Raw genomic sequence first — 51657 nt, 5'->3', positions numbered from 1 at the left:
ACAACTACCGCTTGCGCGTGCTCGCTCTTTGCGGTTGGAATGGCGTCATCAATCGGGTCTGATCCACCCTCATCCCCCGTTCACGGGGAAGAGCCGGCGTCATCAATCGGGTCTGATCCACCCTCATCCCCCGTTCACGGGGAAGAGCCAACAGTCCTTGGGGGCTGTCGCGATGGTAGCGGAGGAGGGACTCGAACCCCCGACACGCGGATTATGATGACTTACGAAACCCGTCGAAATTCTAGGGTTTCAAGCATCTATGTTGCATCCATGTCGCATCAATCCAGCGAAGCCAGCCACCGATCATGATCAATCGTCAGCAGGCACGCGCACTGATCGGGATGCGTACAGCCGTCTAAGGGCGCAATAGGCGCATTGCGACTGTCATAGGATCCGACCGCCGCCCGGGCTGCCATATCGCAGGGGCCAGCGGCCATGTTCGACGGAAGGAACCTCACTGGGACGAGGCCGCCCATCCCCCTTTCGAGACGGCCGAGATGCGTCCGGTTATGCTCGCGCTTTTCTTCGATCGTGGGGTAGCGCTTTGCCATCACCCGAACAGATCGCGGCTCGCGCGCTTCGCCAATTCCGCGTCCCGGCCGGAGTCGACGAGCAGGTGGCCGTAGATGTTGATCGTCGTTTCGATGTTTTCGTGACCCATCCAGACCTGCAACCGCTTGAGGTCGATCAAGTTCGCGATCCACCCGCTCGCCGCGGCGTGGCGCATCTGATGAAAGCCATATTTGCCCGTCAGCACTGGCGCTCCGTCCTTGTCGACGATCGCCTCGCCGGCCTTGTTGTGCTTAGGCACGCCAAGCCCTGCCCTCACCTGCAACGGGAAGTAGGTCCGGCGCAGCATGTTGTTGTGCCGCTGGGGCGTGCCGGTCGAACTCGGGAACGCGAGGTCGAGCGACGACGGCGGGCTCTTCAGCTTCCACCGCTTCAACTCGGCGACGAGCTGCGGCGGAATGGGGATGGTTCGGCGCCCTGCCTCGCTCTTCGGCGGGCCGATGACGCCCCACTGGTCGGCGCGCTGCGTAACGGTGAGTTTGGCCGCCTTCAGGTCGATGTCGGCCCAGCGAAGCCCGCGCAGTTCCGATGACCGCAGGCCGGTCGTGATCGCCGTCATGATCAGGGCGCGCTCGTCATCGGTAGCGGCCTTGATCATCTTTTTCAGATCGGCGCGATCGGGCGGGACGACCTTCTCAACGTCGCGCTTCGCCTTCGCTACGCGCACCGACCTGGCGACGTTCTTCCCTACCTTGCCCAGATCCATCGCCCGATTGATGATCATCGACAAATGCGCGAGCACCTTGCCAGCCATCGGGCGCGACAAGTCCGCGAGCAGCTCGAGGCGCAACTCTTCGACCATCGGCTTGGTCAGCTCTGACAGCTTCTTGGCGCCGATCCGCGGTTTCAGGTGAATATCGGCCAGTTCGCGATAGCGTTTCACCGTCGATCGCTCGAGGTCGTTTGCTTCCGCGTGGGCAACGAGGAGATCGGCCGCCTCTGAAACCGTGATGCTGTCGCGGTGATGGGTATGCGTCCCGTCGTGCAGCTCTCGCTTCACCGCATCCAGGTGCGCATCCGCATCCCGCTTTTTGTCGAACTGCTTGCTGCGACGCTTGCCGGCGGCGTCGCGATAATCGACCTGCCAGGCCTGCCGTTCGGTGCCGTCGGGAGCGGTCCAGATGCGCTTACGGATTGACATCTGTTACATCCTCGAAATCGATTGGTAGCTCAGCGATTTTGTTGAGGCGACTTGCAATGAATTGCGCTCGCGAGGACGCATCTCGCTCCCACGCGGACAAGACGGCGTCAAAGACGGCCTCACGCATATTCTCATCGTCGGTAAGAACCGCCAGAACGTTGCCCATCGCTTTACGAACGTCGACGATCAGCCACCGCCAGGAGTCCCCTGAAATCGGTTCGAACAGGCGGCGTTTCGCGAACAATTCATTGAAAAAAGAGCGTGTGACGAACGAGACTGCTCCGATTACTTCGATCCGCTCACCGTACATCTCAACGGGATAGCCGGTCATCGACACGGGACTGATCAAAACGAAGGGGTCGCTCTCCTCCGTTAAATCAGAAGCGATCCCCATCAAGCCGGCAGAATAGAATGAGGCCCGATTTGCCTTAATCAGAACCGAGGCGTCGGAGGGAGAAAGCCCGGATTGCAAAAGTTCGAGGGCGACGGCGAGTTCAAGGATCATCGGTAGGTCGTAGTCGACCCGCTTTCCCTTACCGGGCTTCGATCCAAGAGGCACTTCCTCTGCCTGCAGCTTTCGGAGGCGCGCTTTGAACGCGCCTATACCGCTGGGCGGAATACGGTGCAGACTCACCAATATTTCTACAAGTTTTGAATAGCTTAGATGCATAACTCAACCAAGAAACCTGATTCGGTTTTAAATGTTGCACGCATGACAACAAATGTCTAACAATACCTAAACCGGTATAGATATGGAAAGGAGGCTAAAACGTGTTGAAAGATGATATTCTCGTCGGCGCCCGGGCCGCGGCTGAACACTGCGGTCTGACGCAAAGATGGATCTACGCAATGGTTGATCGGGGTGAGCTCCCCGTCATTCGTCGTGGGCGCAATCTGCTTTTCCGGAAATCGGAGCTGGAACGCGCACTTACCGGCGACGTCGCAGTATCCTGACATGAAGCGGCCGCCGACAGGTTGCACCCTGCCGACGGCCAGATCGAAACCCCACGCAAGGAGTTAATCGACATGGCAAGCATAATCACATCTGCGTCTAAGGGCAAATCCACCCCACCAATCGACGTTGATGGCATCGGAGCAGAACTCGGCATTTCCCAAACCTTCATGATCGCCGGTGAACGGTTCCTTGAAGGTGTAAGAGAGGTCTTGAGCGACAAGACCCCAGACCATCCGCTGATCGCTGAAGTCGACCACGCGGCATCGGTGATCCTCGAGGCGCACCGACGCGTTGGCGAGGCCCGCAAGAAGCTCGACGCGATCGTGGACCCCGCCTTTGCGGGAGGGCGGGCATCATGAGCCCCGCGCTTTCCAGCATCGCCCGCGGCGTTCTCAACGTCGATCTTCTCCGCGCACTTGCCGCGACAAACCGGCAAGCCCTCGAGAACATGATCGCGATCAGCATTGACATCCTTGATGAGATCGATGGGGACGCCGATGGCCAAGACGGCAACGAGGCCGAAGATGAGCCCGTCGCGAGATTTAATGACCCCGATTGGCTAAGGCGCAAGAAAATGGCCGGCTTGCCGGGTTGCCCCGTGGCCGACCCAAGCGGAGACGGCGATTGGTCGTGGCCAGCGTCTGACGCGGCTGAATACTCGCCACTGTTCGCGGGGCGGCCCTGACATGGGCCCCGATCCCCATATCGAAGTCAGGAAAGACGGCCCATTCTGGCGGGTCGTCGTCCTGCCACCCGAGGCCCTGCCCGATGGCTGGTGTCGTCCCTCGACCTTCTCGTCCGCGCCCTTGGCCCGCCTAGCGGCAAAACTGCTCGCGGACGCTTCTGGCATGCCAATCATAGACCAGGCGACGGGTGGCTAATGGCGAAGCGCAAGAAGGCGCTGCACGAGGCAGACGGGCGGGGGGGTAAATATTCCCTGATCCCCAAGATCGTCATAGACCGATTGCTGGTCTCGGTCGGCCCTCGTGCGGTTGCCGTCGCCCTTGCCCTCATTCGCAGGTTCAACGGGTACAACAACGGCGCGATTGCGCTTTCCACTCGCGAACTTGCGGAAGCCATCGGGAGCGCCAATCACAAGGCCAACATTGCCGCGCTGCACGAACTGGAACGCACTGGATTCGTCACCCTCACCGCGCGCTACCCCAAGGGGCAGCGGAAGGCGAACGAATATCGGCTCACCTTCATCTCATACGGGCCCAATGGCGAGCATCCGGCGACCAACGAATATCTGGCCAATTTGGAAACAGATTTGGAAACAAAAAAAATAAGCGCTTCGAAAACGGAAGCACGAATGGCCGTTCGTGCTTCGGAAACGGAAGCACGAAGGAAACACCGTGCTTCCGAAATGGAAGCAGGCGCGACGGAAACATGCGGCTTTCAGGCTCCCGCCCCTGCTGTCGAAATGGAAGCACATATATTAAACCATCCAGAGCGTCTGAACGGGTCCCCCTCAAATACCTCCGCATTCGCTTCAAAGTCGCAGGCGGTCGCTTCGCGGGGATCGGCCTGCATGGATGAACGCGAGTTGCGCGACTTTGCATTGTCCTATCTCGCCTGGGCACAACCCGGCGCGCAATCAAAGCTCGCCCATGACGTCGGCGTGCCAGGCGGAACTCTCTCAAAATTCCTGAACGGCCGATCTCTGCCGGAGCAGTACCGGATGCCGCTCCAGCTCGGCGTCGCCCGATCTTTTCCAATGGAGGCGCGTAATGCAGCGTAGCAGCACTTTTGACCCCACTACATGGCTCGCCCGGTGGAAGGCGGCGGGCGGCGCTTGGGTAAACACAAGCTTGATCCTACCCCCGCCGCATCGCCGGGAGTTGGAACGGATGATCGACGATCTCGCGCCGCATGAAATCCGTGCCGTGGCGCAGCACCTTGGGGTCGCGGTGGAGCCGGTCGAATGAGCGTGACCGACATCGCGGAAGCTCGCCGGCGGCGCGAAGATCGCAGAGCGGCCATTGTCGCCGCGGCGGACTGGTTGATTCATAACACGGTCTTTTGGCAATCATGGCGCGACAATGCCGAGTTCTATCGCCGCTGGCCTGATTTCGAAGCTGCCGAGCTGGAAGCCGTGGGGCGCGACGCCGAACGACGTGTCGCAATCCAGCTGCCCACGCCGATCACCGCTGCTGACCTCGATGCGGCCGTCGCGGGGTTAACGGGACGATATGAGCTTTGGACGCGGGCGTCCAACTGGCTGCTCCGATACTGGCCCGCGCGTGGTTTAGATGACCCGGAGTTCGTGCGGCATTTCGGCGAGATGACAATGGCGGAACTTGTCTTGGCAGCGATAGAGCGCGAACGAAGGCAACTACGGGCCCTGGGTCAAATACCGTGACAGAGGCCGGCCCCGCCCCTGACGATTGGATACGGCTTTCCGATGCCTGCCAGCATCTCCGCGCCGAGGGCGTTGGGGAGGCCGATCTGTTGCTGACCATCGCTCACGCCGGCCGCTGCGGTCGAATAATCGCGAATGGGTTCTGTTCGATTCAAGCCAACGGGAATTGCGCCTCCGCCTTAACGCGATCAGACGTGCGAGCGATGATGTGGCGGGTCCTTAGTTCGCCAAAGGCAGGCGACAAGGGATACCATTGTGGCATCTTAGGCGAGGATCTGTTCTGGTCGCGCGGCAATCGCATTGACGAGGTTCAACAGGAGCAGTGGCGCTCCGTCCTTGTGGACCGCCCCGGCTTCGAAGCGCTGCTCCGCGAACTTGCTGTTCTGTCACCCGTGCAAAAGGTAACGGCCGGCGAGACGGCCGAGTGGATTGCGGCCTATCCAGGGTCCAACAGCAAGGAAGGGTGGGCCGCCTACAAGCGCCACTATGGCGCACGGGCGGCGAAACGCGATGAGGTTTTTCAGCCCATGTGGCGCGAAATTCACGGGGAGCCGTCCAGAGGTCGCCCCAGAAAATCCCCGAACGACCAATAATCCTCCTTCACCAAGCGCAAAGTCCCAGAAAACCGAAATCCCGCGAAGATGTTTTGCGGGGATTTTTCCCTGATCCAGTTTCCGTCTGCGTCCATCGGCGACCGCGGAGGAACTATGCAGGGAGCACCCGAGAAACTCGCGTACTCGATAGAAGAGGCCGTCGCAGCGACATCAATCTCGAAATCGAGCCTATATGCCCGCATTGCGAAGGGTGAGATCGTCGCATCGAAGGTAGGGCGTCGAACGGTTATCCCCGCGCGGTCGCTCCGCAAGCTGGTCGACGGGTGACCTTATGCGCACCGCATCCGGACAACTCACATTCTCGGGAAGCCTACCAGATCCCGCCATGGCCGGCCTTTATGATTATTCGGCGCATGTCGATGCTCCCTCGATCGGGCCGCGGCAACGTCCAGAGCGGGGCGGCGTCGTGTCCGAAACTGCAAGCGCGATGGCGAGCTGGCTGGCCCGGCATGAGTGGCGGCGCCCCTTCTACAATGACCCAAGTTTCATCGCCGAGTTCGGCCGCGCGAAGCGCGACGAAATCGTGGCGGCCTGCAACGAACTTTGGGGCCGGGCCGATCGAGCGGCCGCCGCGGCAGGAATGACAATCACGCTGCCGCCGCGTCTCGGCGGCCAAAAGCACACCGAAAGGAACTAGCGATGTCGCTCACTGCGATCACTGCCCGGGAGGCCAAACACCTCATTTCGACCGGCGAACTTAACCTAGCAGAGTTCGTCGCCAGTCAACGGGCCTCCAACCGCAGCAGGGGGATCAAAAACGGGCAACTCGTTGCCGGCCGGACAGTGAGCTCCGCGAAAGCTGCGGCTCCGCCCGCATCGTCAACCGCGCGAGCGCAAGCTGCGGCAGCACCGCCCGCCCCGAAACTCAGCCGTGCCGAAACGGTCGCGCTCGCCGTGCGGACCGACCCGAGCCTGAAGGGAGCGGAGGACATCGCCTTGTTTATGCTCGACGAGGATCCGGAACTGAAGAGCGTCGGCGGTGACGGCATTGTGAAGCTGATGCGCGGCGTCGATCGGAAAGCGTATCGCGCCAGCATGGCCGGGCAGCAGCGTGCGAAGCGCCAGGCCGAAATTGACGCGATGTGGGAAAGAGCAGTCGTCGCGGTTTTCGGCGGAGTGCGCCCGGCTCCTCAAGGCATTGGGTGCCACGCTGCATCGTCAGCCAAAATTTGGAATCGCGCGATAGCCAAAGTCTTCCCCGCCAATGGGCGCCACAGCTCGGGCTCAATCCGCGAGGGACGCCAAAGCGTGGGCCATCCTGTCTGGGACAATGTACTCGGTGAAAGGCGCAGTCTCTCATGAGCAGATTTTCCGGCCTTCCTTCGCGATCGTCAATTTCCAGCGGCCGTTTTGGCGGCATCCGGGATGCGCTGGCGACCCTTCCCAATCCGCAGCGCGTCCAGCGCATCGCGGCGACCGCGCGGGGCGAGCGCAGTTCCGATCGGTTCAGCACGGCGAAGGCCGACAGCGGCAATGCGGCGAAGCCTTCGCCAGCGCCCGCTCCGGCTGCGGCTGCGAGTATGGCGGCCCAAGCCGCCGTTAGCCGTGAACCGTGGGCGGTGCCCGCCGAGGTAGAGGCTCGCGGGGCCGTCTACGCCGCGGCATACCGAAAGGGGTTCGAACAGTTCGGCCAGCAATTCGCGCGGTTACAGAACCACCCGGCCGCAAAAGGTCGGTCGTGGGCGGCCGCTCAACTCTTGTCCGAAGGCTGGGACGAAAGCCAGATCATCGCTCGCCTCCCGAGCATGGTCACCGATCGACAGAGGCAGATTGACGCGATGTGGTCGCGAGCGACCGCCGCCGTCTTCGGAACCACCGATGCGGCTCATGACCCCGATCCGCACGGCTGGGTAGCGATTCATGCCGAGATCCAAGAGCGCCGCGACCGGGATCTTCACCCAGTTTGGGCGGCGGCTCTGCGGCGCTGAAGCGATTATATATGGAAGGAACGAGCGACATGGACAGCTTGATCAAGAACGTCACCGCGAAGTTCGCGGCAACAGATTTCGGAGAAGAGAATGCGCGGTATGAACGGGCGACCGAGCGTCTCGAGGAGGTCGAAGCAGCGATCGACAAGGCGAATGCGCGTCGAAACGAGATCACCCGTCGTCTGTCCGATTTCCACGCCCCAAATGGTGAAGAAATCGCGGCAGCGCTGCTCAATGGCAAGTCCGCAGCAGAGGCGGCAGCCGATCGATCCTCCGCCGACGAGCTGCGGGCTGAGCGCGAATCGCTCTCCTCTGCAGTGCGAGTCCTCGATGACGAAGCCCATGCGCTTCGCGTCGAAATGCAGGATATCCGGTGCGAGAGTCTGGTGCGGCTGCGCGAAGATACCCAAGCCGTCATCGACGCTCTGACTACAGAGGCCCGTGCGGCGGCCCAACGGATCGCTGGCATCTTTGCCGACCTTTCCGCCATCCAACTGGGCTTGCAGTATGGAACGCGCGAAAAAACCGCGGCCAGTACGGCAGTGGAAGGACTGATGGGTTCTCTCCGGCTGCTTCCCCGTTCGCGGCGGATCGATGTTCGGCCCGAGATCGTCGCCATGATCGCCGTCCTCGCAGACAAGGGCCCGGCTGTTCACGTCAAACGCACTTCCTCGGTTGCTGCCCCCTGATCAGCACGCGCCGGCGATCGCTCGCGCCGGCGCGTAAACGGCAGCACGATGCTTCGACGTGCTGCCGGCGAGAAGCGGTCGGCCGTGCGGCTCATCACGGTCGGCCGCTTCCATCCCACATTGAGACCCCCGCGCGCTCTCGCGGCATTCTGGACGCGGGCAACCTTGGCCGGCCTCGATCTCGTCGGGGTCGGCCATTTTCATATGAAAGGAAAGGACATGTCCCGCCCCCTGCCTCGCATTGACGACCTGCGGCAACTGCTCGCCTATGACCCAGCGACCGGCGTCCTGACATGGCTTCCGCGATCCCCGGAAATGTTCGCCGGCAAATCTGAGCAGGCCCGCCGCAAGACGTGCGCATGTTGGAATGGTCGTTTTGCAGGAAAGCCGGCTCTGATTGGAATCGATGGCTGCGGCTATCATCAAGGGCCGATCAATGGCCGCTATTTCAAAGCTCACCGTGTCGCCTGGGCTCTCCACTTTGGCCAATGGCCGCGGCACGAGATCAACCACATCAACGGCGATCCGCGCGACAATCGAATTTCCAATTTGCGCGATGTCGAGCACCGGGTTTGCCATCACAATGCAGCGCGTTCGAAGAGCAACCGATCGGGCGCCCCTGGGGTTTTCTGGAACCGCCGGATGCGGCGCTGGCAGGCCTTCATCCGGCGCGACGGGAAAAGCCAATGCCTCGGCAGGTTTCACACCCTCGAAGAGGCAGCCGCGGCGCGCAAAGAGGCGGAGCGCGAACTCGGCTACCATCCGAACCACGGTGAGCCCCGGAATTTCGTCCGATGCTTCATCCCCCGCCACGACAGAGTGAAATTTCAAACTGTGCGATGTGCCGAAACCGGGGGCTGATGCTTTTTTCGCGGTCCCCCAGCGCATGGGGATCCGGATTTCGCTAGGTAGGACCCGCGATTTTTTCCATGATTTCCATAGGCTTATTCCGCCCGTCCGGGTGGCGCGCCGTTGTCATTAACGGCCCGGCTCTTTCGCATCCCCTCGCCCGCTCGCACCACGGGATTAGCTCGCATACGCGGGAGATGAACTCCGGGAACTGCATGGAACTGTATAATCAATCGCCAGTTTGCAGTTCTTCTTCACAATTCGAGATCGGTGGTTTTGCGGCAATTGTCGCGGGTGACGGCGCGCGGATTGTGATATTTATTGTCTCGCAATCAATCTGTGGCAGAAGCTTGGGCAATGGACCGCGAGTTCACCTTTCGGATCTCGGGCAGCTACTCGCCTGATGAAATCCCGCTCGAGCGCCTTGGGGAGTACCTCAAAGCGCTTGGCGAGTTATTCGGCGAGCGCGCGGACGTCCATTTCAAAGGTCTTGAGCTTGGGTCAACCGTCGTCCGGGTGGTGGTGGCGCATGCAGCAGTGCCGAAGGTCGAAGCCCGGATCAAGGACGCCGGCGCAGGTGACGGTGCGCCTTCCCTGATCAAGGCCTATGACAAGATCGACAATCTGCTTCGGGAAGATAACGCCACGGGCGAAATTGCCGACGCTTCGGGCAATGTGATCTACGTCGACTTCCCGGGGCGCACGCGCGTCGAGCGCGTTGCATACGGCCCAATCAAGCAGAATGGAACGGTCGACGGTATCGTATTCCGAGTGGAAGGCCGTGATGCGACTGTGCATGTCGGCATTATGGACGGCGCAAGATCATATTCGCTCGAGGCGCCCGCCTCGATGGGGCAGCGCTTGGCTGCGCTATTCCGGGCAGGCCCCGTGCGCTTTCATGGGAATGGCACGTGGTACCGCAATGGGGATGGCACCTGGGAGTTGCGGAAGTTCTCGATCGATACCTTCGAAGAGTTGGACGACAGCCCCCTCAGCGCGGCGGTCGCCAGCATCCGAACCGCCCCGTCCTCGGACTGGCGGAAGGTTGAAGATCCGATCGGTGTGCTTTCGCGAGAGCGAAAAGGCGGGGAGAGTACACATTGATTGCGGCCATCGACGCTTCGGTGCTGCTGCTGATGTTCGATCCCGAAATCAGCGCGCCGCTAGGCCAAGACGGGCAGCAAGTCGACCGCTGCAAGGAACGTGTAGATTACCTCGTTGAGCGCATGTCCAAGAGCGGCGGACGTTTGCTCATCCCTACTCCCGTGCTGTCAGAATTGCTGGTTGGAGCCGGCGCAGCTGGCCCGGAATGGTTGGCGCGTCTTCGCAATAAGCGAGCCGTCCAGATCGTAGCATTTGACGAGCTTGCCGCCGTGGAATGTGCGGCACTAGCCCGTGAGCGAGCCGCACGCGGTTCCACCTCGCCGCGCGCGAAAGCAAAGTTCGATGAGCAGATTGTGGCCATCGCAAGATTTCATGGAGCGACGGAGATATATTCGGACGACTCCGACATCCGCAAATTGGTCTCCAGTGACATTGCCGTAATCGGCATTGCGGAACTTCCTCTACCTCCCGAAGCGGCACAGGGGGATCTCGAATTGCGCATGCCTGGTGGGGATGCACCTGCCTAAGCAGGTTCGCGTGGCATGCCTCCCCACTTCATGGTTGCGGCGCTTCGCACATGCCGAAGCAATCGGATGCGCTCCCTGCGATACGCCTCAGCGCTGCAGAGCATGCTCCCGACCCCTTACTGAGCTGCAAATTGGAGCCAAGTCCGCTTGACGCACCCTACCTGATCAATGACCGCTCGGCGTCTTAGTCTGTGAAGGTTCGGTTGCGGGGGTTGATGCCACAGTTCCAGACGCTGCAACCGGAACGGTCATGGGCGGCGGCGCCACGGGCACTTGCAGGGGGGCCGGCGCGACATTGTCGAATGCGAGTACGACGTCCTCGTCGATGAAACCGCCCACGGTGCCACCCTTGGGAAGCACCGCGCTCGTTCCCGTGACGAAGAATCCGGCCACCGGGACGAGGGCGACCGATGCGACGACCCCGCCTGTGCCGGTAACGCCTTTGTCGTCAAATGTGCCCGTCAGCCTGATTTGGCGACCATTAACCCGCAGATAGAGGACACGAGCGTCGAGCTTGCCCGACTTGCCCCACATGCCTTTATTGCGAACGCCCGTGATCTCGCCCCATGCTGGCGTCCCAGCAGGAATAACGGTCACGCCATTGACCTGGACGGGCTCCGCGACCTCCATCATGATGCGCTGACCTACACGCGCGGCCTTCTTCTTCGTCGTAATCTCTTCCATCAAGCGTAGGACGACAGGCGTGCCCGCGCGCAGCACGGCGTTTGTCGTCGGCGCTTCGGTGATCACGGCGGACTGCGGCAGCGAAGCCGGTGCGGCCTCCTGGGCCACCGCATTCGATGCGCACAGAATGACGGCCGCCGAAGCGGCGATTATCGCAAATTTCATGTGACCCACTCCCCCAATAGATGCCGGAATTTATAGCCGAGCAGGGCGGCGGCGCAATATCTGTTGTCTTAAGCGCCGCCTTAAGGCAGCGGCGCCCCCTCTTTGGACTTGCGCGCAAACCACGGTTGGTCTGTCCGGTTCACGACCAGTCGGTCAGCCGGGTATTGCGTGACGAGCTTCATCGCTTCTTCTGCCGGTGCGTGAAGCCATGCGTCCTGATCCTCGGGATGGAGAATCACTGGCATCCGGTCGTGAATGTCGAACAGCTCAGGCGTAGCATCGCACATGGCGCCCGAATAGGCATTCCCCCATTCGTCGGTCTGCCGCCAGAGCCCTGCCCACGCGGCAATCGGCTGGTCGGCGACGCTGATCCATGTGCGAGTCATCTGGCCCTTCTCGCCCTCGGCCTCGGCAAAAGCGGTGAAAGGTATAAGGCAGCGCGCAGCGGGGTCGACGAACTGCTTGCGCCAGAAGGTCCAGAGCCGATCGTCGCGCAGATTATTGACCGGTGTGGGCTTGTTCGGCTTGCCGGTGCGCTTGTTGACGGTGTGACGGGGGAAGCCCCACGCCATCTGCTCTATTATGCGCTCCCCTTCCTGCTCTCGCACGACGAGGCCGGGATAGCCGGGATAGGTGTCTTCGGGCGCATTGAAGCCTCGCCCGGGCTGGGCGCGGAACAGGTCGGCGATCTCCGCCACGGTCGTTTTGCTGGTGTAGAGGTTGCACATCCCGATATGGTGACGGCACTGCTTTAATAGTCAACTCAGCGCGCGCGGCGCGCAAAAAAATGCGGCGGCGCGCGCAAATGTCCTTAATAAGAGGGGAATAGATAGTGGGGGCATATATATGACACATCGTGATGACGTTTTCGTGGCCGGCGGACAGCCCAGCGTCACGTATGTACAACGCGAAGAAGAGCATATTGAGCGTAGCTTCGCGCGCGCAGTTGCGACACCCAACCAGATCGTCTCATTATCGGGGCCGACGAAAACGGGTAAGACCGTGCTTTGCCGCCGCATTCTTGGTGATCGTCAATATGTTTGGATTGACGGGGGCCAAGTTCGCACCAGCGACGAATTCTGGGACAAGGTGGCTGGGGAGCTAAATATCCCACTCGAACGGGAAGTCACAAAGGGAGGGGAGACTAGCTTCGAAATCGAAGGCTCTGTGCCATTAGTCACGACGGCGAGTGGGTCGAAGCTGTTTTCGCGCAGCGTTACGGAGCGACAGCGGATAGCTTCGATGTCGAGCGCCCTCGCCACCATGCTCGATCAGAGAATTATGCTCGTAATCGACGATTTTCACTATCTCGACGATGAAGTGCGCACGACGATTATGCGCAATGTGAAAGGAGCCGTTTTCACAGGACTGAAGGTAATCCTCCTAAGCGTCTCTCACCGCGTCTTTGATGCGATCAAAGCAGAGTCCGAGTTAACCGGCCGATTTACAGCGATAACCTTGCCGAATTGGAGTAAGGCGGATTTAGCTCAGATTCCGCGTTTGGGGTTCACCGAGTTAAAGGTACCGGTCCCCGATGCCCTCATCACGAAACTGTGCGACGAAGCTCAAGAGAGCCCATTTCTCATGCAAAAATTTTGCTGGGAAATCTGTTTCGACAATCAGATTGAAGAAGCGTCATTGTTTTCGAAAAACAAGATCGCGCCTTCCTATTCAGTTGACGATATGTTGCGACGCGTGTCGAATGATGCGGGGCTACCGATCTATCAGAAGCTTTCGGCCGGACCTCAAATCCGTAAGGCGCGGGCCAAGCGCCCCCTCAAGGACGGCGGCACTGCGGATATTTATCAGGCGATCCTTCTAGCATTGGCGGCGACAGGACCAAAGGCGCTCGTTCCCTATGATGAGTTGCGCCAAGAGTTGAATAACCTTCTGGTGGAGCAGGTTCCGCAAAAGCACGAAATCACCTCTGCTCTCAAGCACCTTGCAGTACTCGCGCGCGAGTTTGGTAAGGGTGCCGCGATTGATTGGAACGACGACACACGCGAGGTTAATATCGTCGATCCTTACCTGCGTTTCTATTTGCGCTGGCAGGTCCGGAAGCCTTGACTTACACCGGCCCCGCGACTCCGGTCGCTAATGTTCGCACGGGCAGTGATAGCACGTGACCGCGTAAGTTAACCCCAGCGTGTGACCTGTTTTCGCAGCGCACTCATCCAATCCGCTGACAGCCTGAGAGTCAACGCCGCCGCTGAACCTCGCGCCTGAATTCGCGCATGTCCGCGCTCGGCAACATCACCGTCGCCTCTTTCCGCACGAGCTCGATTGAGGGCCCCTGCCGAGCGCGCCCCGCGTCCTCGCACGCCGTGCACTTGAGCCGCCGCGGGACCGCGCGCATCCGTACGTCCCAGCCCCGGCGCCGGAACCAGTCCCATAGATCGATGCTCTCCAAAACCGAGGTGTGACCGCACGGACAGCGCGCCAGCACGTTGTAGTGCATGGCCCCCGCGTCGACGAGGTCGCGCGGCTCGTAAACATATTCCCGACTCATGATTTGTCGCAGGATAGCGGCTGGCGGGTGAAACCACACTTCGCATCGGAAGGGCGCCAAGGGTCGCGCCCTGAGGCTCGCGCATCTCACGACGAGAGCCGACCAGCCGCGAGCATCTTATTGATTGAGGCGCCGATGACGAATCGAGATGCCCTCAATTTGGTTATTGTTGGTCACGAGACTGACGCGCGCGCAACGAACGGGTGGAAGTGGCCGATGTTCATGGTTGGCTATTTGTTCGGAATGCCGGATGGTGACTGGGCATTTTCAGACTCGCGAACATCGCGAGAACGAAATCCCGAAAGGGATGATCCGGCGCCTCTAACGCTGGATTTGGGGAGCCGCCGGACCCAGTGCATGCTAAACCATTAGGTCCAGCGGTTCCCGTTTAGCATCGGCGATTAGAGCGCCAAGCAGGAGCCCTCATAATGGGTGAAATCGTAACCGTAAACTTCCGTGGAGATGACCTCTACGGCTTCAAGCAGGACGATGGGACGTTCCTGGCCCTCAAACCGATGGTGGAAGCGATGGGTTTGAACTGGTCCGGGCAGGAGCAGCGCGTGAAACGCGACCCCGTCTTGTCCGAAGGTATATGTGTCATGCATATACCCTTCGGTCGCGGCGGGGCGCAGGATTGCGTCTGCATCAAGCTCGAGCTGGTCAACGGCTGGCTTTTTGGCATCGACAGCAGCCGAATCAAGGACGAGGAAGTCCGTCAGAAGGTGATCACTTATCAGCGTGAGTGCTATCAGGTGCTTTACGAGCACTTCGCTGATAGTCGAAAGGGCATCTCCGATATCGAGGGCGGTCCCGATGAACTTCCGTCGACTAATGAGCGCTTGCGCCTCGTCACCGAGGCGCGGCAGACGTTCAGTCAGATGGCGGCGCGCGAAATGTGGTTTCGCCAAGGCTTGCCGATCGTGCCGTCGATGGTGAACCCGGCGCAAAATGACCTCTTCCACTATGGTATGGTCAATCACGGATCCGAAGTAGCAGCCTGATCGCATCGGCGACTGGGACGATAAGGGCGGGGCGGCTTCGGTTTGCCTTGCCTTTTTTCACGGGTGGCAATGATGTAAGGAACGGGTTGCGGGAACTGGCATAGATAACCCGCGCGTACGGCGGCGAGTTTGGAGCAGGGGTGCCCGGTCGGCTCGCCGCCATCGCGCAGATCTCATCGAGGGTATCGGCGGTCATATACATGACCATGTGGCCGAGCAGATTGCGGGCACGATCGACATAGACGGCCATCACCCGGCGACCCGCAGTCAGTGTGAGATCTCCACAGATGCTTATCCTTGGTGCTGCGTGAATAGGGTCGCGAGAGGGGCATGGGGTCTCCTTTGGCAAGAAAGGAGAATCCACCTAAAGCATCGCGCGGCGCGCGCAGGGTCATTCTGCTGGTTGTCGCACAACCTGAGGATCACGTCCGGCCTGCCTCGCCCTCCATTCCGCTCCATGCTTCGGGCACAAATCCTTGTCGGGCGCCGGAACATGCGTGCAGCGGTCGCAGATCGGCGCGTCGCAAGTTCCCGACTTCTTGGTCTTCACCTTCCAGTCGCACAGAAGCCCGGCGGGCCGGCGGCAGTTCACGCATTTGCGCTTACGCTGGCGAGGTCCGCAGACGATCGCGGATCCTCCGCCCGGCAGGTCGACGCGCTGGCATACCATCAGCGCGCCCTCCAATTGCGGCAGACGTCGACCACGCGTCGATGGTAGCGGCATCAGGTGCGAAGAGCGGCACCCTCAACGTCGATTCAGTTGCTCGGCCACCAACCCCGGAACCTTCGCTTGCATCTCTCGCATAATGGCGGGCACATCCACACGAGCCTCTCTGGACGTCCGGCGAATGCCGATAAATGCCACGATCACCGGCTTCGCAATCTGGCCCTTCCGCAGCTTCCCGCGCTTCGTCAGGCCCTTCGCTGAGCGCGCTTTGCCCGAGGCGCTGACGCTCGCACCTTCCACGATGAGCAGCGGTCGACCATCTGACACAATTGGAATGAGCGGCCCGATCTTCTTGTCGAGCCCTGCCCGGTAATATGCTTCCGGCGTCATCCGGGCGCGGCCGGCGCGAGCTGGAATATCAACACCGGGAATCCACAGATAGCGGCCACGGCGTGGCGCAATGTCAGCGCCGGCGGTGTATGCCTCAATCGCGCCGCGGGTGCGGTCTGATTGGCTTCGAATATGCACCCAGCCCGATGCCGCGAAGCCCGCGGCGGACCGACGGGGCGCGCGATGCTTCTCCAAATCGCTGCCACCGTCGACAGCATTTCCGAGGCGCCCAAGAGCGGCGGCGGCCATCTCGCGGCGGATCAGACTTTTCGCCTGGCTGGCCGCTACGTGCGTAGCGTTCAATGCAGCAGCCTCAAGCCGCGCTCGTGTCTCCCGCTCGAATTTGTCGAACGCGGAGCGAGGCGGCATCCGGAGCTGCACCTTTACTCTTCCCATGTCGTCCACTCCGAAGTCACATTGGCTTGGCCTGCCGGCCAACAAGGCCCTCAGAAGAAGGGTTCCGTGGCGAACAGCCGGCCACCGAACTGCGTGCCCGAACCGCTAGCAATCATGCGCCCGATGTTCCGGAGAATATCATTGGTCTCCCCGATCGCCCCGACAACGGCCGAATTATCTGGCACTGCGCCTGTCGCCTTCCCGCTGGAACTGAACGGCGTGTCGCGGTTCTCTGCGATCGACGCCACGTGCGATTCCGCGTCGATCCGCTCCTTCGTAACGCGCGTGATCTCGTCGAGCAGGTCGAAATAGGGCGTCTGCGAGCCCGAGAACTGGCGCTGGATTTCGAGCAACGACTGCGCCGCGCTGGCAAAGTCATCATAGGCGGTCTTGTCGCCGGCGAGGACGCGGGCCTTCAGCGGGTCATACGCCGCCTGGGCCGCGGAGAGGCGGTCACGCAGCGAGCGGCCGTTGTCGCCAACGGTCAGTTCATCATAGAGCGATTTGAGGCTCGCGGTGACGCGCTCCGACGCTTCCTTGATCGCTTCAGCCCGCTCGATGCCATAGAGGCGTTCGAGATCGGCATATTCGGCCGCGCTGGCGCCGGCTTCCTTGAAGATATCCTTCAGCCGCTCGAACTCTCGGTCGAGCGTGTCGAGCGCCGCGCCGACCGGATCGTCGTGCTCTTTCAGCCGCTGGAACACGTTTTGGAAATCGACGGCCTTCTGAAGCTGCTTGTCGAGATCCTTGCCTGCACGGAGAAGGCGCTGAGCCCCCTCGCGGATGCCTTTCACCGCCCCGTCGAGAATGGCGTCGCGGATCGCGGCCATCGTCGCCTCTTCTTCCGAGGCGTATTTCTGGACGCCGGCGCCCTTGGTGCGTCCGCGCCCCGTCGGGTCCACAACGAACTTCTTTTTCCGCTGCCCGATCGACACCGCGAAGTTGCCGAAATCGCCGCCGAGTGCGTCGACGATATTGTTGAGCGTGCTCTGGACGCTGTTGCCGAGCGCCGTGACGCCCTCGCGCAGCTTCTTCGACCCCGAATAGCCGACATCATTGTCGAACCCGGTGATCGTGGCAGACCCCTTGGGGGTCTTTTTGAAGAAGCCCCCGATCGTGCCGCCGATGATCCCGCCTACCGCTCCCCCGACGGGGCCGAAGAAGGTGTTGCCAATAGCCCCGCCGATTTGCGCGCCGGTCTTGCTTTGCTTGATGCCTAGGCTGCGCAAGATGCCGGACGACGCTTCGCCAAAGGCCGCGCCCTTCAAGACGGTCGACATGACGTTGCCGAGCTGGTCAGCAAACTTTTCCCCGAATAGGTCTTTCGAGAGCGTATTCAGCGCGTCGTTGAACTCGCGTTGAACCGACTTTTGGGCGGTGACGACAATCTCGCTGCCGGCAATTGCTCCTTGCACCTGGTCGGCCACGGCCTGCTGCGTTCGGAGGTCGCTGACCAGGCCGCCATTGTCGTTTGCCGCAATTTGGGCAAGAACGTCCGCCGCGTCCCCCGCGGCCTTGCCAAGTTCGTCAATGGGCGAGATCGTCGCCGCCATCGCTTGCGCCATTGCTTTCCCGGTCTCGTCGACCTGGTCGAGGCCGAGAATTTTGAGCTTCTGCCGCTCAAAATGGTCTCCGAAAATGTGCGTGAAGATATCCTCGGTAGCCGCGCGCTTTTGCGTCTCGTACAGGTCATTGAGGAGGCCTTTTGCAGCCCCCAGACCGCGACCATCGAGCAAATTATAAATTCCCCTCCTCAGGGAGTCGGACACGTCGTCAACGACGCTGAGCAGCTTCTGTTGTCGCTCGTTTTGCATTTGAAGCTCGGTCGACTGACGGCGCAACTCTGCAGTCTGTCGGTAATAGATATCGAGCTGGTCTTCGGTAATGCCACGCTTTTGAACCTGCGTGCCGAGTTCCTTCAGGCTCTCAGCGCCGAGCACCCGCGCAAGATCAATCGTGTCTTGCAGGACCTCGTACTCGCCGCGGCGCCCCTGCAGCAGCAAGTTTTGCCCGTCGATAAGCTCGCGCTGATCCTTGATCTCGCGCGTGAAGGGACGCCGGAGGAAATCGGGGATGATCTCGTCGCGTGTCTCGACGGCACTCTGGCGGGTCGCTTTCAACACTTCCCGCTGAGCATCGGTGAGACCGCCGGCCTTCAGCTTGCGGTCGATGTCGGCAATCGCCTGGTCGAGATCCATGACCGCGGCGGCGGCGCGATCGATGTCGCGCGGAGCTTCGTCGAAATTGCCGCGGAGGCGCGCCACGCTCTCGACGGTGCGCTCAATCTGGTTTCGCAGTTTCTCGGCGGCGCGCTCCTGCGCCTGCAAGACGCGCTCGGGATCCGGCGCCTTGCCCTCGAACGCGAAATGGAAGTGGTCATTGTGATCGCCAGGCTTGCTGGCCGGGCGGCCAGGACCGAAGATCTGCTTCACCCCCTGCCTGTTGCGTCGAATATCGACGCCAGCGTCTTCGAGGATCTGCTCGACCTCAGCGGTGCTGTACTGCCCAACGCCGCCACCGGGGACAAAGTCAATCGCTCGGCCAGCATAGTGGTCGGATCCCTTCACATGTCGGCCGCCCGTGGTCGACGTGATCCTTGCGCCGGGGAATAGCTGGTTGATGAGAGCGATCATGTCACCCAGCGAAGCGTCGCGAGCGTCAGTGCTGCGCGGAGTGCGCCTCGACGCGCGGTCAGCGTCCAAGGCGGCTTTTTCGGACTTGTTGAGCTCGGTGAGCCGGGCAGCGAGGGCGCTGACATCCTTGATCGATTCGCGCGCTTCTTTCCGGAGGATGGCGAACCCAGCCTTGATCTTCGCTGCGTTGTCAGACTGGATTGTCGCAATCTGTTCGGCGACGTCGATCACGGCATCGCCGGCCTGCTGGGTGAGTTTAGCGAGCTCCGCGTTGTTCTCTTCAATCCGGGACTGAATGACGCTTCCGGCCGTTACAATCGCCATCCCCGCGCCTTCGCCACCTGCGCCGCGCGCGCGCAGGGCTTCCTCGGTAAGCGACTCAAGTTGCGCTGCCAAAACCTGCCGAATTGAAATGGCTTCTTTGAGATTGTCGGAAATGCGCTGCGCGGCGAGTCCAGCGCTTTGGATGTCGATTTCGCGGGCGCGTTCCTTCGCCTTGTAATAGTCATTGAGCGCCTCGTTGACCTCTTCGAGGCTGTGCTTCTCGCGGTCGAGCAGATCCGCAAAGGTCTCGACGGCCTTCCCAGTCTTCTTCGTCGCCTCGTCAGCGTCAGTCAGCTTGTCGATGAACCTGCCGGCCAGGAACGACGCGCCAACCAGCGCAAGGCCCCAAGGGCCCGACAGGGTGGTCGCAACCTGACCGATCTTGCCGCCGAAGGTGCTCGCCGCGAACGCAAGCTGGGGAAGCTGCTGCGCGAGCACAGTGCCGGCGCGCTGGCCAGAGAGGAAGCTGATGGCCACGTCCTGCATCTGCTGGCCGACCTGGACCATGCCCTGACGCGTGTCGCGGAAACCGCCGCGCATGCGCGATAGCGACGCGTTGAGTTGCTGAGTGCGCGCCGCAAACTGGTCGGCGTTGATGTCGCCGCGCTGGAACGCGACCGCAGCAAACTCCAGCTCCTTGTTTACGCGAGCCTGCTCGAAGGCGAGCGGGTTGACCTGCTGGCGCAGCTCCGAAAGCTGGCGCTCATATTGGTCTGCCGCTTGAGCTGCTTTTTCAAGCTCGCGATATCCCGCGCCATTGTCTGTAGCGCGCGATGAAAGGGCTGGCGCGATGGAGGCGCCAAATCGGCTGTTCGCAACCTCGAGCTGCGCCATGCGCGCCGCCTCCGCGAACGTCGCGCGATAGGACTGCGCGAGCCGACTGTTCGCGTCCGATGCCGCGTCCATCGCCGCCTGCAGGCGAGTATAGGTCGCGATCTCCGCATCGATGGCCCGCCGATTTTCGTCTTGCGCACGCGACGCGGCTTCAAGGGCGACTATCCATTGGCGCGTCTCAGTACTGTTATCGCCGGTTTCCTTTGCAAGAAGCTGGGCCGAACGGAGCGTAGTCGTGAGGGCGTCCCCATAAAGGCGAGCTTCCGCCTGCGCTTGCTTCAGCGACGAGACGCCGAGATCGAGCCGCCCGCCCTGAACGCCCTTAGACAGCGCTTTATTGATGACGCGCTGGATCTCGCCCATGTCGTCTTCGAACTGGCGCCGAACGGCGTTCCCGGCGCGCTCCGCTCCCATGACGAAGTCGCGAAAACCGGTACCGGCGTCGAAATCGACGGATAGGAATGCAGGAAATTCGTTAGCCTTGGCCATTTGCGGCAGCCCCAGTTAGGCGGGGCGGCATTCTGGACCGGATTATCTTTTTGCCACCCGAGGGACAGGCGGAATGTATGTTGCCGTCAGTATAGCGGAAGCCGATTCGTCGGCCAAGCGAAAGTCGGGGGCGGACAATGACGGATAACGAGACGGGGCGCGCGATCGCGCTTCAAGATTACGAGCAGCAAACCGCGGAGGCGATGGCGCGCCTTCAGTATCAGGTCGACTATTCAAAGGCGCTCCTGAATGGCCTCACCGTCGGGAACGGTGGCGCGATCCTTGCCCTCTTAACCTTCATCGGGAACACCGGCTCGAAAGTCGATCCGGCGAGCATGCGTTCCGCCTTCAGCTTCTATGGCGCCGGGCTTGCCTGCGTTCTGATCGCCTACGCGGCGGGATTTTTCACGCAGTATTTCTTCTATGATGCCACCCAAAGCCAAGCGTGGAACGCTCAGTCGGCAGCCTTGGGGGCCGGGAGCGAGCACGACGTCTCTGGACCAATGAGGCGAGGCAACATTGCCCTGGTAGTGGGGATCCTCGCTGCGATCGCCAGCATGGTGAGCTTTATCAGCGGCAGTTTGCTCGCGCTGTCTGCATTGACGTGACCCGCCCCGCAGGACCGCGCGGACAAGCCTGAACGACCGGATAGAAGGCAAGGAGATGGCGGCAGTGAAGATAAGTCTTGAGCAGATGCCGGACTGGCCCGGCCGCATGACGGCCCCGATTGCCGCGGCCTATATGGGTGTCTCGCACACCACGTTCTTGGAGCGGTTCAGGGCCGTCGGGATGAAGGAGGGCGGCAGCGTCTTTTGGGCGCGAGTCCAGCTCGACCATTTCATTGCCGATCAGTTCGGCGTCGATGAGGCGCCGGCGACGCTGCGGAGCGATTACGACCGATGGAAAGCAGAAGAAGCCAAGAAGGCCGAGGCAGATGCGCTATTGGACCGGGTCAAGAAGCGGCTGGCTGAAGGGGGCGCATCTCAACCCAAATCTCGTGAGAGGCGCTGATATGACAACACCGGCCGAACTTTATCGCCGATTCTCGGAGAAGATCGAACGTCGCAAAACGCTTACGCTTTCGGCCGACGACCTCGATCTTTTTGTCGCAATGGGAGGATACGATGCTCTCTCCAAGGCGGCCGCGGAGTGGGCCCGCAATCTGGCGGAGGATCGTATCGCAGTGAGGAAAGCTGAGCGGGAAGAGGCCATGGAGAAAGCCTACCGGGCGCAATATCCGCGTCCGCATCCAGATCCAGAGGTCGAGGCCGCTTGCCGGCGGGCTTGGGAAGCGTGCCAACCGAAAAGGCGGCCACGCTTTGACTGAAAGGAGCCACATCCTGCCCGAGCACGATGTTCGGCCATATTCGATCGCGCAACTGGCCGAGCGCTGGGGGTGCAGCGACAGCATGATCCGCAAGCTCATAAATCAGGGGCAGCTGGGCTGCTTTCGTATCGGCGCGCTGATCCGCATTCCTGCCTCCGAGGTCGCACGCTTCGAAGAGGCCACATCTTACGCGGAAGCACCGGCGCCAGAGCCGGAACCTGCGCCTGCGCCTGCGACAACCCCGCGAGCGATCGGGCGGGCTTCCCGTCGGCGGCCGATCATAATCGATAAATCGCGGGTGGTTCCTCGAAGGAAGTAACCCGTTTCGTGTCGCATCCATGTTGCACGGACTGGCCTGCAAGCGGGTGTAAAGCGCGTAAAAGCGCGCAACATGGCGCAACAAAGCGCAACACCGTTCCGGGACTGTTCCAAACCCCGGCCGACTTATAAATTGATGATATTCAAGGAATATTAGTGGTAGCGGAGGAGGGACTCGAACCCCCGACACGCGGATTATGATTCCGCTGCTCTAACCGGCTGAGCTACTCCGCCCCGAAAGACCGCCGCTTGCGGGCGAGCCGCGCCTATAGGCATGGCGATTGCCGCGGTCAATATGCTCCGCGCCGCCCGCGAAAATTCCGGGAAAAGGCGAGTTCCCAAGCACCCCCGCGATAAAGTTGGGCGGCAAGCCCCGTAATGGCGAGTGGGCGCGGACGGAAGTCCCGGGCAAGATCGGCGCGCAGCGCTCTTGCGGATTGCGGCGCGACCTTATTCTGAACGGTGATGTGAAACCGCGGCGTGCCGCGATCCTGCGCGGTGAGGAGGCCGGAAAAATGATCGGCGAGGCGGGCGCGGATAGCAAGCAGACCCGGGCTGTCGATCCGGAACGCGACACCGGTTCCAAGCGAATAGACAGCCGCGAGATGAGCAACAGGCGGCGCCGTGTCGGCAGCGATCCGCCGGATCAGCTCCTTGAGCTCATCGAGGGTTGAGGGAGGAAGCTGGTGGAAAAGCGTGATGTGCGCCGGAACATGGCTGCGCGCTGGCGGGTAATGCGCGGCCCGCAAAGCATCGAAGAGGCGCTGGTCTGCCGCGCCCATCGTCGCAGTGACGATGACGGGCGCGGCTCCAGAGGCCCGGACGGGAGGGGGGAGGCCCGGGTCACTGTTCACGAGACAGGGTGGAGGCTTCGGGAGGGGGGGATGGCCATCGTCCATGGGACGCCCTGTCTCATGGCCTGAGCCTTTCGCCGATCCGCACCGAGCGATCCAATCGATTTATTGGGTCACAATGATCGCCCGGGCCAATCACTCGAAAAGGCTAAACCCTACAGGCTATCCCAGAACCGACCGAGCGCGAGTGCGACCTCGTCCGCGCGTTCGGCAATCGCCCAATGCCCTGCCCCTTCGATGACGGTAAGCGGCGTTGCCGTCCGCGCGGCGAAGCGCTCGGCAACCGCCAGCGCGACATAAGGATCGTTCGCGCCCCAGATCAGCGTGCCCTTTGCCGGGAGCCGGTCAATATCGAGCGCCCAGTCATGTTCAAAGCTCAACCCCTTTGCCGAACGGTAGAGGCAGAGGATCGCGCGGCGCTTGTCCCGGCTCGCCCATTGGGCTGCCTCCTCCACTGCAATGTCGGCGGGCAAGCCCTGCTGGGTGAGACCCTTCGCAAGCGCCGCGGGCTTGCTCAAAGCCATGAAGATTTCGCCGAGCACCGGGGTATTCCAGATGCGCGCGATGCGGTGACCGCGATAGTCTGGGTCGATCACCGCGTTAGAGACCGCCCAGCTCCGAATAAGGTCCGGGCGAAGCATCGCGACGCGCTGCGCGATGAGCGCGCCCCAGTCGTGGCCGACGATGTCGATCGGGCCATGCTTTGCAAAGAGCGCCTCGGCCTCCCCTAACGCCCAGTCGGCATATGCCTCCTTGGTGGCCGAAAAGCCTGCGGGAAGCGGACGGGTGAAGCCCGGCAGCGCGGGCGCCGCGACTGGCACATCGCCAAGATCGAGCCGGCCAAGCAGCGGCCGCCAGATCGCCGGGCTGTCGGGTACCCCGTGGAGGAAGAGTCTTGCTGTCATTCGTCTCTCTCTCCGCTTTTCGCCTTCGCATCGAGGCGGAGGTCGGCCCGCTTACATTTCTCCGCGCTGGCGGCGAAGCTCATACCATTTGCGCACATTCTCATTATGCTCCGCAAGCGTGCGGGCGAAGATGTGACCGCCGTCGCCCTTGGCGACGAAATAAAGATAATCATTGGGCTCAGGATCGAGTACCGCAGCGATCGAGGCCTTGCCGGGGTTTGCAATCGGACCCTTGGGAAGGCCGGCCATCGCGTAGGTATTATAGTCGTTCACTGCGAGAATTTCGGACCGCAGGATGCGGCGGCCGAGCGGTTTGCCCTTCGTAATCGGGTAGATAATGGTGGGATCCGCCTGGAGGCGCATCCCGACCGCGAGGCGGTTGGTATAAACCCCCGCTACGGTGCGACGCTCGGCGGGAACGCCGGTTTCCTTCTCGACGATCGAGGCAAGCGTGATAGCCTGATTGCGGTCTTTCACGGCAGTGCGGGGGCTCCGCTTCGCCCAGAGTTCAGCGAAGACCTTGTCCATAGCCGCTTGCATCCGCTTCAAGACGGCGGCGCGTGTCTCGCCCGTGGTATAGGCGTAGGTGTCGGGAAGCACGCTTCCCTCAGCGGGAACCGCGACCTCGCCTTTCAGGCGCTCTTCGGCCATCAACCGCTCCCACACCATGATGGAGGGCATGCCCTCGGGAACGGTAACGAAGCGCTGGACGGTCTTTCCTGACTGGAGCAGCTTGAGGATGTCGCCCGCGCTCATCCCCTTTTTCACTTCATATTCGCCAGGCTTGATCGGCGCATCGCCGCCAAGGAAACGCGCATGGTTGACGAAGCCGGAGGCCGACGTCGCTCCCGCTTCCTCGAGGATCTCGCCCGCCTTGGCGATGCTCGCCCCGGGCGGGATGACGACGACGGTATCGCGCGGTGCCCCGCCCGAGCAGGCGGTGAGCAGAAAAGCCAGCAAGGCTGCGAGCAGCCAGCGCATGGCTTATTCCTCGAACGCCTTCACCACCAGGCTCGCGTTGGTGCCGCCGAAGCCGAAGCTGTTGTTGAGCGCCGCGCGGACAGTGCGCGCCTTGGCCTTGTGCGGCACGAGATCGACGCCCTCGGTGCCCTCGTCAGGATCATCGAGGTTGAGGGTGGGCGGAACGATCTGGTCACGGATCGCAAGGATGCAGAAGATCGTCTCGACCGCGCCGGCGCCGCCGAGGAGGTGCCCGATCGCCGACTTTGTTGAACTCATCGAGACGCCGCTGATCGCGTCGCCGAACAGCCGCTTGACGGCACCGAGCTCGATCGTGTCGGCCATCGTCGATGTGCCATGGGCGTTGATATAATCGATGTCTGCGGGGGTCATGCCCGCCTTTCGGAGTGCCATCTCCATCGAGCGATAGGCGCCAAAACCTTCAGGGTGCGGCGCCGTGACGTGATGGGCATCGCCTGAAAGACCGTAACCGACGACCTCGGCATAGATTTTCGCGCCGCGCGCCTTGGCATGCTCATATTCCTCGAGCACGACCACGCCTGCGCCCTCGCCCATCACGAAACCATCGCGGCCCTTGTCATAGGGACGGCTCGCCTTTTCGGGAGCGTCATTGCTGCTCATGTTGAGCGCGCGCGCCTGCGCGAAGCCCGCAATGCCGATCGGGCAGATCGTCGATTCGGCCCCGCCCGCGAGCATGATGTCGGCGTCGCCGTCCTTGATCATGCGCGCGGCATCGCCGATCGAATGCGCGCCGGTCGAGCAGGCGGTGACAACCGCATGATTGGGTCCCATCAATCCGTATTTGATGCTGACCTGGCCCGAAATCAGGTTGATGAGGCGGCCATGGACAAAGTGAGGCGAGACCCGGCCCGGGCCCTTTTCGGCGAGCAGCAGGCTTTCGCTTTCGATCCCTGGCAGACCGCCGATTCCCGAGCCGATCGAACAGCCCGCATTCAGTCGGTCCTCTTCGCTCATGTCGGTAAGGCCGGCATCCTCGAGCGCCTGCCCCGCCGCGTCGATGCCATAGATGATGAAGGGGTCTACCTGGCGCTGAATCTTGTGGTCGACGCGCTTTCCTGGATCGAAGCCGAATTCATGGTCGGCTGGCTTCACCTCGCACGCGATCGTGCATTTCTGGTCCGAAGCGTCGAAGCGGGTGATCTGCCCCGCGCCCGACTTTCCGGCGAGCAGATTGGCCCAGCTGGTTTCGACGTCTCCGCCCAGCGGCGTCACCAAACCCAGTCCCGTCACGACAACCCGGCGCATAGTCTTTCCTTTCGTCGGCCCCTGCCCCCGCAAGGGTCCACATCAGATTCGCAGACGCGTATCCATAAAAAAGGCTTCCCAGCCACGGCGCGCGAGCGCTTGGGACCGGGAAGCCGGAAACGCGTGGGCGGCGTCGCCGCCGCGTCCGGCCGCGCCGGACTGGACCGCTTTAGCCCTTGTTCGCTTCGATATAGTCGATCGCGTCCTTGACGGTGGCAATCTTCTCGGCGGCATCGTCGGGAATTTCGACGCCGAATTCTTCCTCGAACGCCATCACCAGTTCGACGATGTCGAGACTGTCGGCGCCCAGATCGTCGATGAAGCTCGCCTCCTCGGTCACCTTGTCGGCTTCGACGCCCAGATGTTCGACGACGATCTTCTTAACCTTTTCGGCCGAATCGCTCATGCACAGTTCCTTTTTCTGACTATGGCGTGAATGTTGGATTTTGCCCTAGAGCCCAGCGAGAGGGCTGGCAAGAGGGCTGGCGCGCGGCGCGCGCACCGAAAAAACCTGTGCAGTGACGATCCCGGGAGGAGCGCCCAGGATTTCTGGGCCAATTTTACCCGCCGCTGCGCGCGGTAACAATAGCCGATTTGCGCAGCGCAGTCGATGCGCGCGCGATGACCGCAGGCGTAATCATGAACTGGCGCAGCACCTGCTCGGGCGTGGCATTCGCCGGTTGACCCGTATAGTCGAGAAGCGCGCGCCAGAGCCGGCGTCCCCCCTCGACGTCCCCCTGGGCCGCGACGACGATCGCCCGGACCATCAGATATTGCGGCTCGAGATTGCTCGGCGAGGGCATGCGGTCAAGGATCGCGAGCGCTTCATCGAGTTCGCCCCGCTGCGACAGCATGAAGGCGAGCGTGACCGCGGGAACACCTGCGTAAGTCGAGTCGAGTTCAAGCGAGCGGCGCAGCAGCGGCTCGCCGCCTTCAGGATCACCGCACGAGGCCTTGAAGAGCCCCAGGAAGCCCGCGAGATCGGGGTCATAGGGATTGAGCTTCACAGCCGCGTCGCCCATCGGCATTCCGGCGGCACAATTACCCGCGTAAAAATGCGCCCGGGCCATGGCGAAGAGGCCCGCGCTCGACGCCGGAGCGCTCCGATAGGCGCGCTCGGCGAGCCGGCGCGCTTCATCCAGCGCCGCCTTGCCGGCCGCGCTCGTGCGCTGCGGCTGCCAATCTCCAAAGCGCAGGAGCGAAAGCGCGCTCAGCAAAACGGGATCGCGCGGCGCGGCGTCGAGCGAAGCGCGCAGGCATCCGCTGACCTTCTGGACGCTCGCCGGATCGCGCATCTGGCGAATGCGGTTGAACTGCGCGAGACAGGGAAAGCCCTTTGCGAAATTATCGGGCTCACGCTGGATCTGGTCGCGTACGATTACCCCGTAATCCCCAGCAAGCTGGGCGATCGAGGGCGCGATCGCGTCGAACTCCGGCAGTTGGTCGGCAGCAGCGCGGATCTGGACCGACCAGATCGCGCGCTGATCGGCGACGCGGTTAAGGACGAGGGTGACATCGACGGGGCCCTCGGCGGTTCGCACGATCGAGGCGTCAAGCCGGTAGTCGGCAGTCCTTCCAGCCGACCGGGCGCCCGGCTCGCGCGCGCTCATCAGATCGACGAGTTCGAACCGGCGCAATCCGTCGCGCAGCTTCCCATCGAGCGCCCGCGCCATCGCGCGCGATTCGGGGCTATCGCCGGCCACGGGCGCGCTCACTTCAAGGAGCGGTACCGACACCAGCTTTGTTCCGAACGCATTCCCCGCAAAGGCCCACCAGGCGGCCAGTAGCAGGGTCAATATGGCAAGAGCTGCGAGCGCCCACCGCCAAAGCGCCCCCCGGCGGCGGCTGTCAGCAACGAGCGGCGCTGATGGCTCGTTCGCCACCTCCTTGCCGGGCGCTCGAACGCCTTCGCTTCGCGATGGCGGCGAGGTACGATGCTGCACGACGAGCTCATAGCTTCCCTGCGGCACGCGAAGGCGATGAATCCAGGGCGTGTCGGCATAGTAACGGTCAAGCAAGGTCCGCAGCCGCCCGACCATGACGCGCGGATAGCTGTCGACCGCCGGGTCGAAATCAGCGCTGCGGCCAAGCGCTTCGGTTGCGATGGCATAGGCCTTGGGCGCGCTGCGCCCACCTCGCAGCTGATGGTCGGCAAGATATTGGAGCAGGCGCGACAGGACGGGGGAACGCACGAACAAAGGCGACGCGAGCAGCTGTTCCAGCTCGTTGGCAATAATCCGCTCGGCTCCGCCGGTATCCGAGGTCTCGCTATCCCTGGTGCGATCCATGCTGGCCTTTTATGCCCCCGACGAGCCGGAACACAGTTGATACCCTAAACCGGCATTTCGCCGAGCAGCGGATGACCGTGTAACGGTAACAAGCGAACCCAAACGCGTTCGAACTGGAATAGTTCCCACATTTCCAGCCCGAAAAAGCGTCCCACGAGGTTAATAATTGATTATCAAATGGCTACATGCCGCTTCGTGACCTCATGTAACTGTCGCATCCTCCTCTAAGATGTCAATCCTTCCTCGACCCGGCGCCCCCCACAACGCCGCGGTCTGGTCTGAGACCTGGTCTCAGGTAGACGCTTTGAGGTCGATGGATTGAATGGTGCGAGCTGGTCCCTGGCATCATTCGCATGGTCTGCCGGCTTCATACACTGAGACTTCGCCGATCGGGCAGCAGCCCCACCTGCTCCCGATCGGCAAGTCCGCGTCCCTCCCAGAGCTCTCTCCACGTCTGCGCTCCTATGGCGCTGCGACCTTCATCAACGCCGGAAATACTGCCCAAATGAAAAGGGCACGCGGCCCTGAAAGCCGCGCGCCCTTTTGCTGGGTTTACTGCGACGGTTCAGGCCTTGCAGGGGCCGATGCGCGTGTTGGTGACCTGCATCTGCATTTCGACCGGGCCGCCTGTGGGCGCGGCCGTCTTGGTCGTTATCGTCACGTCCGTCTTATCAGGAGTGACCGTTCCCGCCATCGCGAGCTCGACCTTCTGGCCATTGGCGGTGCAAGTGCCCGCAACGTCGATCGCAGAGCCGCGCATTTCATTCTTCGACCAGGTGCATGCCTCGCCGAATCGCTCGGACATCACATTCGCCAGATTTTCCTGGTCGGCCTCTGCCTGGGTGAGGCAAGTTTCGGTGCTGCCGGCTGAGGCAAATTGCTTGGCCATCTGATCCTTCACCGCGCCCGGTGCGCCGGGCATGTCGAGCTTGACGAGCTTGACGTCGGTTTTCCAGTTGCCCGGCTCACGCCTGGCCAGCCCGGCGGTTGCACCGCCTTCGGCCTGGGCAGCGTCCGCGGCGTCACCGGCCTTGCCGGCCTCGTCCGATTTGCCGCAGCCAGCCAACGCCAGGGCGGCGCCAAGCGCCGCCATCGTCACGCATTTACTCATGGGTTTCCTCCTCCACTTCGGCGAAGGGAAAACACGCTTGACCCCAGTTGGTTGCGCACCGATTGCGGCGGGGGCTCCGCGGCCCCATATTGGCCTTGATGGCCATCCAGATTCGCACCTCGCTCGACGAAATCGATACAGCCGAGGGCTATGTCCCGCACCGCCCCGCGCGTCCCGACAAGGTCGAGGGCGGCAAGCGCTTCGAGCTCCTTAGCGACTATGAGCCTGCGGGCGACCAGCCGACCGCGATCCGCGAACTTGTCAATACCGCACGCGCGGGCGAGCGCGATCAGGTGCTGCTCGGTGTCACCGGGTCGGGCAAGACCTTCACCATGGCCAAGGTGATCGAGGAACTGCAGCGCCCCGCGCTGATCCTCGCCCCGAACAAGATCCTCGCCGCTCAGCTTTATGGCGAGTTCAAAAGCTTCTTTCCGAACAATGCGGTCGAATATTTCGTCAGCTATTACGACTATTATCAGCCCGAAGCCTATGTGCCGCGCTCGGATACATACATCGAGAAGGAAAGCAGCGTAAACGAGGCCATCGACCGCATGCGCCACTCGGCGACGCGCGCGCTGCTCGAACGCGACGATGTGATTATCGTCGCGTCTGTCTCGTGCCTTTATGGCATCGGGTCGGTTGAAACCTATTCGGCGATGATCTTCGATCTGAAGAAGGGCCAGGTTGTCGACAGCCGCGAGATCATCCGCAAGCTCGTCGCACTCCAGTACAAGCGCAACGACCAGGCGTTCGCGCGCGGCAATTTCCGCGTGCGCGGCGACAGCCTCGAGATCTTTCCCTCGCACTATGAAGACATGGCGTGGCGCGTCAGCTTTTTCGGCGACGAGATCGAGGAAATCACCGAGTTCGATCCGTTGACCGGGAAAAGGATCGCCAGCCTCAATCATGTCCGCGTCTATGCAAACAGCCACTATGTTACCCCGGGGCCAACGCTCAAGCAGGCAACCGAGGCGATCCGTCACGAACTGGCCGAGCGTCTCAAGGAACTCGAAGCCGAGGGGCGCCTGCTCGAAGCCCAGCGTCTTGAACAGCGTACCAATTTCGACCTTGAAATGATCGCGGCGACCGGAAGCTGCGCCGGGATCGAGAATTACAGCCGCTTCCTCACCGGCCGCCTCCCCGGCGAGCCGCCACCGACGCTGTTTGAATATCTGCCCGACAATGCGCTGCTCTTCGTCGACGAGAGCCATCAGACGATCCCGCAGATCGGCGCGATGTCCAAGGGCGACCATCGCCGCAAGATCACGCTTGCCGAATATGGCTTCCGCCTGCCCTCCTGCATCGACAACCGCCCCTTGCGCTTTGCCGAATGGGATCTGATGCGTCCGCAGACCGTGAGCGTCTCGGCGACGCCAGGAACCTGGGAGATGGAGCGCACGCAGGGCGTCTTTGCCGAGCAGGTGATCCGCCCCACCGGCCTCATCGACCCGCCGGTCGAGATCAAGCCGGTTGAAGAGCAGGTCGACGACCTGATCGCCGAGGCGAAGAAGACCGCCGCGACGGGCTACCGGACGCTGGTAACGACGCTGACAAAGCGAATGGCCGAGGATCTGACCGAGTTTCTGCACGAGGCGGGCCTCAAGGTCCGCTACATGCACTCGGATGTCGAGACGCTCGAACGCATCGAGATCATCCGCGACCTGCGCCTTGGCGTGTTCGATGTGCTCGTGGGCATCAACCTCCTGCGTGAAGGGCTCGACATCCCCGAATGCGGGCTCGTTGCGATCCTCGATGCTGACAAGGAAGGGTTCCTGCGCAGCGAAACCAGCCTCGTCCAGACGATCGGCCGCGCCGCGCGCAACGTCGATGGCCGCGTCATCCTCTATGCCGACCGCATCACGGGCAGCATGGAGCGCGCGATGCGCGAGACCGACCGCCGCCGCGCCAAGCAGCTCGCCTATAATGAAGAGCATGGCATCACGCCCGAAAGCGTGAAGAAGCAGATTGGCGATATCATCGCGCATGTCGCATCAAAGGATGGCGTCACCATCGAGCTTGGCGACGACCGGCCCGATCATATGGTCGGCCACAATCTGCGCGCCTACATCGCCGAGCTCGAAAAGAAGATGCGCGACGCTGCGGCAGACCTCGAGTTCGAAGAAGCGGGGCGCCTGCGCGATGAAATACGCCGGCTCGAGGCCGATGAACTCGGACTGCCGCCCGACCAGCAGGTCGCCCCGATGGTCGGGCGCTCGAACGAGGGCAAGCCCGGCACGCGCAAGGGTCGCTTTGGCAAGCAGAGCCGGACCAAATGGGGGCGCTAGCGCCCCCCCGCGATCCTTCCGCTCAGCGCAGCACGCCTTTCCCCGTCTGGCGCCGCGCATAATAAAGGAGCGCAATCTCGATCAGCCAGATGACCAGGGTGGTAAACATCGGGCCGGGGCCGAACAATTGGGTAAGGTCAACGGGTGACAGAGCGAACTGATAGAGGGTGCTGAAAGCAAGGCCCGCGAGCGACACGATGAAGGCCGTCACCGCATGGCGGCTACGCAGCACCAGCAGCAGCGACCCTGCAAAAGCCCCCCATACGCCGAACGCCCAGGCCGCCGTCGCCCAGCTGGGCGTCGAGTCGAAATAGGCGATCTGTTCGGGGGTCAGCTGGGCGAAGTCGCGCAGCCACCACATATTCTTGAGGTTGGTCATCATATAGTCAGTGACGCCAAAGCCGTTCCACAGGAGCGAAAGCATCCCGACAACCCACAAATGCCAAGGCGTTCTGACCGTCCCGTTCATGGCAAGCCCCTCCCCTTTTTTGAGCGCGCCCAATCTAACATGCTTTACCGGGACGCGGAACTTGATTGTGTCGGCATGACGCGCTTCCCCCTTGGCAAGCCGGGGCGGCCGCGCGATAGGCGCGCCATGTGCGTCGTTGCCCTCGCCTGGCGGGTCCATCCGGACTGGCCCCTGATCCTCGTCGGCAATCGCGATGAATTTCATGCGCGACCGAGCGCTGCGCTTGCAGCCTGGAACGATGGCAGCGGCATCGTTGGGGGACGCGATCTCAAGGCGGGCGGGACGTGGCTGGGCGCGCATCGACCAAGCGGCCGCGTCGTCGTCGTCACCAACGTGCGCGGCGCGATGCCCGATCCGGCGAAGGAATCACGCGGCGCTCTGGTGGTCGACATGCTGCGCGGCGATGGCCGCTTCGCCGAGCCCGCGGCAGCCGATCTCGAGCGCTTCAATGCCTTCAACCTGTTTGCCGTCGACGGGAAGGCGCGTCTCCTTACCAACCGGCCGTGCGCGCAGATCCTGTCGCTCGAGCCGGGCGTCCATGCGCTCGCCAATGAGCCCATCGATCAGCCCTGCCCGCGGGCCGAGCGGCTTCGCGCGGCGCTCGGTGCCGTGGTGAGCGCCGGCATGGCCCCCGATCGTCTCCTCGACACGCTCACCGCGACGGACGATCCAGCGCTGTTCCTCGAAGGCGGCGTCTATGGCACCCGCTGCTCGACCCTCGTCGCGCTTGCCGCCGATGGCAGCATCAAAATGACCGAGCGCAGATATGAAGCGGGCGGCCGTCCCGCTGGAACGACCGCCCTTGAATTTTGCGTGGGCTGAACCCCGCTATTATTTCGGCGCCAGCACCATCAGCATCTGGCGGCCCTCGGTGCGCGGGTGAGCCTCGACCTTCGCAACATCGGCGGTCATTTCCGCAACGCGCTGAAGGACGTTGAGGCCAAGCTGGGTATGGCTCATCTCGCGGCCGCGAAAGCGCATGGTCATCTTGACCTTGTCGCCTTCCTCGAGGAAGTCGAAAACCTTCTTCATCTTCACGTCGAAGTCATGGTCGTCGATGTTCGGACGCATCTTGATCTCCTTGATCTCCTGCGTCTTCTGGCTCTTGCGCGCGGCATTCGCCTTTTTCTGGGCCTCGTACTTATACTTGCCCACATCGAGGAATTTGCACACCGGCGGATCGGCGTTCGGGGAGACTTCGACCAGATCGAGGCCGACTTCGGCCGCCTGTTCGATCGCTTCGGCAGTCAGCATTACGCCCAGATTTTCGCCTTCCTCGTCGATCACGCGGACCTTGGGGGAGGCGATGAATTCATTATATCGCGGGCCGTTCTTCGGCGGCATCGGCGCCAGCGGGCGGCGGGTCATGGGCGGGCGTATAGCTGTATCTCCTGAAAACATAGAACGCGGCGCGCTGCATCGTCACGCAGCGCGTCACGCGCTCATATAGTGAACGCAGGCGCCTCGTAAAGGCTGCCTGTGGCAAAGCGACCGCAGTTTTCGCCCGACTGTGGCGACGAAGTCACGCCCTGGCGCGGATTACCATTTGGTCGGAGCGGGGTCGATGACGCGGAATCCGCCCGCTCCGACCTCGCTGACCTCGAGCGCGCGCATCGCTATCCCGCGATTATCGAAGCGGAAAATGCCATCGATCCCGCCAAAGCCGTCGGGCGCGAGCAAGCGATTTACCGGAAAATTCGCACCCGGCTTCCAGTCGCGGGCGATTCGTACGGTGAGCAGCACCGCATCATAGCCAAGGCTCGAGAGGCGATAGGGCGCTTTGCCGTAGCGCTTGCGGTACTGCGTTGCCATCTGGCCATAAAGACCGTCTGAGACGCTCGCAAACCAGGCGCCGCGCATCGCCGCGCTCGCCCCGAGGGACGCATCGGTGTTCCAGCGCTCGGTCCCCAGGATCTGGCGTTCGCCATTGCTCTTGATCACCGGCACCGCGCGCACCGCATTCCCGCCGGCATCGGCGATCAGCACGGCATCCATGTCGCCCGCATTGGCAAGCCGGCGCGCCGCACCCGTCATTGCAGCCGCGCTATGATCATAGGATTCGACCGCGACGAGCGTGCCACCCGCCGCCTTCACCGCCGAACGGAAGGCGGCCGCCGAGCGCTCGCCATAAACATTCTTGGGGACCAGCGCGCCGAAGCGCACATGCCCCTTGCTGCGCGCGAAGGAGACGACGCGTTCGACCGACTGGCCGGGGACGAACCCCATGATGAAGACACCGTTGCCCGCCACGCTCGTGTCGTTCGAGAAGCTGAGCACGGGCACCTTCGCCGCGCGCGCGATCGGGGCGACCGAGCCGACATCCTCGCTGAGCAGCGGCCCCAGAATAAGCTTGTTGCCGTCGGCAATCGCCTGCCGCGCCGCGGCAGCGGCCCCGAGCGCGGTATCATAGGTGGTGATGCGAACCTTCTCGGCGCGCGCGTCGAGCAGCGCCATTGTCGTCGCATTGGCGATCGCGGTGCCGACGTCAGCGTTTGCACCCGTCTCGGGCACGAGCAGCGCGACGCGGTGACGATCGGTATCGGTCGGCAGGCCGGGCTCGATCGTCTCAGGCGCTTCGGGCGGCGGCGGCGGACCTGCGGTTTTTGGCACGACCTGACACGCCGCAAGCAGGCCGCCGAGCGCCATTACGCTCATTGCGCGCAGCAAATGCCGCCGCGGCGACGCATTGTCTTGGCGCAGCGCGGCAGTTTCTGCCATTTTCGGCGTCATGCCGGATTCGACCATCTCAAATTCTCCCTTGCCCGGTCTCTATATCGTGGCGACCCCCATCGGCAACCTTGGCGATATCAGCGCGCGCGCCGCTGCGGTGCTGGCGCGCGCCGACCTGATCGCGGCCGAGGATACGCGGGTGACCGCGAAGCTGCTTTCGCACCTGGGTTTGCGTGTTCCGATGACCCCCTATCACGATCACAGCGACGAACGCACCCGCGCCGATCTGGTTGCGCAAATGGCCGACAAGGTCGTGGCCTTGGTATCGGACGCGGGAACGCCGCTGATTTCGGATCCTGGATACAAGCTGGTCCGCGATGCGCGCGCCGCAGGAAGGCTCGTCACAACCCTTCCCGGTCCCTGCGCCGCGATCGCAGCGATCACTCTCTCGGGGCTACCGAGCGACCGCTTCCTTTTCGCAGGATTTCTCCCCTCCAAGGCAAAGGCACGCGCCGACACCATCGCCGAATTCGCCAGTCTGCGCGCCAGTCTCATCTTCTACGAAAGCGGGCCGCGCCTTGGCGCATCGCTCGCCGCGCTCGCCGAAGGCCTCGGGAACCGCGAGGCAGCGGTCGCGCGCGAGATCACGAAGCTCTACGAGGAATGCGTGACCGGCTCGCTCGCCGACCTTGCTGCGCGCTACACCGCAGCGCCGCCAAAGGGCGAGATTGTGATCGTCGTGGCGCCGCCCACCGAGGGCGCCGCCGAAGTGGCCGACGACGCGGTCGTCGATGCAGCGCTTCGCGCCGCGCTTGCAGCCCAGCCGGTATCGAGGGCAGCCAAAGAGGTCGCCAAGCGCTTCGGACGCAACCGGCACGCGGTCTACACCCGCGCGCTCGCGCTAAAGGAAGGCCTCTGATCCGGCGCCTGGGCGGCGCCGTGACGGGGCGCGGCCCAGCCGACGATCCAGGCGAGGCATCGATGATTTTCGGCGGCGCTGCACCGCTGTGATCCATAAAAGCGCTCGCGCCGCGCGTCGCCTGCACGGCAGATACGCGCATTGCCGGCGCAATGCTCCTTGCACCGGGACGCCTGGCGCGCCATCTGCACTGCGTCTGGCAACCCGAGGAGACCCTGATGACCCTGCGCGCCGCGGTGCAAATGGACCCGATGGATGGCATCAACATCGCGGGCGACAGCAGCTTCGCGCTGATGCTGAGCGCCAAGGAACGCGGGTACAGCCTTTTTCATTATGATGTCCGCTCGCTGACGTGGGAGGCGGGGCGGCTGACCGCGCGCGCGCATCCGGTGCTCGAGGTGCGGCGCGAGGCGGGCGCGCATTACCGCTTTGGCGAGCCCCAAACCCTCGATCTCGGCCGCGATGTCGACGTCGTGCTGATGCGCCAGGATCCGCCTTTCGACCTTGGGTATCTGACGGGCACCTGGCTGCTCGAGCGGATCGCGCACGAGACCCTCGTGGTCAATGATCCTGTCTCGGTACGCAACGCGCCCGAGAAGGTGTTCGTGCTCGATTTCGCCGAGTTCATGCCCCCGACAATGGTGACGCGCGATCTTGAGGCGGTGAAGGATTTTCACCAGCGCTACGGCGCGCTGGTAATCAAGCCGCTCCACGGCAACGGCGGCAAGGCCGTGTTCCGCATCGATGAGGCCGGCACGAACCTCGGCGCGCTCGTCGAACTGTTCGGGCAGGTGTGGCCTGAACCTTTCATGGTGCAGCAATTCCTCCCCAGCGTCAGCGAAGGCGACAAGCGCATCGTCCTGATCGACGGCGAAGTTGCGGGCGCAATCAATCGAAAGCCCGGCGAAGGCGAGTTTCGCTCGAACCTCGCGGTCGGCGGCTATGCTGAAGCCGCGACGCTCAGCCCGCGCGAGCAGGAGATCTGCGCCGCGCTCGGCCCGAGGCTTCGCGAGCGCGGACTGATCTTCGTCGGCATCGACGTCATCGGCGGTGAATGGCTCACCGAAATCAACGTGACCTCGCCGACCGGCATCGTCGCGATCGACCGCTTCAACGGCACCGACACGGCGGGAATGATCTGGGATGCGATCGCGCGGCGGATCGGTTGACGCGCCTCCCGCGTAGAGGTCGGCATGACCGCATTCATTCTCGATCTGATCCAGAGCTGGGGCTACGCTGGCATCTTCGTCCTGATGCTGCTCGAAAATGTGTTCCCGCCGATCCCGTCTGAAGTGATCATGGGCCTTGGCGGCATCGCGGTCGCCAAGGGGCGGTTTGATTTCTGGACGCTGATCGCGGTCGCGGTTGCCGGGACGAGCGCGGGCAATTGGGTCTGGTACGCAGTCGGGCGCTGGATTGGCTATGAACGGCTCAAACCCTTCGTCGACCGCCACGGACGCTGGCTGACGCTCGACTGGGCACAGGTCGAGCGGCTGCACGGCGGGTTCCTGAAATATGGCCCCGGCATCGTCTTCGCTGCGCGCTTCATGCCGGTCGCGCGGACGATGGTGTCGCTGCCCGCCGGGATGGTTCGGATGAACCAGGCAAAATTCCTAGCCTGGACGGCCGCAGGCTCGACGATCTGGATCACCGCGCTCGCGGGCGCGGGGAGCTGGTTTGGCGGCCGCTTCGCGAATCTCGACGCCTTTGTCGGCCCGGTTGCGCTGGTTGCTATCGGCTCGCTTGTTCTTCTCTACATTTACCGCGTCGTGACTTGGAAATCCAAGGAAAAAGGCGAGTGACAGGCCTCCAACCCACGCCCGCTCAAGCTGGGTGGCGCGCACGAAAGGGATCGGAATAACGGGACGCACGGGACCGGACGCTGCTGTCGACTGATCGTCGATATCGGCTTGCCGTTGCCGGTGATCGTCCAGTCGATCACCGCATTGTCTTGCTCGCTTCCGCCGCCTTGCACGTCGGCTCCTTCAGAAAAATCTCTCACGCCCGCGGATGCGCCGAGCGGTAGACATCGAGCAAATGCGCCGCATCGACCGCGGTATAGATCTGTGTCGAGGCGAGGCTCGCATGACCGAGCAACTCCTGCAAGCTGCGCAGGTCCGCGCCGCCTGCGAGGAGGTGCGTGGCAAAGCTGTGGCGCAGCGCATGCGGCGTCGTCCGCTCGGGCAGGCGCAAAGCGCGGCGGGCTGCACGCACGCTCGCGCGGACGACGCCCGGCTGAAGCGGGCCGCCGCGCGCGCCGAGAAAGAGGGGCGTTTCCTTGTCGATCGGCCAGGGACAGGCCGCGGCATAACGCGCCGCTGCCTTCGCGACCGCAGGCAGGATCGGGACGATGCGGGTTTTGCCGCGCTTGCCGGTGACGCGCAGCGTATCGCCGAGCGGCAGCGCCGCGCCCGTCAGCGACAGCGCCTCCCCGATGCGCAGACCAGCGCCGTAGAGCAGCAGCAGCAGCGCAAAATCGCGCGCGCCCACCCAGCCCTCGCGCGCAGTATCCTCAACATCCTGCGCCAGACCCATCACCTCGGCGGGCGCCACCGGGCGCGGCAGCCCTTTCTTGACGCGCGGCCCGCGCATCGCCGGCACGTGCGCGTTTGATCCCCCAACATAGCGCAGAAAGCTCCGCAGCGCCGAAAGCTCGCGCGCCGCCGACGCATTGCCAAGGCCTCCCGCGCGGCGGTCAGCGAGATAGGCGCGAAGATCATTGGGGTTCAGCGCGCTGAGCATGGCCTTGTCGACCGCGCCGCCGCGATGCTGCGACAGGAAGGCGCAGAAACGCTCTGCCGTCGCGATATAGGCGCGGCGGGTGTGGTCCGAGCGGCGCTTCTCATGCGCAAGATGCGCGTCCCAATCGCGGATCAGTCGGTCAGCCAAGCCAAATTCCATTCAGGCTGCGCATTCAAAGACCCCGCCCCTCCCCAGCCCTCAAAAGGGAAGAGCGGCCCCGCTTGAGGAAGCCTGGCACAAGGGTGCCAAGCGAAGGTCAGGCAGTCTTTGGGACAGACTAGCCCGTTCGAACCACCTCGGAAAGGATCGAGTCAAGGAGAAGTATCCCCTCATCGGTGACAATCAGCCGGTCGTCCCGCTGCCGCACCAGCCCCTGCGCCGCGAGCCGCTCTGCCGCCGCCGCATCGAAAAATCCCTCGCGCGCCAGTCCTGAGCGCCTCTCGACGCGGGCCAGGTCAACGCCTTCGGTAAGCCTGAGGCCCATCAGCATCGCCTCGGTTGCGCGTTCATGTGGCTGCAGATCGCTCTCGATCCTCAGCCCGTGTCCGCTGCGCTCAACCGCTGCGATAAAATTCTCGGGCTTCTTGTGCCGCTCGCTCGCCTGCGCGAGCCGCCGCCCATGCGCGCCGGGACCGATGCCGGCATAATCGCCATAGCGCCAGTACGTGAGATTGTGCCGGCTCTCCTCGCCGGGCCTTGCATGGTTCGACACTTCGTAGCGCGGCAGGCCGGCAGCGCGCGTCATGGCCTGCGTCACGTCGAAGAGATCGGCGGCGACGTCGCCGTCGGGAAGGACGAGCTCGCCCTTTGCCGCAAGCGCCCAGAACCGCGTGCCGGGCTCGATCGTGAGCTGATAAAGCGAGAGATGCCCGGTGCCAAAGGCAAGCGCTTCGCCAAGCTCGGCCTCCCAATCCGAAAGCGACTGTCCGGGGCGCGCATAGATGAGATCGAAACTCGTGCGGGCAAAGGAGGCTTGCGCGGCCGCAATCGCCCGCCGCGCTTCCTCGCCGCTGTGCGCGCGCCCAAGAAAGGCAAGAACCTCCGGGTCAAAGCTCTGAACGCCTATCGATATGCGATTGACGCCTGCGGCGGCGAGATCGGCAAAGGCTGCAACTTCGACCGAATTGGGGTTCGCCTCGAGCGTGATCTCGCAATCGTCCGCGAGCCCCCACAGAGCCTCCGCCTCGGCGATTATGGCGGCGACGGTCGCGGGCGGCATCAGGCTTGGCGTTCCGCCTCCGAAGAAGATGGAGGAGACGCGCCGCTTTCCAAGCAGCGCCGCCTCATACCGCAGATCCGCGAGCAACGCGGCGCGCCAGGCGTCCTGATCGACGCGATCGCGCACATGGCTGTTGAAGTCGCAATAGGGGCATTTGCTTACGCAAAAGGGCCAATGGACATAAAGGGCAAGCGGTTCGGCCATCGCCCGCGCCCTACTCGCTTTCTGTGCGCACGCCAAAGACTGAAATGCCCCGCGCAGGGCATCAGGGCGCGAGCAGATGCGCGATAGGCACGCGAATATCGGCGGGCCACCCGGCGATCGCGGCCATGAGCACCGCAATGTCGCCCCGGTTAAGCGCGCGCAAGGCCGTCTCAGAGCCGGGCCGGTCGCCGCAGACATGGCTCATGAATTGATAGGCCGCGTCGGCGCTGCTTCGCCTCCGGGGCTTTCTTGCTCGCAGCTTCGACCAGCCGCCTCAGCGTCGCCGGCGCACCGCCGGCCTGCGCGGCGAGCCAGCCCCAATGCCGAGGCAGCAAGGTGACGTCGCGCGTCTTGACGCCGAGCCGCGGGCATCCCGCGGATGGCGGCGGCGCCTTGCCAGCGCCCAATAATCGAGGTCGGTCAATCGCCCGGTCGCATCCTCGAAAACAAGGATGGCGCCAAGATCGCCGGGATAAGGTTCCTCCAGGAGGCGCGTCGCCTCCGCGCGGGGGCCTCACGCGAGCATGGTATCGCGAAGAAAGGGCGTGACGCTATCATGTTCCTGCGTCATGTCGCCGCATTACACCCGGGCAAGACCCCGTCCATATTACCCGGGGATAATCATCCGCCGAACGCGCCTGCCACCAGCTTTGCAAATGCATCGGCCCGGTGACTGATCCGATGCTTTTCTGCAGGATCCATCTCCGCAAACGTCAAGGCCATGCCATCGGGGATGAAGACAGGGTCATAGCCAAAGCCTAGCTCGCCTCGCGGCGGCCAGGTGAGATGGCCGTTTGCGGCGCCTTCATAAATATCGGCATGGCCGTCGGGCCAGGCGAGCGCCAGGGTACAGACAAAGCGCGCGCTGCGGTCGACATCCGTCCCCTGCTCGGCCAGGAGCCCCTCGACCTTGCCCATCGCAAGATACCAGTCGCGCCCTTTCTCACCCTCGAACCATTGCCGCTCGGCCCAGTCGGCGGTGTAGACCCCGGGCCGCCCGCCGAGCGCGCTCACCTCGAGCCCGCTGTCGTCGGCGAGCGCAGGAAGGCCCGACGCTGAAGCGCTCGCGTGGGCCTTCAAAAGCGCATTCTCACGAAAGCTCGCCCCCGTTTCCTCGGGCTCTGGAAGGCCAAGATCGCCCGCCGACACCGGCGCGATCCCGAAAGGTTCCAAAAGCGCACGGATCTCGCGCACCTTGCCGGCATTGTGACTTGCGATGACGAGCGTGCCGGGGGCGAGCCTGCGCGTCATCTCAGCGTCCGGTGGCCTTCGCCTGCGCGGCGAAGACGTCAGCGCAGCCGATGCGCGCCAGGCGCAGCAGGCGGAGCAGGCCTTCCTCATCATAGGTCGCGCCTTCGGCGCTTGCCTGGACCTCGACGATCTGCCCCTTGCCGGTCAGCACGAAGTTGCCGTCGGCTTCGGCATTCGAATCCTCGTCATAGTCGAGGTCGAGCACCGGTGTGCCGTTGTAGATGCCGCATGAAATCGCCGCGACCTTGTCCTCGATCGGATCCTCGGTGAGGGCGCCGGCTGCGATCAGCTTGTCGACCGCGAGACGGAGCGCGACCCACGCGCCCGAAATCGACGCCGTGCGCGTCCCGCCGTCGGCCTGTATTACGTCGCAGTCGATGACGATCTGACGCTCGCCGAGCTTGGCCATGTCAACAACGGCGCGCAAGGACCGGCCAATGAGCCGCTGGATTTCCTGGGTGCGCCCCGACTGCTTGCCCTTCGCCGCCTCACGGCTTCCGCGCGTGTGCGTCGCGCGCGGGAGCATGCCATATTCGGCTGTGACCCAGCCCTGCCCCTTGCCGCGCAGGAAGGGCGGCACCTTCTCCTCAACGCTGGCAGTCACCAGCACCTTGGTGTTGCCGAAGGCGACGAGGACGCTGCCCTCGGCGTGGATGGTGAAATCGGGCTCGATGGTGATGGTGCGCATCTGGTCGGGCGCACGGCCGGAAGGGCGCATGAAAATTCCTTTCGATTGAAGATTGCCGCCGCCCTTAGGCCCGCGCGATCATCCGCTCAACCGCATACGGAAGAAATCTAGGATTTCATCGCGCGCCTCGATCGTGGGCTCCCCTGCCTCGTCGATGAGGTGGAGCGTGACGACGCTGTGCGGATTCTTCATCGGGCTGTCGGGGTTGGCGGCGCTATCGGGAAGCACGCGGCCGACGAAACGATCCCCAAGCGCGGCCTCATAGGCCGCAAAGCGCGCGGCCTTGCAGAATTTATCGCCTTCAAAACGGTAGGCGAGGACGGTCAGATCCTCCGCCTCCATCCGCGCCTTGACGGCCGCGAGTTCCTCGGGCGCGATGTGCATGCCTGACGCATCGCCGAGCGGCAGCGAGGGCTGCGCAAGCACCGGCGCAAGGACCGCGGGCTCGAGCATCATCGAGAGCGCGAAATTCCCCGTAAAGCACATGCCGATCGCCCCCACTCCCTTGCCGCCGCATTCGGCGTGCGCAAGCGCTGCAAGTTCGCGCAGCCAGCGCGTCGCAGGCGAGCTTTCATTGGCCTGAAAGGCGCGAAACTGCCGGCTCATGCATCCACCGATCATGGTGAACAGCGCCCCGGGCATGCGCGGCACCGCGCCATCCTTCCCGAAGATATGCGGCATATAGACGGTGAAGCCCGCGTCGCGGACCCAGCGCGCGAAGCGCGCGACATGCGGACTGATGCCGGGCATCTCGGTCATCACGATCACCGCAGGGCCGCTCCCCATCGTGTAGACGCGGTGCTTGCGGCCGAGCAGCGCGATATCGCGATGCTCGAAATCGTCGAGCGGATCGTCCTCATTCAGCGAGCGCGTCATCCGGTCATCCTCCCCGGCGGGGAGGCTAACAGGAGCTGCGCTTATAGAAACCCCAATTTGTCATCTCCGACAGCGCCTGGGACGCGCCGGTAATCCTCTAACGCGGCAGTGATGCAGCCTCGCGCGCCAGCGCTTCGACCTTTTGAGGATCGAGCGGACCGGGCGGAACGACCCAGCTCCCGCCGACGCAGAGCACCGCATCAAGCGCGAGCCATTCGGGGGCGCTCGCGGCCGTGATGCCGCCGGTCGGACAGAAACGCGCCTGGCCGAAGGGACCCGCAAGCGCCCTCAAGGCCCCAATGCCGCCGCTCGTTGAAGCCGGGAAAAATTTGAAGTGGGTGAGGCCAAGGTCGAGGCCGCGCATGATGTCGCTCGCATTGGCCGTGCCAGGAAGGAAGGGAATGCCGCTCGCGACTGCCGCCTGGCCGAGATTGTCCGTGAGACCGGGCGAGACGATGAACTCGGCGCCCGCCGCGATCGCCCCGCTTAGCATCTGCGGATCAACTACGGTGCCAGCGCCGACAATGGCGCGCGCCACCTTCTTCATCGCCTGGAGCGCATCGAGCGCGGCTGCCGTGCGCAGCGTCACCTCGAGCACTGGAAGGCCGCCCGCGACGAGCGCCTCGGCCATGGGCACAGCATCCTCGACCCGGTCGATGACGATGACCGGAATGACCGGCGCAAGTGCCATGATCTGCTCGATGCCTGATTTTGTCATGTTCAAACTTCTCTTTCCTTGGATCCCGGCGAACGCCAGGATGGGGACGTCTTCGCTTTGTCCGGCCGCCAGCGATCGCGGCGCCCTTTGCGAATGATGGACCGTCAGGTGACGCTGTCCATCGCTGCCAATATGGCCGAGCCGCCTTTTTCTGCCTCGTCCGCGTGGATGCGGAACAAGGCGAAGAGCTCGCGCCCGACACCGAGGGCAGGCGGCGGCGGTGCGGCGGGGGTTCGCGCCGCCCACTCAGCTTCGCTGACGAGCGCAGCCACTTCGCCTTTTCGCGCGCAAACACGCACGAGATCGCCGTCGCGCAAATAGGCGAGCGGGCCGCTCTTGCCGTCGACGCCCGGTAGCGCCTCGGGCGAAAGATGGATCGCCGCGGGCACTTTCCCGCTCGCGCCCGACATGCGCCCGTCGGTGAGGAGCGCAACGCGGTATCCCTTGTCCTGGAGGACCCCGAGCGGCGGGGTCAGCTTGTGGAGTTCGGGCATGCCATTGGCGCGCGGCCCCTGGAAGCGCACGACGACCACCACATCGCGGTCGAGTTCGCCGGCCTTGAACGCCTCGATGACCTCATTCTGATCGTCGAAGATGCGCGCGGGCGCCTCGATCGTCCACCGGTCCTCAGCTACCGCGCTCGTTTTGATGATCGCGCGCCCCAAATTGCCGGCCAGAAGCCGCATTCCTCCGTCGGGGGAGAAGGGCTCGGCCGCCGGACGCAGCATCGCCTCGTCGCGGGACAAGGCGGGCGCGGCTTCCCAGCGCAGCTCATCGCCCTCGAGCACCGGTTCGCTTGCATAGGCCTCGATCGACCCGCTGACGGTGAGGATGTCGCCGTGGAGCAGTCCGGCATTCAGGAGTTCGCGCGCGACAAAGCCGATCCCGCCTGCGGCGCGAAAATCATTCACGTCGCCCGCGCCATTGGGATAGACGCGCGCGAGCAGCGGCACCGCATGGCTGAGTTCGTCAAAGTCCTGCCAGTCGATCAGGATCCCCGCAGCGCGCGCAATCGCGGGCAGATGGATGGCATGGTTCGTCGAGCCGCCTGTTGCCAGGAGACCGACCGCTGCGTTGACGATGGCCTTTTCATCGACGCAGCGCGCAAGCGGGCGATAGTCATCGCCGTCCCACCCGATCTCGGTCAGCCGGTGCGTCGCAGCGCGGGTCAGCTCCTGGCGCAGCTTCGTGCCGGGATTGACGAATGCGCTCCCCGGCACGTGCAGCCCCATCAGCTCCATCATCATCTGGTTGCTGTTCGCTGTTCCGTAGAAGGTGCAGGTGCCGGCACTATGGTAGGAGGCCGCCTCGGCATCGAGGAGTTCGTCGCGGCTCGCCTTGCCTTGCGCGTAGAGCTGGCGAACACGCTGCTTTTCCCTGTTCGCAAGACCCGAGGGCATCGGCCCCGCAGGCACGAGGATCGTGGGCAGATGGCCAAAGCGCAGCGCCCCGATGAGAAGGCCAGGAACAATCTTGTCGCAAATGCCAAGGAGGAGTGCGCCTTCGAACATGGCATGACTGAGCGCAATCGCGGTCCCGTGCGCGATCGTGTCGCGGCTGAAGAGCGAGAGGTCCATCCCCGCCTGCCCCTGCGTCACGCCGTCGCACATCGCGGGCACGCCGCCCGCGACCTGCGCCGTCGCGCCCTTCTCGCGCGCCGCAAGCTTGATCTGCTCGGGATAGCGGCCATAGGGCTGATGCGCCGAGAGCATGTCGTTATAGGCGGTAACGATGCCGATATTCATCGCCCTCCCGCCGCGGATCACCGGCTTGTCGTCCCCTGCCGCTGCGAAACCATGCGCAAGATTGCCGCACGAGAGCACGCCGCGATTGGTTCCGGCCTCGCGCTGGCGCTCCATCAGCGCAAGATAGGCGGCGCGGCGCTCGGCGCTGCGGCGGATGATGCGCTCGGTCACGCGGGCGATGGCGGGATGAAGCGTGGTCATGATAATTCCAATCCCCCCGCCCCAATGGGGCAAGGGATGTGCAGGCAGAACAGCGCGCTGCGCCGCCTGGGCAGGGTGTGAACAGGAAGAGTGGGCGGCAAAGCAATTTTAAGGTCCCTCACGCGCTTCGGGCTTGCAGCAGCAGGGCAAGGGCCGATCCGCCTCACCCGGCGCGCGAAGGAACCACCTTCAATCATGCCAGCTCGCCCCGTCACGCTCGATCAGCGCGATCGCCGCGGACGGGCCCCAGCTTCCGGCGGTATAATTTTGCGGTGCAAGGTCAACGGCCGCCCAGGCATTGCGGATCGAATCGATCCACTCCCACTGCGCCTCGACCTCGTCGCGGCGCACAAACAGCGTCTGGTCGCCTTCGATGAAATCAAGCAGCAACCGCTCGTAGGCGATCCGCCGCCGCTCGCCAGCAAAGCTGTGCGAGAGCGAGACGTCGAGATTGACCTCCTTCAGCCGAACGCCATCGCGGTCGAGGCCCGGCTGCTTTGCCATGACCTTGACGCGGATATTCTCTTCGGGCTGCAGATTGATGATCATCACATTGGGGTCGAGCCTGGGCGCGCCGACGCGCGCGAAGATATTGTGCGGCACCGGCTTGAACTGGATCAGCACCTCGGACTGGCGCTGTGGCATGCGCTTGCCGGTACGCAGGTAGAAGGGCACGCCCTTCCAGCGCCAATTGTCGATAAACGCCTTCAAGGCGACGAAGGTTTCCGTGTTCGACGGCTTTCCAAGTTCATCGGCATAGCCCGCGACTGCCTGCCCGCCCACCGCTCCGCTCGTATATTGGCCCTTTACGCTCAAGGATTTGACGTCTTCGGCGCGCATCTTGCGCAAGCTGCGAAGAAGCTTCACCTTCTCGTCGCGCACCGCTGTGGCCGATACGCTGGCGGGCGGCTCCATGGCGATGATCGCAAGAAGCTGGAGCATGTGGTTCTGCACCATGTCGCGAAGTGCGCCGACCCCGTCATAATAGGAGACGCGCCCCTCAAGCCCCACGGTCTCGGCAACTGTGATCTGGACATGGTCGATCGCCTGCGCGTTCCAGAGCGGCTCGAACAACATGTTGGCAAATCGCAGCGCGAGCAGGTTCTGCACCGTTTCCTTGCCAAGATAATGGTCGATACGGAACACGCGGTCTTCAGCGAAGGCATCGCCGACCTGGGCATTCACCTCGCGCGATGAGGCAAGGTCGTGGCCGATCGGCTTTTCCATCGCGATGCGGCATTCGGCGCACGCGATATTCGCTGCCGCAAGCCCCTGTGCAATCGGCCCGAACATCGATGGCGGGGTCGAAAGATAGACACCGATGGGGCGGGTCATGCGATCGCCGAGCATGGCGGCAAGTTCATCATAGCCCGTGCCCGAGCCTGCATCGACCGGGCAATAGTCAATCCTCTCAAGGAAGCTCTCGGCCATGGCAGCATCGATGCGGTCTTCGGTGAGATGCTCGCCGAGCGCCTCGCGCACCTGCGACTGGAAGGCGGCGCGTTCGAGGGGGCTTCTTCCCGACCCGATGATCGTCAGCGTGTCGGCGAGCAAGCCGTCCATGTGGAGATTGTAGAGCGAGGGGAACAGCATCCGGTGCGCAAGATCGCCCGTGGCCCCGAACAATATCAATGTTTCGACTTTGACGCTCACGCGCTCTCCCCTTGGATATCCGACCGAAAACTGGCCGATGCACCGCTTGATTGCAACGCGCATACGTAGGCCGCATAGCTTTGCAGAAGCTGGCCTTGTCGGCCAGACAGCCCTAGGAAGCAACGCCATGACCGACCCCGTGCCGCCCTATGACGTCATCGTGATCGGTGGCGGGGTCAATGGCGCAGGGGTTGCCCGCGACGCAGCAGGACGCGGCGGCAGGGTGCTGCTGCTCGAGGCGGGCGACCTTGGAGGCGGCACCTCGTCGGCGTCGACAAAGCTGATCCACGGCGGCCTTCGATATCTGGAACATTATGAATTCGCGCTGGTGCGCGAGGCGCTGAAAGAGCGCGAGCGATTGTGGGGCATCGCCCCCCACATCATCCGCCCGATGCGCTTCGTCCTCCCTTATCGCGATGGCCTGAGGCCGCGCTGGCTGCTGAGGCTCGGGCTCTTCCTCTACGATCATATCGGCGGACGAAGGCGGCTGCCTGCAACGCGCTCGGTCGACCTTCGCGTTCATCCCGCCGGCGCGCCGCTCCAGAGCCGCTATCGCAAAGGCTTTGAATATTCCGACGCTGCGGTGGACGACGCGCGGCTCGTCCTTCTCAACGCGCGCGATGCGGCGGACAAGGGCGCGCGCATCCGCACCCGCACGCGCGCCGCGATGTTGCGCGTCGAGGATGGACTATGGATCGTCGAGGCGAGCGGCGAAAGGGAACAGGCCTACCGCTTTTCCGGACGCAGCCTCGTCAACGCCGCCGGCCCCGAGGTTCTCGATGTCCTTCGCCGGGCCGCAGCGCCGCCCGATTACAGGATGCGGCTGGTGCGCGGCTCGCACATCGTCGTGCGCCGCATCTTCGATCATGACTATGCCTATTTCTTTCAGCTCCCCGACGGGCGCATCTTCTTTGCCATTCCCTATGAGCGCGATTTCACGCTGATCGGCACCACCGACCAGGACCATGAAGGCCCCCTGGATAATATCCATGCAAGCGCGGAAGAAATCGAATATCTTTGCAACGGCGCAAACCAGTATTTTCGCGCAGCGCTCACCCCTTCCGACGTGGTGTGGACCTATTCAGGCGTTCGCCCGCTCATCGAAGACGGGTCGGGAAAGCCCGAGGCAGCGACGCGCGGCTACCGCATCGACCTTGACTGCGAGGAGGGCGCTCCGCTCCTCACCATCTATGGCGGGAAGATCACGAGCTACCGTCATGTCGCCGAACATGCAGTCGACGAACTTGCAGCGCACGTCCCCGCCCTCTCAGGACCCCGCTGGACCGGAGAGGCGCCGCTGCCCGGCGGGGATTTTCCGGTTGATGGCCTTGCGGCGCTCACCGCCGAACTTCGCCAGTCGCACCCCTTCCTCACCCCCGCTACTGCGGAGCGCATCGCGCGCGCTCACGGCACCGGGGCGCGGGCCTGGCTCGGCAATGCGCAAAGCTGGGATGATCTTGGCGGCGAAATCGGGCACGGTCTCTCGGCGGCCGAGACCGAATGGATGGTCACGCGCGAATGGGCGCGCACGAGCGAGGATATACTCTGGCGCCGCAGCAAGCTCGGGCTGCGCTTCACCGAGGCGGAGGCCGAAGGGCTCGAGGCCTGTCTCCGTGCGATCCTGGCAAGGCCGGCGCTTCCCGAATAATCCTTCGTCAACCCGGGCGAGGTCCAGGATCCCGCTCGCCCTCGAGCGAGACGCTGAACCCAGCCCGGAATTACGGACGGATCAGGCGGCCTCGACCGCAGCTTCGGCGGGCAGGCGGATCATATAGTCGAACGCCGACAGCGCCGCCTTCGACCCTTCGCCCATTGCGATGACAATCTGCTTGTAGGGCACGGTCGTACAGTCGCCCGCGGCGAAGATTCCAGGCTGGCTTGTTGCGCCGCGATGGTCGACCTCGATCTCGCCGCGCTGGGACAAGGCAACGCTGTCCTTGAGCCATTCGGTATTGGGGACAAGCCCGATCTGGACGAAGATGCCTTCAAGCTCGACCTGATGGAGTTCGCCCTTGCCGCGGTCCTTGTACGACAGGCCCGTTACCTTCGTGCCGTCGCCGAGCACTTCGGTCGTCATCGCCGAGGTGATGATCTTGACGTTGGAGAGGCTCGCAAGCTTGCGTTGCAACACCGCGTCGGCGCGAAGCTCGCTGTCAAATTCGATGAGCGTTACATGCGCGACGATGCCGGCAAGGTCGATCGCCGCCTCGACGCCGCTGTTGCCGCCGCCGATCACCGCGACGCGCTTGCCCTTGTAGAGCGGGCCATCACAGTGCGGACAATAGGCAACGCCCTTGTTGCGATATTCTTCTTCGCCCGGCACGCCGAGCTGACGCCAGCGGGCGCCGGTCGAAAGGATCACGGTCCGAGCCTTCAGCGACGCGCCGTTTGCAAGGCGCACTTCGTGCAGACCGCCTTCGCGCTCGGCGGGGATCAGCTTTTCGGCGCGCTGCAGGTTCATGACGTCGACGTCATAGTCTTTGACATGCTGCTCGAGCTGCGCGACGAGCCTGGGTCCCTCGGTGTGCGGAACCGAGATGAAATTTTCGATCGCCATCGTGTCGAGCACCTGCCCGCCGAAACGTTCCGCAGCGATGCCGGTGCGGATCCCCTTGCGCGCCGCATAGATGGCGGCCGCGGCGCCCGCGGGCCCGCCGCCGACAACGAGAACGTCGAACGCATCCTTGGCCGCGATCTTCTCGGCCGCCTTCGCTTCAGCGCCCGTGTCAAGCTTGGCAAGGATCTGTTCAAGCTCCATCCGGCCCTGGCCGAAATTCTCCCCATTGAGGAAGATTGTCGGCACGGCCATCACCTGGCGTCTCTCGACCTCGCTCTGGAAGAGGCCGCCGTCGATTGCCGTGTGCGTTATGCGCGGATTGACGACGCTCATCAGGTTCAAGGCCTGCACGATGTCGGGGCAATTCTGGCACGAGAGCGAAAAATAGGTCTCGAAATGATAGTCGCCCTCAAGCGCGCGAACCTGGTCGATCACCTCGGGCGCGACCTTGGGCGGATGGCCCCCGACCTGCAGCAGCGCCAGCACGAGCGAGGTGAATTCGTGGCCGAGCGGAATGCCCGCGAAGCGTACCGCGATTTCGGGGTGACCGACGCGGCGTATGAGGAAGCTCGGGCGGCGCGCATCGTCGTCGGCACGCTCCACGCTGACCTTGTCGGAGAGCGCGGCGACTTCGTCGAGAAGATCCGCGAGCTCAGCCGACTTCGCGCCACCGTCGAGCGACGAGACAAGTTCAATCGGTTCACGAAGATTCGTGAGGAGGCCTTGAAGCTGCTGCTTCAGATTGGCGTCGAGCATGGGAGAGCTCCTTTGGGAATAGGTAAGGGCATCCGCGGGCCCGCGCACAGGCGGGCCCGGGGGCAGCAGGCCGCATGCGTGCGGCCTGCCCCGTCCCCGCGTCCGGGGGGACGGGACACCGGTTCACGGCTTAGATCTTGCCGACGAGGTCGAGCGAAGGCGCAAGCGTTTCAGCGCCCTCTTCCCACTTCGCGGGGCAGACTTCACCCGGGTGGCTGACCCAATATTGCAGCGCCTTGATTTTGCGCAGCAGCTCAGCCGCGTTGCGGCCCACACCCTCGGGGGTGATTTCAAGCAGCTGGATCTCGCCTTCGGGGTCGAGAACGAAGGTGCCGCGGTCCGCGAGGCCGACACCTTCGCGCAGCACTTCGAAGTTGTTCGACAGCACGTGGTTCTGGTCGCCCACCATGTAGTAGTTGATCTTGCCGATCGCCGGCGAGGTGTCGTGCCAGGCCTTGTGGCAGAAATGCGTATCGGTCGACACCGAATAGACCTCGACGTTCATCTTCTGGAGAGTAGGATAGATGTCAGCGAGATCTTCGAGTTCGGTCGGACAGACGAAAGTGAAATCAGCGGGATAGAAGAAGAAAACTGCCCACTTGCCCTTCACATCGGCATCGGTGATGTCGACGAACTTGCCGTCCTTGAACGCGGTAGCCTTAAAGGGTTTGAGGGTCGTATTGAGAACGGACATGAAAAACTCCTTGGTTGTCGGGAGCCCTCTTCTACCCACATTTCCCAAGTAAGGCGCTGATTTCGCTGTCCTGACCATTATATTTCCTATATAAAACATGGTGTTGAAGGCTGCGAGGGGCGCGTTTCA

Annotated in this window: 55 protein-coding genes, 1 tRNA gene and 1 pseudogene; 27 read left to right on the top strand and 30 right to left on the bottom strand. The window is 63.1% G+C overall.

Annotated features, from left to right (window positions below; translation table 11 throughout):
- Nucleotides 1-550 precede the first annotated feature (550 nt).
- The gene (locus B5X69_RS15800) at nt 551-1711 is read right to left on the bottom strand and encodes a tyrosine-type recombinase/integrase (RefSeq protein ID WP_079639615.1); all 1161 of its coding nucleotides are present in this window, start codon (nt 1709-1711) and stop codon (nt 551-553) included.
- Nucleotides 1698-2216 carry a hypothetical protein gene (locus tag B5X69_RS15795; RefSeq protein WP_139375826.1) on the bottom strand — a complete coding sequence of 173 codons (519 nt, stop codon included), beginning with the start codon at nt 2214-2216 and terminating at the stop codon, nt 1698-1700. Before B5X69_RS15795 ends, B5X69_RS15800 begins: the two co-directional genes overlap by 14 nt.
- 266 nt (nt 2217-2482) lie before the next feature.
- Here B5X69_RS15795 and B5X69_RS22285 point away from each other — a divergent pair, with 266 nt between their 5' ends.
- From B5X69_RS22285 to B5X69_RS15715, 15 genes are all read left to right on the top strand, one after another.
- On the top strand, nt 2483-2665 hold the full coding sequence (locus B5X69_RS22285) for a helix-turn-helix domain-containing protein (protein ID WP_079639613.1): 183 nt from the start codon (nt 2483-2485) through the stop codon (nt 2663-2665).
- Nucleotides 2666-2686: 21 nt separating this feature from the next.
- Entirely contained in the window at nt 2687-3025 is a 339-nt protein-coding gene (locus B5X69_RS15785) for a hypothetical protein (protein ID WP_079639612.1), read from the top strand.
- Nucleotides 3022-3351, top strand: coding sequence for a hypothetical protein (locus B5X69_RS15780; protein ID WP_079639611.1), 330 nt, complete (start codon nt 3022-3024; stop codon nt 3349-3351). The genes B5X69_RS15785 and B5X69_RS15780 overlap by 4 nt, the downstream gene beginning before the upstream one ends.
- 195 nt (nt 3352-3546) lie before the next feature.
- Complete coding sequence (locus B5X69_RS15770; RefSeq protein WP_079639609.1) at nt 3547-4407, top strand: hypothetical protein; 861 nt, start codon at nt 3547-3549, stop codon at nt 4405-4407.
- Entirely contained in the window at nt 4397-4594 is a 198-nt protein-coding gene (locus tag B5X69_RS15765) for a hypothetical protein (protein WP_079639608.1), read from the top strand. The genes B5X69_RS15770 and B5X69_RS15765 overlap by 11 nt, the downstream gene beginning before the upstream one ends.
- Entirely contained in the window at nt 4591-5028 is a 438-nt protein-coding gene (locus B5X69_RS15760; RefSeq protein ID WP_079639607.1) for a hypothetical protein, read from the top strand. The genes B5X69_RS15765 and B5X69_RS15760 overlap by 4 nt, the downstream gene beginning before the upstream one ends.
- A 203-nt stretch (nt 5029-5231) precedes the next feature.
- Nucleotides 5232-5621: a hypothetical protein gene (locus B5X69_RS15755; RefSeq protein WP_079639606.1), complete on the top strand. Its 390-nt coding sequence runs from the start codon at nt 5232-5234 to the stop codon at nt 5619-5621.
- 48 nt (nt 5622-5669) lie between these two features.
- On the top strand, nt 5670-5909 hold the full coding sequence (locus B5X69_RS15750) for a helix-turn-helix domain-containing protein (RefSeq protein WP_079639605.1): 240 nt from the start codon (nt 5670-5672) through the stop codon (nt 5907-5909).
- Nucleotides 5910-5967: 58 nt separating this feature from the next.
- Nucleotides 5968-6279 carry a hypothetical protein gene (locus tag B5X69_RS15745; protein WP_079639604.1) on the top strand — a complete coding sequence of 104 codons (312 nt, stop codon included), beginning with the start codon at nt 5968-5970 and terminating at the stop codon, nt 6277-6279.
- Between the two features lie 2 nt (nt 6280-6281).
- Nucleotides 6282-6944, top strand: coding sequence for a hypothetical protein (locus tag B5X69_RS15740; RefSeq protein ID WP_079639603.1), 663 nt, complete (start codon nt 6282-6284; stop codon nt 6942-6944).
- Nucleotides 6941-7570 (top strand): hypothetical protein, encoded by a 630-nt coding sequence (locus B5X69_RS15735; RefSeq protein ID WP_079639602.1) that lies wholly within the window; start codon nt 6941-6943, stop codon nt 7568-7570. Before B5X69_RS15740 ends, B5X69_RS15735 begins: the two co-directional genes overlap by 4 nt.
- Before the next feature lie 38 nt (nt 7571-7608).
- Nucleotides 7609-8259, top strand: coding sequence for a hypothetical protein (locus B5X69_RS15730; protein ID WP_139375824.1), 651 nt, complete (start codon nt 7609-7611; stop codon nt 8257-8259).
- A gap of 48 nt (nt 8260-8307) precedes the next feature.
- Nucleotides 8308-9120, top strand: a complete 813-nt coding sequence (locus tag B5X69_RS22465) for an HNH endonuclease (protein ID WP_079639600.1) — start codon at nt 8308-8310, stop codon at nt 9118-9120.
- A 345-nt stretch (nt 9121-9465) separates the two neighbouring features.
- Nucleotides 9466-10212: a hypothetical protein gene (locus tag B5X69_RS15720; protein ID WP_079639599.1), complete on the top strand. Its 747-nt coding sequence runs from the start codon at nt 9466-9468 to the stop codon at nt 10210-10212.
- Complete coding sequence (locus tag B5X69_RS15715; protein WP_079639598.1) at nt 10209-10739, top strand: type II toxin-antitoxin system VapC family toxin; 531 nt, start codon at nt 10209-10211, stop codon at nt 10737-10739. Before B5X69_RS15720 ends, B5X69_RS15715 begins: the two co-directional genes overlap by 4 nt.
- 165 nt (nt 10740-10904) lie before the next feature.
- On the opposite strand, the gene B5X69_RS15710 is transcribed toward B5X69_RS15715, so the two are convergent.
- Both B5X69_RS15710 and B5X69_RS15705 read right to left on the bottom strand, forming a co-directional pair.
- On the bottom strand, nt 10905-11588 hold the full coding sequence (locus B5X69_RS15710) for a hypothetical protein (RefSeq protein WP_139375823.1): 684 nt from the start codon (nt 11586-11588) through the stop codon (nt 10905-10907).
- Between the two features lie 80 nt (nt 11589-11668).
- Nucleotides 11669-12316: an SOS response-associated peptidase gene (locus tag B5X69_RS15705; protein ID WP_079639597.1), complete on the bottom strand. Its 648-nt coding sequence runs from the start codon at nt 12314-12316 to the stop codon at nt 11669-11671.
- Nucleotides 12317-12434: 118 nt separating this feature from the next.
- Here B5X69_RS15705 and B5X69_RS15700 point away from each other — a divergent pair, with 118 nt between their 5' ends.
- The gene (locus B5X69_RS15700; protein ID WP_139375822.1) at nt 12435-13655 is read left to right on the top strand and encodes an AAA family ATPase; all 1221 of its coding nucleotides are present in this window, start codon (nt 12435-12437) and stop codon (nt 13653-13655) included.
- 130 nt (nt 13656-13785) lie between these two features.
- Here B5X69_RS15700 and B5X69_RS15695 read toward each other — a convergent pair whose 3' ends face one another.
- On the bottom strand, nt 13786-14097 hold the full coding sequence (locus B5X69_RS15695; RefSeq protein ID WP_079639595.1) for a hypothetical protein: 312 nt from the start codon (nt 14095-14097) through the stop codon (nt 13786-13788).
- A 428-nt stretch (nt 14098-14525) separates the two neighbouring features.
- Between B5X69_RS15695 and B5X69_RS15690 the strand changes: the two genes are divergently transcribed.
- Nucleotides 14526-15098, top strand: a complete 573-nt coding sequence (locus B5X69_RS15690) for a phage antirepressor N-terminal domain-containing protein (RefSeq protein ID WP_079639594.1) — start codon at nt 14526-14528, stop codon at nt 15096-15098.
- Here the strand turns inward: B5X69_RS15690 and B5X69_RS21055 are convergent.
- The 3 genes from B5X69_RS21055 to B5X69_RS15680 form a co-directional block, all read right to left on the bottom strand.
- On the bottom strand, nt 15070-15348 hold the full coding sequence (locus B5X69_RS21055; protein ID WP_139375821.1) for a hypothetical protein: 279 nt from the start codon (nt 15346-15348) through the stop codon (nt 15070-15072). The two genes, B5X69_RS15690 and B5X69_RS21055, sit on opposite strands and share 29 nt — an antisense overlap.
- A 495-nt stretch (nt 15349-15843) precedes the next feature.
- Nucleotides 15844-16560 carry a hypothetical protein gene (locus B5X69_RS15685; RefSeq protein WP_139375820.1) on the bottom strand — a complete coding sequence of 239 codons (717 nt, stop codon included), beginning with the start codon at nt 16558-16560 and terminating at the stop codon, nt 15844-15846.
- 41 nt (nt 16561-16601) lie between these two features.
- A complete protein-coding gene (locus B5X69_RS15680) occupies nt 16602-20831 on the bottom strand; it encodes a coiled-coil domain-containing protein (protein ID WP_079639592.1) in 4230 nt (1409 codons plus the stop codon).
- 137 nt (nt 20832-20968) lie between these two features.
- On the opposite strand from B5X69_RS15680, the gene B5X69_RS15675 reads away from it, so the two are divergent.
- From B5X69_RS15675 to B5X69_RS22460, 4 genes are read left to right on the top strand one after another with little or no spacing between them, the layout of a single operon-like run.
- Nucleotides 20969-21439, top strand: a complete 471-nt coding sequence (locus B5X69_RS15675; protein ID WP_079639591.1) for a hypothetical protein — start codon at nt 20969-20971, stop codon at nt 21437-21439.
- A 55-nt stretch (nt 21440-21494) separates the two neighbouring features.
- Nucleotides 21495-21842, top strand: coding sequence for a hypothetical protein (locus B5X69_RS15670; protein WP_079639590.1), 348 nt, complete (start codon nt 21495-21497; stop codon nt 21840-21842).
- A gap of 1 nt (nt 21843) precedes the next feature.
- Nucleotides 21844-22158, top strand: coding sequence for a hypothetical protein (locus B5X69_RS15665; RefSeq protein ID WP_053553110.1), 315 nt, complete (start codon nt 21844-21846; stop codon nt 22156-22158).
- Nucleotides 22151-22477 (top strand): helix-turn-helix domain-containing protein, encoded by a 327-nt coding sequence (locus B5X69_RS22460; protein ID WP_079639589.1) that lies wholly within the window; start codon nt 22151-22153, stop codon nt 22475-22477. Before B5X69_RS15665 ends, B5X69_RS22460 begins: the two co-directional genes overlap by 8 nt.
- 156 nt (nt 22478-22633) lie before the next feature.
- Here the strand turns inward: B5X69_RS22460 and B5X69_RS15655 are convergent.
- The 8 genes from B5X69_RS15655 to B5X69_RS15620 form a co-directional block, all read right to left on the bottom strand.
- A tRNA-Met gene (locus B5X69_RS15655) sits at nt 22634-22710 on the bottom strand.
- Between the two features lie 56 nt (nt 22711-22766).
- Nucleotides 22767-23258 (bottom strand): 2'-5' RNA ligase family protein, encoded by a 492-nt coding sequence (locus B5X69_RS15650; protein WP_079639588.1) that lies wholly within the window; start codon nt 23256-23258, stop codon nt 22767-22769.
- A 227-nt stretch (nt 23259-23485) separates the two neighbouring features.
- Nucleotides 23486-24235, bottom strand: a complete 750-nt coding sequence (locus tag B5X69_RS15645) for an alpha/beta fold hydrolase (RefSeq protein ID WP_079639587.1) — start codon at nt 24233-24235, stop codon at nt 23486-23488.
- Nucleotides 24236-24286: 51 nt separating this feature from the next.
- Nucleotides 24287-25216, bottom strand: coding sequence for an endolytic transglycosylase MltG (mltG, locus tag B5X69_RS15640; protein WP_079639586.1), 930 nt, complete (start codon nt 25214-25216; stop codon nt 24287-24289).
- A gap of 3 nt (nt 25217-25219) precedes the next feature.
- Nucleotides 25220-26482 carry a beta-ketoacyl-ACP synthase II gene (fabF, locus tag B5X69_RS15635; protein ID WP_079639585.1) on the bottom strand — a complete coding sequence of 421 codons (1263 nt, stop codon included), beginning with the start codon at nt 26480-26482 and terminating at the stop codon, nt 25220-25222.
- Nucleotides 26483-26651: 169 nt separating this feature from the next.
- A complete protein-coding gene (locus tag B5X69_RS15630; protein WP_003039428.1) occupies nt 26652-26888 on the bottom strand; it encodes an acyl carrier protein in 237 nt (78 codons plus the stop codon).
- Between the two features lie 154 nt (nt 26889-27042).
- A complete protein-coding gene (locus tag B5X69_RS15625; RefSeq protein ID WP_079639584.1) occupies nt 27043-28770 on the bottom strand; it encodes a tetratricopeptide repeat protein in 1728 nt (575 codons plus the stop codon).
- A gap of 565 nt (nt 28771-29335) precedes the next feature.
- Nucleotides 29336-29881: a DUF3617 domain-containing protein gene (locus tag B5X69_RS15620; protein ID WP_079639583.1), complete on the bottom strand. Its 546-nt coding sequence runs from the start codon at nt 29879-29881 to the stop codon at nt 29336-29338.
- Between the two features lie 98 nt (nt 29882-29979).
- Between B5X69_RS15620 and uvrB the strand changes: the two genes are divergently transcribed.
- Nucleotides 29980-32166: an excinuclease ABC subunit UvrB gene (gene uvrB / locus B5X69_RS15615; RefSeq protein WP_079639582.1), complete on the top strand. Its 2187-nt coding sequence runs from the start codon at nt 29980-29982 to the stop codon at nt 32164-32166.
- Nucleotides 32167-32188: 22 nt separating this feature from the next.
- Here uvrB and B5X69_RS15610 read toward each other — a convergent pair whose 3' ends face one another.
- Nucleotides 32189-32635, bottom strand: coding sequence for a hypothetical protein (locus B5X69_RS15610; protein WP_079639619.1), 447 nt, complete (start codon nt 32633-32635; stop codon nt 32189-32191).
- A 126-nt stretch (nt 32636-32761) separates the two neighbouring features.
- Here B5X69_RS15610 and B5X69_RS15605 point away from each other — a divergent pair, with 126 nt between their 5' ends.
- Nucleotides 32762-33457 (top strand): NRDE family protein, encoded by a 696-nt coding sequence (locus B5X69_RS15605; protein WP_079639581.1) that lies wholly within the window; start codon nt 32762-32764, stop codon nt 33455-33457.
- Nucleotides 33458-33466: 9 nt separating this feature from the next.
- On the opposite strand, the gene infC is transcribed toward B5X69_RS15605, so the two are convergent.
- Entirely contained in the window at nt 33467-34003 is a 537-nt protein-coding gene (gene infC, locus B5X69_RS15600) for a translation initiation factor IF-3 (protein WP_079639580.1), read from the bottom strand.
- Nucleotides 34004-34174: 171 nt separating this feature from the next.
- The gene (locus tag B5X69_RS15595) at nt 34175-35290 is read right to left on the bottom strand and encodes a penicillin-binding protein activator (protein WP_245798774.1); all 1116 of its coding nucleotides are present in this window, start codon (nt 35288-35290) and stop codon (nt 34175-34177) included.
- Between the two features lie 73 nt (nt 35291-35363).
- Here B5X69_RS15595 and rsmI point away from each other — a divergent pair, with 73 nt between their 5' ends.
- The 3 genes from rsmI to B5X69_RS15580 all read left to right on the top strand — a co-directional run bounded on the left by rsmI (nt 35364) and on the right by B5X69_RS15580 (nt 38026).
- The gene (gene rsmI, locus B5X69_RS15590) at nt 35364-36224 is read left to right on the top strand and encodes a 16S rRNA (cytidine(1402)-2'-O)-methyltransferase (protein ID WP_079639579.1); all 861 of its coding nucleotides are present in this window, start codon (nt 35364-35366) and stop codon (nt 36222-36224) included.
- Nucleotides 36225-36442: 218 nt separating this feature from the next.
- Nucleotides 36443-37393 (top strand): glutathione synthase, encoded by a 951-nt coding sequence (gene gshB / locus B5X69_RS15585; RefSeq protein WP_079639617.1) that lies wholly within the window; start codon nt 36443-36445, stop codon nt 37391-37393.
- Nucleotides 37394-37417: 24 nt separating this feature from the next.
- The gene (locus B5X69_RS15580) at nt 37418-38026 is read left to right on the top strand and encodes a DedA family protein (RefSeq protein ID WP_079639578.1); all 609 of its coding nucleotides are present in this window, start codon (nt 37418-37420) and stop codon (nt 38024-38026) included.
- Between the two features lie 196 nt (nt 38027-38222).
- Here the strand turns inward: B5X69_RS15580 and B5X69_RS15575 are convergent, their stop codons facing one another.
- The 9 genes and pseudogenes from B5X69_RS15575 to zwf form a co-directional block, all read right to left on the bottom strand.
- Nucleotides 38223-39113 carry a tyrosine-type recombinase/integrase gene (locus B5X69_RS15575; protein ID WP_245798770.1) on the bottom strand — a complete coding sequence of 297 codons (891 nt, stop codon included), beginning with the start codon at nt 39111-39113 and terminating at the stop codon, nt 38223-38225.
- Between the two features lie 130 nt (nt 39114-39243).
- Nucleotides 39244-40389 (bottom strand): radical SAM family heme chaperone HemW, encoded by a 1146-nt coding sequence (hemW, locus tag B5X69_RS15570; protein WP_079639576.1) that lies wholly within the window; start codon nt 40387-40389, stop codon nt 39244-39246.
- A gap of 61 nt (nt 40390-40450) precedes the next feature.
- Nucleotides 40451-40907, bottom strand: a pseudogene (locus tag B5X69_RS22455) (DUF2239 family protein).
- A gap of 103 nt (nt 40908-41010) precedes the next feature.
- Nucleotides 41011-41640 (bottom strand): RdgB/HAM1 family non-canonical purine NTP pyrophosphatase, encoded by a 630-nt coding sequence (rdgB, locus tag B5X69_RS15560; protein ID WP_079639575.1) that lies wholly within the window; start codon nt 41638-41640, stop codon nt 41011-41013.
- A 1-nt stretch (nt 41641) separates the two neighbouring features.
- The gene (rph, locus tag B5X69_RS15555; protein ID WP_079639574.1) at nt 41642-42358 is read right to left on the bottom strand and encodes a ribonuclease PH; all 717 of its coding nucleotides are present in this window, start codon (nt 42356-42358) and stop codon (nt 41642-41644) included.
- A gap of 48 nt (nt 42359-42406) precedes the next feature.
- Complete coding sequence (locus tag B5X69_RS15550) at nt 42407-43204, bottom strand: dienelactone hydrolase family protein (protein WP_079639573.1); 798 nt, start codon at nt 43202-43204, stop codon at nt 42407-42409.
- 97 nt (nt 43205-43301) lie between these two features.
- Entirely contained in the window at nt 43302-43922 is a 621-nt protein-coding gene (gene eda, locus B5X69_RS15545; protein WP_079639572.1) for a bifunctional 4-hydroxy-2-oxoglutarate aldolase/2-dehydro-3-deoxy-phosphogluconate aldolase, read from the bottom strand.
- Between the two features lie 104 nt (nt 43923-44026).
- Nucleotides 44027-45868 carry a phosphogluconate dehydratase gene (edd, locus tag B5X69_RS15540; protein ID WP_079639571.1) on the bottom strand — a complete coding sequence of 614 codons (1842 nt, stop codon included), beginning with the start codon at nt 45866-45868 and terminating at the stop codon, nt 44027-44029.
- A 189-nt stretch (nt 45869-46057) separates the two neighbouring features.
- A complete protein-coding gene (zwf, locus tag B5X69_RS15535) occupies nt 46058-47461 on the bottom strand; it encodes a glucose-6-phosphate dehydrogenase (RefSeq protein WP_245798773.1) in 1404 nt (467 codons plus the stop codon).
- Nucleotides 47462-47648: 187 nt separating this feature from the next.
- On the opposite strand from zwf, the gene glpD reads away from it, so the two are divergent.
- A complete protein-coding gene (gene glpD / locus B5X69_RS15530; protein WP_079639569.1) occupies nt 47649-49169 on the top strand; it encodes a glycerol-3-phosphate dehydrogenase in 1521 nt (506 codons plus the stop codon).
- Nucleotides 49170-49250: 81 nt separating this feature from the next.
- Here the strand turns inward: glpD and ahpF are convergent, their stop codons facing one another.
- Both ahpF and ahpC read right to left on the bottom strand, forming a co-directional pair.
- Complete coding sequence (gene ahpF / locus B5X69_RS15525; RefSeq protein WP_079639568.1) at nt 49251-50834, bottom strand: alkyl hydroperoxide reductase subunit F; 1584 nt, start codon at nt 50832-50834, stop codon at nt 49251-49253.
- A gap of 130 nt (nt 50835-50964) precedes the next feature.
- A complete protein-coding gene (ahpC, locus tag B5X69_RS15520; RefSeq protein ID WP_079639567.1) occupies nt 50965-51528 on the bottom strand; it encodes an alkyl hydroperoxide reductase subunit C in 564 nt (187 codons plus the stop codon).
- Nucleotides 51529-51657 lie beyond the last annotated feature (129 nt).

It is taken from the genome of Sphingopyxis flava (assembly GCF_900168005.1).
GTDB classification, from domain to species: Bacteria; Pseudomonadota; Alphaproteobacteria; order Sphingomonadales; family Sphingomonadaceae; genus Sphingopyxis; species Sphingopyxis flava.
Note: the sequence above shows the minus strand (reverse complement) of the source record. Positions and strands in the feature narration are given on the sequence as shown.

Excerpts from the sequence above, each read along its gene's own strand:
- B5X69_RS15800 (WP_079639615.1), bottom strand. The coding sequence starts at position 1,711 with ATGTCAATCCGTAAGCGCATCTGGACCGCTCCCGACGGCACCGAACGG.
- B5X69_RS15795 (WP_139375826.1), bottom strand. The coding sequence starts at position 2,216 with ATGATCCTTGAACTCGCCGTCGCCCTCGAACTTTTGCAATCCGGGCTT.
- B5X69_RS15780 (WP_079639611.1), top strand. The coding sequence starts at position 3,022 with ATGAGCCCCGCGCTTTCCAGCATCGCCCGCGGCGTTCTCAACGTCGAT.
- B5X69_RS15770 (WP_079639609.1), top strand. The coding sequence starts at position 3,547 with ATGGCGAAGCGCAAGAAGGCGCTGCACGAGGCAGACGGGCGGGGGGGT.
- B5X69_RS15765 (WP_079639608.1), top strand. The coding sequence starts at position 4,397 with ATGCAGCGTAGCAGCACTTTTGACCCCACTACATGGCTCGCCCGGTGG.
- B5X69_RS15760 (WP_079639607.1), top strand. The coding sequence starts at position 4,591 with ATGAGCGTGACCGACATCGCGGAAGCTCGCCGGCGGCGCGAAGATCGC.
- B5X69_RS15755 (WP_079639606.1), top strand. The coding sequence starts at position 5,232 with ATGATGTGGCGGGTCCTTAGTTCGCCAAAGGCAGGCGACAAGGGATAC.
- B5X69_RS15750 (WP_079639605.1), top strand. The coding sequence starts at position 5,670 with ATGTTTTGCGGGGATTTTTCCCTGATCCAGTTTCCGTCTGCGTCCATC.
- B5X69_RS15745 (WP_079639604.1), top strand. The coding sequence starts at position 5,968 with ATGGCCGGCCTTTATGATTATTCGGCGCATGTCGATGCTCCCTCGATC.
- B5X69_RS15740 (WP_079639603.1), top strand. The coding sequence starts at position 6,282 with ATGTCGCTCACTGCGATCACTGCCCGGGAGGCCAAACACCTCATTTCG.
- B5X69_RS15735 (WP_079639602.1), top strand. The coding sequence starts at position 6,941 with ATGAGCAGATTTTCCGGCCTTCCTTCGCGATCGTCAATTTCCAGCGGC.
- B5X69_RS22465 (WP_079639600.1), top strand. The coding sequence starts at position 8,308 with ATGCTTCGACGTGCTGCCGGCGAGAAGCGGTCGGCCGTGCGGCTCATC.
- B5X69_RS15720 (WP_079639599.1), top strand. The coding sequence starts at position 9,466 with ATGGACCGCGAGTTCACCTTTCGGATCTCGGGCAGCTACTCGCCTGAT.
- B5X69_RS15710 (WP_139375823.1), bottom strand. The coding sequence starts at position 11,588 with ATGAAATTTGCGATAATCGCCGCTTCGGCGGCCGTCATTCTGTGCGCA.
- B5X69_RS15705 (WP_079639597.1), bottom strand. The coding sequence starts at position 12,316 with ATGTGCAACCTCTACACCAGCAAAACGACCGTGGCGGAGATCGCCGAC.
- B5X69_RS15700 (WP_139375822.1), top strand. The coding sequence starts at position 12,435 with ATGACACATCGTGATGACGTTTTCGTGGCCGGCGGACAGCCCAGCGTC.
- B5X69_RS15695 (WP_079639595.1), bottom strand. The coding sequence starts at position 14,097 with ATGAGTCGGGAATATGTTTACGAGCCGCGCGACCTCGTCGACGCGGGG.
- B5X69_RS15690 (WP_079639594.1), top strand. The coding sequence starts at position 14,526 with ATGGGTGAAATCGTAACCGTAAACTTCCGTGGAGATGACCTCTACGGC.
- B5X69_RS21055 (WP_139375821.1), bottom strand. The coding sequence starts at position 15,348 with ATGGCCGTCTATGTCGATCGTGCCCGCAATCTGCTCGGCCACATGGTC.
- B5X69_RS15680 (WP_079639592.1), bottom strand. The coding sequence starts at position 20,831 with ATGGCCAAGGCTAACGAATTTCCTGCATTCCTATCCGTCGATTTCGAC.
- B5X69_RS15675 (WP_079639591.1), top strand. The coding sequence starts at position 20,969 with ATGACGGATAACGAGACGGGGCGCGCGATCGCGCTTCAAGATTACGAG.
- B5X69_RS15670 (WP_079639590.1), top strand. The coding sequence starts at position 21,495 with ATGGCGGCAGTGAAGATAAGTCTTGAGCAGATGCCGGACTGGCCCGGC.
- B5X69_RS15665 (WP_053553110.1), top strand. The coding sequence starts at position 21,844 with ATGACAACACCGGCCGAACTTTATCGCCGATTCTCGGAGAAGATCGAA.
- B5X69_RS15650 (WP_079639588.1), bottom strand. The coding sequence starts at position 23,258 with ATGGGCGCGGCAGACCAGCGCCTCTTCGATGCTTTGCGGGCCGCGCAT.
- B5X69_RS15645 (WP_079639587.1), bottom strand. The coding sequence starts at position 24,235 with ATGACAGCAAGACTCTTCCTCCACGGGGTACCCGACAGCCCGGCGATC.
- mltG (WP_079639586.1), bottom strand. The coding sequence starts at position 25,216 with ATGCGCTGGCTGCTCGCAGCCTTGCTGGCTTTTCTGCTCACCGCCTGC.
- fabF (WP_079639585.1), bottom strand. The coding sequence starts at position 26,482 with ATGCGCCGGGTTGTCGTGACGGGACTGGGTTTGGTGACGCCGCTGGGC.
- B5X69_RS15630 (WP_003039428.1), bottom strand. The coding sequence starts at position 26,888 with ATGAGCGATTCGGCCGAAAAGGTTAAGAAGATCGTCGTCGAACATCTG.
- B5X69_RS15625 (WP_079639584.1), bottom strand. The coding sequence starts at position 28,770 with ATGGATCGCACCAGGGATAGCGAGACCTCGGATACCGGCGGAGCCGAG.
- B5X69_RS15620 (WP_079639583.1), bottom strand. The coding sequence starts at position 29,881 with ATGAGTAAATGCGTGACGATGGCGGCGCTTGGCGCCGCCCTGGCGTTG.
- uvrB (WP_079639582.1), top strand. The coding sequence starts at position 29,980 with ATGGCCATCCAGATTCGCACCTCGCTCGACGAAATCGATACAGCCGAG.
- B5X69_RS15610 (WP_079639619.1), bottom strand. The coding sequence starts at position 32,635 with ATGAACGGGACGGTCAGAACGCCTTGGCATTTGTGGGTTGTCGGGATG.
- B5X69_RS15605 (WP_079639581.1), top strand. The coding sequence starts at position 32,762 with ATGTGCGTCGTTGCCCTCGCCTGGCGGGTCCATCCGGACTGGCCCCTG.
- infC (WP_079639580.1), bottom strand. The coding sequence starts at position 34,003 with ATGACCCGCCGCCCGCTGGCGCCGATGCCGCCGAAGAACGGCCCGCGA.
- B5X69_RS15595 (WP_245798774.1), bottom strand. The coding sequence starts at position 35,290 with ATGAGCGTAATGGCGCTCGGCGGCCTGCTTGCGGCGTGTCAGGTCGTG.
- rsmI (WP_079639579.1), top strand. The coding sequence starts at position 35,364 with ATGCCGGATTCGACCATCTCAAATTCTCCCTTGCCCGGTCTCTATATC.
- gshB (WP_079639617.1), top strand. The coding sequence starts at position 36,443 with ATGACCCTGCGCGCCGCGGTGCAAATGGACCCGATGGATGGCATCAAC.
- B5X69_RS15580 (WP_079639578.1), top strand. The coding sequence starts at position 37,418 with ATGACCGCATTCATTCTCGATCTGATCCAGAGCTGGGGCTACGCTGGC.
- hemW (WP_079639576.1), bottom strand. The coding sequence starts at position 40,389 with ATGGCCGAACCGCTTGCCCTTTATGTCCATTGGCCCTTTTGCGTAAGC.
- rdgB (WP_079639575.1), bottom strand. The coding sequence starts at position 41,640 with ATGACGCGCAGGCTCGCCCCCGGCACGCTCGTCATCGCAAGTCACAAT.
- rph (WP_079639574.1), bottom strand. The coding sequence starts at position 42,358 with ATGCGCCCTTCCGGCCGTGCGCCCGACCAGATGCGCACCATCACCATC.
- B5X69_RS15550 (WP_079639573.1), bottom strand. The coding sequence starts at position 43,204 with ATGACGCGCTCGCTGAATGAGGACGATCCGCTCGACGATTTCGAGCAT.
- eda (WP_079639572.1), bottom strand. The coding sequence starts at position 43,922 with ATGACAAAATCAGGCATCGAGCAGATCATGGCACTTGCGCCGGTCATT.
- edd (WP_079639571.1), bottom strand. The coding sequence starts at position 45,868 with ATGACCACGCTTCATCCCGCCATCGCCCGCGTGACCGAGCGCATCATC.
- zwf (WP_245798773.1), bottom strand. The coding sequence starts at position 47,461 with ATGCTGTTCCCCTCGCTCTACAATCTCCACATGGACGGCTTGCTCGCC.
- glpD (WP_079639569.1), top strand. The coding sequence starts at position 47,649 with ATGACCGACCCCGTGCCGCCCTATGACGTCATCGTGATCGGTGGCGGG.
- ahpF (WP_079639568.1), bottom strand. The coding sequence starts at position 50,834 with ATGCTCGACGCCAATCTGAAGCAGCAGCTTCAAGGCCTCCTCACGAAT.
- ahpC (WP_079639567.1), bottom strand. The coding sequence starts at position 51,528 with ATGTCCGTTCTCAATACGACCCTCAAACCCTTTAAGGCTACCGCGTTC.